Below are 44525 nucleotides of genomic sequence, written 5' to 3' on the forward strand. Positions count from 1 at the left end.
TAAAGAATCAGCAACAGTAAATGGAATAATAGTTTCTTTAAAAGTAGCCGTAGTATTAGTTTTTATAGCTTTGGGATGGCAATATATCCGCCCCGAAAACTATCATCCATACATTCCGGCTAACACAGGAGTATTTGGAGAATTTGGCTTTAGCGGTATTATTCGTGCCGCGGCAATAGTATTTTTTGCTTACATAGGTTTTGATGCTGTTTCAACTGCTGCTCAAGAAGCAAAAAACCCTAAAAGAGATATGCCGATTGGAATTCTATTATCTTTAGGAATTTGTACTGTTTTGTATATTTTATTTGCCCATGTAATGACAGGGGTGGTAAACTATACCGCTTTTGCGGGAGCTGATGGTATAGCTCCAGTAGCAATTGCAATTGATAATATGGGAGTGGCAGATGCCTCTGGTATGATTACGCCAGCATTCCCTTGGTTAAATAAATTAATTATACTTGCAATTTTAGGCGGTTATGCCTCAGTAATATTAGTAATGTTAATGGGACAAAGTCGAGTATTTTTCTCTATGAGTAAAGATGGATTAATGCCTAAAGTATTTTCAGAAGTTCATCCTAAATTTAGAACTCCTGCTAAGAATAATTTACTTTTTATGTTAATAGTAAGCTTATTTGCTGCTTTTATTCCAGCAAGAGTTGTGGGAGAAATGACCAGTATTGGTACTTTATTTGCATTTATTTTAGTATGTTTAGGAGTTTGGATTATGCGAGTTAAAATGCCAGAAGTTCAAAGGGCTTTCAAAACCCCTTTTGTTCCTTTAGTACCAATTTTAGGAATTCTAGTCTGCTTATTCATGATGGTTTTCTTGCCGTTAGACACTTGGATACGTTTAATAGTTTGGATGATGATAGGCTTTGACCTTTACCTTTTTTACGGAATGAAAAATAGCGTTTTAAACCAAGGGATTTTTAGTGTTAAAAACTATAAATCAGTTGCTTTGATTGGTTTTGTAATGATAATTGCCTTGATTGTTATAGCTTTCGTTCATCATTCAGATCCTAAAGCCGATGATATTTATTTATATTATTTTTCTATAGCATTCGCTTTTATCCATTCTATAGTATATGGTATAAGTTATTTTAAAAAAAGGAATTAACTTTTTTTAATCAAAAAGAAAAAGGCACTAAAGAAATATTCTTTAGTGCCTTTTTCTTTTTGATAAATATTTCGCAATAAATACTGCTTAAAATTAAATTTTTACGATATTTGTTATATGAAAACAATTTGGTCTGGTTTATTAGATTATCTTCAATTTCTCATCAAGAGAAACCCAGAATGATTTTATATCTTTTGATTAAATAAAAAAGTGAAGTTTTACATAACTTTAATCCTTAAATTTTAAACAAATAAAGATGCCAATATATCACAAACTTGGAGAATTTCCCCAAAAACGTCATACTCAGTTTGAAAAACCCAGCGGAGGTTTTTATTACGAACAACTATTCGGAACAGAAGGATTTCATGGGCATTCGTCCCTATCTTATCACATTCACAGACCAACACAGGTTAAAGAAATTCTAAAATCATATTCGGTTGAACCAAAAATTGCCATTGGCAAAAACATAAAATCATTACTTTTAAAAGGATTTGATTTGCACCCGGAAGACGATTTTTTGGACAGTCGAAAACCAATGCTTGTCAACAAAGATTGTATCATTGGATTGGCAGCACCCAAAAAATCATTGCGCAGCTATTTCTATAAAAACGCCGATGCCGATGAATTAATTTTCATCCACAAAGGAAAGGGAAAATTGCGCACGATGTTAGGAAATATTCCTTTTGAATATGGCAATTATCTCATTATTCCACGCGGAATTATCTATCAAATAGATTTTGAAACTTCAGAAAACAGATTGTTTTATGTCGAATCATTCGCGCCTTTTTATACGCCTAAGCGATACAAAAACGAATCGGGTCAGCATTTAGAACATTCCCCTTTTTGCGAACGCGATTTTATTTTGCCAAACGAACTCGAAACTTTTGACGAAAAAGGCGATTTCCTAATCAAAGTCAAAAAAGAAGGAATGATTCACGAAATGGTTTATGCAACTCATCCCTTTGATGTCGTGGGTTGGGACGGATATAATTTCCCTTACGGTTTCAGCATTCACAATTTTGAACCCATTACCGGACGTGTTCATCAGCCACCACCTGTACATCAAACCTTTGAAACTGCGACTTTTGTAGTGTGTTCTTTCGTGCCAAGATTGTATGATTATCACCCAAAATCAATACCAGCACCTTACAATCACAGCAATATTGACAGCGACGAGGTTATATATTATGTAGCTGGCGATTTCATGAGCCGCAACAATATCGAGCAAGGACACATCACTTTGCACCCAAAAGGAATTCCTCACGGCCCCGCACCTGGCGCAATGGAACGAAGTATTGGACAAACCGTAACCGAAGAATTGGCAGTAATGGTGGACACCTTTCGCCCATTAATGGTCACAGAAGCCGCTATGGGAATCGACGATGGTCAGTATTATAAATCGTGGGTAGATTAATTAGGAGCTATTTCCTGCTATTCGTTGCAATCCACGAAATTGCTCGTGCCTCGCAATAATGTAGGATTTCCACTGCTATCAGGGCTAGAGGTTTTAGTAAACAACAAAATTTAAACATAAAATAGTGCTTTCAGAATTCACAACAACAAATAGTGAACATCAAGCTAAAAAATAGAAAAATGTCTAAGAAAGAAGTACAATCAGTAGAATACGGTTTAGAAAAAATATTTGAAGGAGCGCAAGATTTCCTGCCATTGTTAGGAACCGACTATGTAGAATTCTATGTAGGAAACGCAAAGCAATCGGCACATTATTATAAAACAGCTTTCGGATACCAATCATTGGCGTATGCTGGATTGGAAACTGGCGTTCGTGACAGAACGTCTTATGTGTTGAAACAAGACAAAATCAGATTGGTATTAACCACGCCATTAAACGAAAATTCACTGATAAACGATCACCTAAGAAAACACGGCGACGGCGTAAAAGTAGTTGCGCTTTGGGTTGAAGACGCTACAAGTGCCTACGAAGAAACAATGAAAAGAGGCGGTCGTTCTTTTATGGAACCAACTGTCGAAAAAGATGAATTTGGCGAAGTGGTTCGTTCAGGAATTTATACTTATGGTGAAACCGTTCACATATTTGTAGAACGAAAAAAATACTTTGGAATTTTCTTACCCGGTTACAAAGAATGGAAATCAGATTACAATCCAGAACCTGTTGGGTTGAAATATATCGATCACATGGTAGGAAATGTGGGATGGAATGAAATGAATACGTGGGTAAAATTCTATGAAGACGTAATGGGATTTGTAAATTTCTTGTCTTTTGACGATAAACAAATTCACACTGAATATTCTGCTTTAATGAGTAAAGTAATGTCAAATGGTAACGGACGAATTAAATTTCCAATTAACGAACCCGCCGAAGGAAAAAAACGTTCCCAAATAGAGGAATATTTAGATTTCTATGGAGGTCCTGGAATACAACACATTGCAATTGCAACCGATGATATTATTGCAACAGTAACACAATTAAAAGCACGTGGAATTGAATTTTTATCCGCGCCACCGCATGCTTATTACCAGGCCATTCCTGAAAGATTGGGCGTTCACATGGATATGATGAAAGAGGATTTGAATGCTATCGAAAAATTAGCCATTATGGTTGATGCCGATGAAGATGGCTATTTATTACAAATTTTTACGAAACCTGTTCAAGATCGACCAACATTGTTTTTCGAAATTATTCAAAGAATGGGAGCAAAAGGATTTGGGGCAGGAAACTTCAAAGCGCTTTTCGAATCTATTGAAAGAGAACAATCTTTGAGAGGAACATTGTAAATTAGCTCCAAATCATAAATATTTCATAATAAAAATCGCTAAAAATGAGTTATCTTTGCAAAATAAATGTTAAAGTTCATTTTTTGTTAATTATTATTCAAAAAATTAAATATCTTTGTACTCAGAATGAAGGAGTGGTTTCCTGATTTTTGTATAAGTTTTCATAATTTATAGTTTTTTGGTTGGTTAATAGCATAAAAACTCAGTCATTATTTGATTGGGTTTTTTTGTTTTAATACATTTGGAACGAAAATTGTATTTGGTCTTTAAATGAATTCATAAAGCTATGAAAAAAGGAATTATTTTCTTATTACTTATTCTTCTTGCAAGTTTTGACACTCAAAAAGAAGATGCGTTTGATACTGGTGAGTGGTTTAAATTCAGAGTTCATTATGGTTTAATAAATGCCGGATACGCTACTTTAGAAGTTCAAGAAGCCATTCGAAATAATAAAAAAGTGTTTCATGTAATTGGAAAAGGATATACTACAGGAATGTCCAGATTCTTTTTCAAAGTAGATGATTTATATGAAAGCTATTTTGATAAAACCACCGGAAATCCACATCAATTTGTCAGAAAAATAGATGAAGGCGGATATACCAAAAATCAAGAAGGTTTTTTTAATCAAGATACAAATCATATTTTATTGAAGGATTATGAAAATAAAACAGAAAAAATACTTGCCATTCCAAACAATACACAAGATATAGTTTCTACGTTTTATTATTTAAGAAATCATCCAAATGTTGATAAATTAAAGGTTGGAGAATCCATTGCAATTGACATGTTTTTTGATGGGGAAACCACCAAATTTAAGTTAAAATTCATTGGTAGGGAAGATATTGACACTAAATTTGGAAAAATTCCTACAATGGTGTTTCGCCCTTTAGTTCAATCGGGGCGAATTTTTAAAGAACAGGAAAGCCTAACAGTTTGGATTTCAGATGACAGCAACAAATTACCAATAAGAATAAAAGCAGATCTTGCCATCGGTTCTATAAAAGCAGATCTTGATGGTTTTAAAGGATTGAAAAATTCCTTCACAATTAAAGTAAATTAAACATGACAAACCCCAACATATCGGAAGAGATTCTTCAAAAATTAGATGAAAAATTCCAAGAAATAAACCAGAAAACTGAAACTCATTTGGAAGGCTTGCTTTGGTCAAAACCAATTACCTATTGGGATTATATCCAAACAGATGCCCTTTTGAATCTTCAAACGCAAAGAACAACTTTACCTGATGAAATGGTTTTTATCATGTACCACCAAGTCAATGAATTACTGTTTAAAATGATTTTATGGGAAATAGAACAAATCTCACATAATGACAAATTAGAAACTGCCTTTTTCACAGAAAGAATTATGAGAGTTAGCCGCTATTTTGATATGCTAACAACTTCTTTTGATATTATGGGAGACGGAATGGAAGTAGAACAATACATGAAATTTCGAAATACTTTGACGCCTGCAAGTGGGTTTCAAAGTGCGCAATACCGCTTGATAGAATTCGCTTCTACAGATTTAATAAATTTAATTGATTATCGTTTCAGAGCTTCAATTGACAGAAAAACACCTTACGAAAATGCATTGGAACATTTGTATTGGCAAGCGGGTGGAAAAGACCATGCCACGGGTGAAAAATCCTATTTAATTTTAGAATTCGAACGCAAATACAAATCCTCATTTTTGCGTCACATGGAGGAATACAACACTATAAATCTTTGGCAAAAATTCAAACAATTGCCTGAAAATGACCAAAAAAATCCTGAATTAATTAAGGCAATGCGCCATTATGATCACACCGTAAATATTACTTGGGTGATGGGACATTTAAATGCTGCGAGAAAATATATAGATGGAAATGGTAAAAGTGATGGAGAGGCTACCGGCGGAAGCGATTGGAAAAAATATATGCATCCAAAATACCAAAGAAGAATATTTTTTCCTGAATTATGGAGCGAAGAAGAATTGAAAAATTGGGGCGACGAGAAATAGTTTAAACAAATAAATAACAGTTTGAAAAGAATTTCAATTATAATAATCCTCATTCTATCACTCGTTTCCTGCAATAAATCTGACAAAGAAAAGCCAGTAAAAAAAGTGCCGATTGTAGTTGCATTTGGATTTACACTTAATAATTTTGATGTAATTCAAGATACCATTCAAGACGGCGATACCTTTGGAAGTATTCTTGAAAAGCAAAATATTGGCGACAAAAAAGTATTTGATATTGTTGAAAAAGTCAAAGATACTTTTGATGTTCGAATGATGCGAATTGACAAACCATATACGATACTTAGGTCGAAAGGAAAATCAAAGAAAATGCGCGCGTTCATTTATCAGCCCGATCGATTGAGTTATTATGTAATTGACTTGAAAGATTCTATTACGGTTTACAAACACATCAAGCCCGTAACTATCCGACGGCGAACTATTGCCGGAGCATTAGACGGGTCTTTATCGGAAACTTTAGAAAAAAAGGGGGTTGAAGGAGCGTTGGCAACATCAATTTCTAAAATATATGCGTGGTCGATTGACTTTTTCAAATTACAAAAAGGAGATAAATTTGCGGTGACTTTCACAGAACGCTACATAAATGATTCTATATATGATGGCGTTGACAGTCTAAAATGCGCCTTTTTTGAGTACAAAGGAAAAATAATTTATGCTTTTCCATTTGCACAAAATGAAAACTCTCAAAAATTAGATTTTTACGATGAGGAAGGAAAAGCACTTAAAAATTTGTTTTTAAAAGCCCCTTTAAAATTTGTAAATATAACTTCTCGTTTTGCTAAAAACAGGTTTCATCCGGTGCAACAAATCTGGAAAGCACACAAAGGAACCGATTATGCCGCACCACAAGGAACGCCAATTATGACAACGGCTTCGGGAGTTGTGGAGCAAACAGGTTTTACGGCTGGAAACGGAAATTTCGTGAAAGTGAAACACAATGGTACGTATTCTACTCAATATTTACACATGTCGAAAATTATTGCACGACGCGGTCAGCATGTAAATCAAGGAGATATTATAGGAAAAGTGGGAAGTACTGGACTTGCTACGGGGCCTCATGTATGTTATAGATTTTGGAAAAATGGAGTTCAAGTGGACGCTTTGGGATTGAAATTACCCAATTCAGAACCTATGAATAAAAAGAATTTACCTCGTTTTTTAGCACTTATGAATCCTCTGAAAAAAGAATTGGATCGTGTTGCTAATTTGCAATTCAAAAAATAGAAGACGGTTTTTCGGATAAAAACCCTAAATATATCTTAATAATTACTTTACAAACATTATTCGTAAATTTGCAATTAATATAATTCGAAACACACAGAATCTTCACAATAATGGCTTTACAAAACACAAATCCAACTTCAACAATTGCTTGGAACGAACTTCAAAATCATTTTGAAACAATGAAAAATGTTTCTATGAAAAAAATGTTCCAAGAAGATGCTGCAAGAGCATCAAAGTTTCATATAAAATGGAATGACTTTTTGATTGATTATTCTAAAAACAGAATCAATCAGGAAACAATGGATTTGTTATTGAAATTAGCCAACGAAGTACATTTAAAAGAGGCGATTTCAGGTTATTTTGATGGCGAAATCATTAACAAAACAGAAAACAGAGCGGTTCTTCATACTGCTTTGCGTGCGCCAGAAAACGCAGTTGTAACCGTTGATGGGCAAAATATTATCCCAGAAATTTATGAGGTAAAAAGCAAAATTAAAGCGTTTACCGATGAAATAGTGAATGGCGTTAAAAAAGGTTTTACGGATAAGGCTTTCACCGATGTTGTGAATATTGGAATTGGCGGTTCAGATTTAGGCCCAGCAATGGTTGTAGAAGGATTGCAATTTTATAAAAATCATCTTAATGTTCATTTTGTTTCCAATGTTGATGGCGATCATGTGAATGAAATCATCAAAAAATTGAATCCTGAAACGACCTTATTTGTTATTGTTTCTAAAACATTTACAACTCAAGAAACACTTACAAATTCGGAAACCATTCGGACTTGGTTTTTGAAATCAGCAAAGCAAGAAGACGTGGCAAAACACTTTGTTGCCGTTTCTACAAATATAAAAAATGTAACTGCATTTGGAATTGATGCCAATAGTGTTTTCCCAATGTGGGATTGGGTTGGCGGAAGATTTTCATTATGGAGCGCAGTTGGATTATCAATAAGTTTAGCTGTTGGTTTTGATAATTTCGATAAAGTTTTGAAAGGTGCTAACGAAATGGATGAACATTTCAAAACGGCAACTTTCGATAAAAATATTCCCGTGGTTTTGGCATTATTAAGCATTTGGTACAACAATTTCTTTGGTGCCGAAAGTGAAGCTTTAATTCCATATACTCAATATTTACAAAAATTGGCTCCATACCTGCAACAGGGAATTATGGAAAGCAACGGAAAAAGTATTGGTCGTGATGGAAAACCTGTGAATTATCAAACGGGAACTATTATTTGGGGAGAACCTGGCACGAATTCGCAACACGCATTCTTTCAATTGATTCACCAAGGGACAAAATTAATTCCTACCGATTTCATTGGATTTGTAAATTCTTTATATGGAAATAAAGACCATCACGATAAATTGATGTCTAATTTCTTTGCACAAACAGAAGCATTATTGAACGGAAAAACAGAAGAACAAGTCAGAAATGAATTTGAAAAGCAGGGATTATCCTCTGAAAAGGCAGATTACTTGGCACCATTTAAGGTTTTTGAGGGCAATAAACCAACGAATACCATATTAATAAATAGTCTTACTCCTGAAACTTTAGGCTCGTTGGTTGGGATGTATGAGCACAAAATTTTTGTTCAAGGTATAATTTGGAATATTTTCAGTTATGACCAATGGGGAGTTGAATTAGGAAAGCAATTGGCGAACTCTATTTTAGAGGAAATTAACTCGAAAATAATTAATAAACACGATAGTTCAACCGCATTTTTATTGCGTCATTATTTGATAAATAAATAAATTAAGGAAGACTACAATAACCCAATTAAAAGAATGCAATACTATTTTTAACTAAACAATTATTAAAATTTATTTGTCTTTAAAATAACATTTTCGCCCATGTTTTAACATATTATTATCATTTAACATTTTATTAACGTACAGAACAAATTTAATACTGAAATTTGCAAAAATTTAAACAAAACAACAAATGAAAAATTTTAAAATTAATTTATTTTTTGGACTGTTTTTCGCAGCAACTGCTTCGTTCGCACAAGCTGTTAAGAAAGACACTGTTAAGTCAAATCAACTAGAAGAAGTAGTTGTAAGAGGCAGCATTATTGACGTTGCTAAAGAAAGAAAAACACCGGTGGCTGTTTCTACTATCAAAGCGGCTGAAATACAAGCTAAAGCAGGAAATCAAGAATTTCCTGACTTATTGAAAAACATGCCTTCTGTTTATGCTTCAAAAGCTGGTGGAGGTTACGGAGACTCTAGAATTAACATTAGAGGATTCTCACAAGAAAACATTGCGGTTATGATTAATGGTATGCCAGTAAACGATATGGAAAACGGTGCTGTTTATTGGAGTAACTGGAGTGGTTTGTCTGATGTGGCGTCTTCTATTCAAGTTCAAAGAGGTTTAGGAGCTTCTAAATTAGCAATTGCTTCTGTTGGAGGAACTATTAACGTAATAACTAGATCTTCAGACATGAAAGAAGGTGGACTTGTTTCTTCTTCAGTAGGAAACAACAATTTCCTAAAAACTTCTGTTTCATATTCTACAGGAGTAATGAAAAACGGTTTGTCGGCTTCTATTTTATTAAGCAAAACAAGAGGAGACGGTTATGTTGATGGAACAAATTTTGAAGGAACCAACTATTTTATTGGTCTTGGATACAAATTAAGCGACAAACACCAATTTGAATTTACTTTCACTGGAGCGGCGCAATGGCACCACCAAAGAAGTACTGCAATTACTTTAGCTCAATATTTAACTGTAGGTGGAGGTGATCCAGCGATTAAATACAATAGAGATTGGGGTTATTTACAAGGAAATCAGTACAGTATGAATCAAAACTTTTATAACAAACCAATTGCTTCTATCAACTGGGATTATAAAATTAATGAAACTACAAAATTATCAACTATCGTTTACGGTTCTTGGGGTCGTGGTGGTGGAGCAGGTGCTTGGGGTAAAGCAGCTGGTTTAAATTTCAATGACGACAGATGGAGAACTGGAGCAAATGGTGTTGGGTCTGTTGATTTTGACAAATTATATGCTTTTAACTCAGGGCAAACGGTACAATTACCTACAACAGGAGCATTTACAGCTTATGCAGCTACTACAAGGGCTTTAGTAGGAGGTCAATATGTTAATACAGCTGGATCAGAAGCTACTAATGGAGTTTCTAAAATTGCGGGTATTAACTCACATGACTGGTACGGAAGTATTATCAATTTAGATAAAAAATTAAATAATATATCTCTTGACTTCGGTTTGGATTTAAGAACATACAAGGGAATTCACGTTAGGTATTTAAATGATTTATTAGGAGGAAGTACTTTTAAAGATGTTGCTGATTTAAATAATCCAATAATTTATACAAGTGAAACTTCTTCACCAAAACCCTCTTTAAATCCATTTTTTCAAGCAATTCAAGGGACACCAATTTTAAGAAATTTTACAAGTCAAGTAAACTGGTTGGGAGCATTTAGTCAAGCTGAATATTCTAAAGACAACTTAACGGCTTTCGTTCAAGCAGCAGTTTCTCAACAAAGCTTCCAAAGACAAGATTTATTCAATTATTTAAATAGCAATCCATTACAAAACTCTGAAAAAAAGAGCTTGATGGGTGGTGACTTTAAAGTTGGAGCAAATTATAACTTTAATGACAATCACAATGTGTTTTTCAATGCAGGGTATTATTCTAAGCAACCATTTTTAACCGCAGTATTTTCAAATAATAACGTTTTAAATACCAATTTAACCAATGAAAAAATCACTGGTTTTGAAGCGGGTTATGGTTTTAGAAATGCTAAATTTAATGCAAATGTAAACGTTTACAGTACAGAATGGAAAGACAGGTACCAAAGAAATTTTGATATTGATCCTTTAAACATAGGAGGATTTTATGATTTCCAAGGCATAACTGAAGTTCACCAAGGGTTAGAGTTAGAATTAAAATATAAATTGTTTTCTCACTTTAAATTAAACGGAATGGTTTCTTACGGAAACTGGTTTTACAAAGGAAATAGCATTAGTAATCGTTATAATCAAAATGGAGATCCATTTGCTGGAGGTTCAGTTACAACATTGTACCTAGACAATGTAAAAGTTGGGAACACTGCTCAGGTAACTGCTGCTTTAGGAGGTGTAATTGAGGCGTCTAAAAACATGTCTTTCGATGCTAATTATTTTTTCAATGATAAATTATATGCTGCTATTTCTCCAAATTCATTAAGTAGCGCTACTAATAAAGGAACTTTACAATTACCAAGTTACGATTTAATTGATGCTGGAGCTTCTTACAAATGGAATTTAGCTAACACAAAAGAATCGGTTAAATTCAGATTCAATGTGAACAATTTATTAGATACTAAATACATCGCAGAATCTAGCAAAAATATATTTGCTGATGATATTAAAACTCCTGCAGTTGGAACAACCCCAGCAGTAACTTATGCACAAGCCGGAGCGTTATACAATGGAGTTGCCACTGCAAATACTGTTTACTTTGGTTTCGGTAGAACTTGGAACTTCTCATTAAGCTACAATTTCTAATCAGAAAGAAGTAATTTAACATAATGATAAAACGGCATTCTTTTCAGAATGCCGTTTTTTTATGCTTTTTTCTTTATATTTGTTATTCTAAAAAAATTAAATACATAATGGATTTATATACCTTCTTACAAAAATTTCACTCAGGCTGGGCCTATTTAGCCTTATTATTACTAGTAGTAGCCGTTGTTAATGCAATTACTGGGTTCACATCTAAAAAAGAATTTACACCCAAAGACCGAAAAATAGCTTTGTTCGGATTAATAGGGTCACACGTACAATTATTAGTAGGATTAATCCTTTATTTCGTTTCTCCGCTAGGTTTGGCTGCATTCAACATGAAAGACGCAGAAGCAAGGTTAACTTCGCTAGAACACCCTTTCATTAACGTTATTGCCTTGGTTTTAATTACAATTGGTTGGTCCAAACACAAAAAGGCCGCAACAAGCGAATTAAAATTCAAATCTTTTGCTGTTTTTTATACATTAGGGCTACTTTTAATTTTAGCCAGAATTCCTTGGCATTTATGGTTTTAACAATTTTGACTTTCGTCTAATTATAATTAACCATTTCTTTCAAACACCCATTTATGTTGCAACAAAAAAAAATAGTATTCATCGCAATTTTGTGTCTATTTACAATAGTATTTGGAGGAAAAATCCAAGCTCAAAAAAGCATTAAAAAGCCTTCGCAAAAAGTGGTAATTGATACGGTTAAAAATAAAACCGTTGCACTTGACACAATAAAACCCCAATTAAAAGTGAAAGCTTTTAAGACCAAAGCACACGCGTCCTACTATGCCAATAAATTCAACGGAAAAAGAACCTCTAGTGGTGTCCGTTTCAGCAATGATAAATACACTGCGGCTCATAGAAAATTGCCTTTTGGAACCAAACTAAAAGTCACCAATGAAGAAAATGGAAAATGGGTAATTGTTGAGGTAATTGACCGCGGACCGTTTTCTAGAGGCCGTGAAATTGATCTTTCAAGACGCGCTTTTATGGAAATCGCTTCCAATAAAAATAGCGGTTCTACCATTGTAAAATTGGAAATCATAGAAAACTAATTACCAATTTTTAAACGGATTTTTACTCAAATAGGAGTTGTAATATTTTTCGTTATTGGTAACTTCGTCACCCAACCAATTTGGTTTTTCAAAGGCTTCTTCTTCCGATTGCAATTCGATTTCAGCAATAATCAGTCCCTCGTTTTCGCCAAAAAATTCATCGACTTCATAAACATGATTTCCGAATTTTACTTCGTACCGGGTTTTACTAATTATTCCGCTTTCGCAAAGTTTTAGTAGCATTCTAGCCTCGGTAACTACGATTTCTTTTTCCCACTCAAAACGACTCAAACCCGTTTCATTGCCTTTTCCTTTAATGGTCAAATAACCCTGATTTCCTTTAATTCGAACCCGAACAGCTCGCTCAGGATTTGAATTTAAATAGCCCTGAGCAATCTCATTTTTAGCAAATGAATTCTTTTTAAACTCCTGCGATTTTACTAAAAATTTGCGTTCAATTTCTATCATCTTAAAAAAACCAAGTGGCTACTAATATTGCAGTAATCACACATATTAAATCAACCAGAAGCATCGTTCCTAAAGCGTAACGCGTGTTTTTGATATTTACAGAACCAAAGTAAACGGCAATTACATAAAACGTACTTTCGGCGCTACATTGAAAAATGCTGCTCAATCTTCCTGTCAAGGAATCCGCTCCAAAAGTATTCATAGAATCAATTAAAAATCCTCGAGATCCTGCAGAACTAAATGGCCTAAGCAATGCTACTGGCAATGCATCTGTGATTTCTTTGCTAACACCCAGATTTGAAAAAGCAAAGGCAATCCACTCGCTAATAATTTCAAACAATCCACTGTTTCTAAATAACGAAATAGCCACTAACATTCCCAACACATAAGGGAAAATAGTAACCCCAGTTTTCACCCCATTGTTCGCTCCTGTTACAAAAGCTTCAAAAACAGTAGTATGCGCTTCAGCAAATTTCTTCTCTTTAAAAAATGAAAAAATCAAAGTGAAAGCGATAATTCCAACCAATATCATCGCGGAAAGATTAGAGGTAAAGTAATTTTTTCCAATGATATCCAAATGGTTTACATACATCAATAATCCTATAATAGAAGCAATTAATGTTATCAACGCCACTACCAAAGAAGCACTTTTGAAATTGATTTTTTGCTTAATTCCAACAATTAAAAAGGCAGCAAATGTTCCGATAAAAGAAGTGATAATACATGGCAACATTACATCGGCGGGGTTGGTCGCATTGGCAGCCGCACGATAACCAATTATTGAAGTTGCAATTAAAGTAAGCCCCGAAGCATGCAGACACATAAACATAATTTGTGCGTCACTTGCCTTGGCTTTATCGGGATTTATTTCTTGTAAGCTTTCCATTGCTTTCAACCCAAATGGCGTGGCTGCGGAATCCAATCCTAAAAAATTAGCAGCAAAATTCAAGGTCATATAAGAAATAGACGGGTGATTTTTGGGAACACTTGGAAACACTTTTACAAATACTGGACTCAGCAATTTCGCTAGTTTTTCTGATGCTCCAGAAATGATTAATAGCTCCATCAAGCCACAGAAAAAAGCCAAATACGCAAGAAGTGGCAAAATTAAATCAAGCAATGTGTTTTTACATGTTGGCAATAACCCATCGGATTTTTGCACACCGCTGAAGATTTTTACAGTTTTCGCCGAATAAACGTAAGTCGTATCAGGATTTGAAGTTATTTTATCAATAACTATGGTTTTGTCGGGAGCATTTTCAATACTGTCTTTTATGAAAACAGGAACTTGGTTCAGGTATTTCTCAGAGATAATAATTGGGTCGCCTTTTTTACCATTTATCATAAAATCCAGCGTGTAACTGTTTCCAGAGAACAAGCTAATTAATACAAAAGCAATAGAAGAAATAAATATAACCAACCAAAATCTACTTAAAACCATAATTTATTTTTTTGTAAAAGTAAAAAAGTTAAACACAGATTTCACAAATTTCACAAATTAATCTGTTTGAATCTGTTAAATCTGTGTTCCTTATATTTAAACGTGAATGATTTCCTCGTCAATTAGCAAATCTTCTCGACGCAAACGAAGGAATATTTGTGCAACGGCAATCGTGTCTTTTTCGCAATAGGTTACAATTCTATCGATGTCTTTTTCTACATAAAAAACGTATCCCACTTGACTTCCGTCGATATCGCCTTTTGGAGATGGGATTCCGAGAATTTTTGTTAGTAATTTTAAAGAAGTAAAATGTTTGTAATCCCCAAATTTCCATAATTCTAACGTATCCAAATGCGGAATTTCCCATGGTTTTTTACCAAATAAATTCAGCTTGTTTGGAATGGCAATTTGGTTGATAATCATCCTTCTTGCAATAAATGGGATATCAAATTCCTTTGCATTATGGCCACACAAAACGTGTTGTGGCTTGTTGAAATGATTGTTCAAGAGATTGATAAAGTCGTGAAGGATTTTCTTTTCATCGCCAAAAAACGAAGTCACTCTAAAGTGTCGAATGTCTCCTTTAATGGTAAAATAACCAACAGAAATACAGACAATTTTTCCAAATTCGGCCCAAATTCCAGCACGGTCATAAAAATCTTCTGGAGTAAATTCTTCTTTTCTTTGGTATTGTGTTTTGTGTTCCCAAAGGTCTTTCATTTCTGAATCCAATTCGTTGTAATCGGAAGCTTCTGGAACGGTTTCAATATCTAAAAAAAGAATGTTTTCAAGGTTTATTTTTTCTATCATTGGGCTAGCATTTTGTAAGTTTCATCGATATATACAAAAAAGTCATCGCTGTGTGGTGAAGTTTTTGATTGTTTTTTCATTTGATTTCCTAATCGAACAATGATTAGCTCGTCTTCAGGAATTACAATTACATATTGCCCCAAATGACCGCGCATATAAAATATATTCTTGCCTTTATAATCGCTCAACCACCAGCCATATCCGTATTCAGGAGAAGCTTTAAATCTTGGCGTAATCGATTTTGCAATGAACGTGCTGTCTAAAAGTTGTTTGCCATTCCATTTTCCGCATTGTTTGTATAGTTTTCCAAAACGAGCAAAATCTCTGGCATCACTAGCGATGCAGCAAAACGCTTTTACAATTCCATCTTTTTTATCGGTTTGCCAAAGGGCATCGTTTTCGGCTCCCATTGGTTTCCAAAAGTTCTTCGAAACATAATTTGATAACCTTTCACCAGTGGCTTTTTCAATTACCATGGCTAATAATTGAGTATTCCCACTTAGGTATTTGTATTTTTGCCCTGGTTCATCAACCCCTTTTAAACCAAGGATTACTTTACTTAAATCATCAGTAAAATAAGCTCGTGTGGTTATTGAAAAAGGACTGTAATAGGCTTCGTCCCAATTCAGTCCAGATGCCATAGAAGACAAATCGCCAACCGTCATTTTTGCCGACTTTCCTTCTTTAAATTCTGGGAAAAAGTCAGAAACCAATTGGTCTAAACTTTTGATTTTTCCTTCCATGATGGCTTTTCCTAGCGAAGCCGAAACGATGCTTTTTGCCATGGAAAAGGAATTGGATTTGGAGTTTTTATCGAAACCATCATAATAACTTTCGTGCCAAATACTATCGTTTTTTATGATTAAAAAAGCAACAGTTCCTATTTGTTTATGAAGTTGTTCTAAAGCTGGAGTTGCTTTAATTGTGTTGTAATTTTTATGAATTGCCCAAGGTTGAGCAACATCACTTTTGGTTATTACATCATTATCAAATTCTTTGTAATCTTGTAAAAAGGCAGTTTGATGTCCTTTTGAATAAATCGTTCGAATCGCTTTTAGTAAATAATCGACATTAAAAGCATAGGCTAATACAATTATTGTGATTAGAAATACGGCAATACCAAGAAATAGTTTTTTTAATAATTTCATTAGAAGTGGTTTTTAATTGGTTGAAATAAAAAATACTTTATTTACGAATTTACGTAATTTCTTTGAAACTAAATTCATTCTATTGACTATTTATAAATCACACTTTAAAGATTACTTCTGCTAGTGTGTAAAATGGTTCTGATTTTGAGCCCCGACCTGCCTGCCGGAGGGCAGGTAACTTCAAAAACTATTTAATAGTACTATACATATAGGCTTCCAGACCTTTTAATTCTTGCTCGGACATGGCTTTTGTGAGTGTAAAATTGGTTTTCATCACTTCATATTGCGTTGGATCGACCAATGGTTTTGCTTCGTCTTTTAGGAACGAAACGATGTCTCCGTTTTGTGCTTTATAGATTTTAGCAATATCTTGAACGCTCGGTCCCACAAGCTTTTCATCGATTCTGTGACATGCTACACAATTGCCTTTTCCTTCAAAAATAGTCTTTCCAAGTTGTTCAGGTGTTTGATTAAGTTCGGTTGGATTGGGTTGCCCAAAAGCTTCTTGGCGTTCTTTTTTACAAGAAATAACTAAAATAAGGCACACTAATAAGACTACTTTTTTCATTGTTATTTATTTAAAATTATGGCTGCTTCCTTAGCAAAATAGGTCGAAATTAAACTTGCCCCAGCTCTTTTGATGCACATTAATTGTTCCATCATAATTTTGTCGTGATCGAGCCAACCTCTTTCGGAAGCGGCTTTTATCATAGCATATTCACCCGAAACGTGAAAAACAGTTACGGGAACATTCACCGCATTTTTGACTTCGCGAACAATGTCTAAGTAGGCAATTCCGGGTTTTACCATCACCATATCGGCTCCTTCTTCTACATCCATGAGGGCTTCTTTTATGGCTTCGATGCGATTGGCATAATCCATTTGGTAGGTTTTTTTGTCTTTTGGAATATCCGCATTATCGACAGGTGCACTGTCTAAAGCATCACGAAAAGGGCCATAAAATGCCGAAGCATATTTAGCCGAATAACTCATAATGCCCACATTTTGAAATCCTGCAGCATCTAATCCTTGGCGAAGGCGCAAAACACGACCGTCCATCATGTCGCTTGGCGCCACAAAATCGGCACCCGCTTGGGCATGAGAAACTGCCATTTTAACTAGGGCTTCATTGGTTGCATCGTTTTCTATATCGCCATTAGCAATAATTCCGTCGTGACCATAAATAGAATAGGGATCCAATGCCACATCAGGCATAACAATCATTTCAGGACAAGCCGCTTTGATAGATTTGATGGCGCGTTGCATCAATCCATCAGGATTCCAAGCTTCTTTTCCAGTGTTGTCTTTTAGGGATTCATCTACTTTTACGTAAATGTTTACGGCACGAATTCCTAAAGCAAACAATTCTTTGACTTCTTCGACTGTTAAATCTATCGAACGACGAAAAATTCCTGGCATTGATGCAATTTCTACTTTATAGTTTTCGCCTTCTGCGATGAACATTGGAAACATAAAATCGGATGGACTTAATGTTGTTTCACGAACTAAACTTCTAATAGATTCGTTTACTCTTAATCTTCGGCCTCTTTGTAATGGGAACATATATTAGCCCCCTATCCCCCAAAGGGGGAATTCCTATCAGGGGTCAATAGGTTTTTAGTTAATACATTAATTTTTATTGTTTTTAGACTCCTATTTCTTCTTGCGAAGTTCCCCCTTCGGGGGTTAGGGGGCTAGCCATTCTCTTGGTTTTTCTAATACTTCAATTAATTTTTCTTCTTCACTTCCTTTTTCCGGATGATGGTCATAAACCCACTGAACGTGTGGCGGCAAACTCATCAGAATACTTTCAATTCTGCCATTAGTTTTTAAGCCAAAAAGTGTGCCTTTGTCGTGCACCAAATTGAATTCAACATATCTTCCACGACGTATTTCTTGCCACGTACGTTGTGCGGCTGTGTAATCTAAATTTTTTCTTTTTTCGACAATTGGAACATACGCTTCGAGAAAACTATTACCGACTTCAGATACAAAACTGAACCAATTTTCTATTGACATATTTTCATTTGCTTTGCAATAATCAAAAAACAATCCGCCAATTCCTCGTGCCTCGTTGCGATGCTCATTCCAAAAATAATCGTCACATTGTTTTTTATATTTTGGATAAAAATCTTGATTATGTTTGTCGCAAGCGGTTTTACACGTTTGATGAAAATGTTTTGCATCTTCTTCAAACAAATAATAAGGCGTTAAATCTTGACCTCCACCAAACCACTGCTGAAACACATTTCCATTATCATCATACATTTCAAAATACCTCCAATTGGCGTGAACAGTAGGAACCATTGGGTTTCTTGGATGCAAAACCAAACTCAATCCGCAAGCAAAAAAATCAGCTTCTCCAACCCCAAACATTTTCTGCATAGCTTCAGGTAATTTTCCGTGCACCGCCGAAATATTGACACCGCCTTTTTCGAAAACTACTCCGTTTTCTATTACGCGTGTTCTTCCGCCTCCACCTTCTGGTCGTTCCCAAATGTCCTCACGGAATTTAGTTGCGCCGTCAGCAACTTCCAATCCTGCACAGATTTGGTCTTGAAGTGTTTGTATGTATTGATAGAATTTATTTTTCATCTGTAAAATAATGCAATAGCAAGCGTTATTATAAATGGAATAATAATTAATTCTATTCGATAATAAAATTTACTTTTCTGTTTTATATTGGTAACTATTTGAATTATCAAAAATGTTAATGATATAACAAAATTAAAAAACAATAATCCGATTCTAAATATTCCTGCTCTACAAGGTGGTATCATATCCATAATAGGAATTCTAATAAAATAATTATAAAGCAGAAGTAATATCCAAGAATAATAAACTCCGTAGAAAACTAAATCTGTTGATTTTTTATTTGAATTCATTTTGATGATATTTATTTTTTATACTCCTTCACCGCATCGATAAATGCCTTCGCATGATCTACAGGGATATTTGGTAAAATTCCGTGACCTAAATTGGCAATATATTTGTCTTTTCCGAATTCGTCAATCATTTCGTGAACCATTTTCTTGATAACAGGAATTGGCGAAAGCAATCTTGACGGATCGAAATTTCCTTGTAAAGTAATTTTTCCACCTGACAAATAACGTGCATTTCTGGGCGTACAAGTCCAATCTACTCCCAATGCCGAAGCCCTACTTTTTCCCATTTCTCCCAAGGCAAACCAACATCCTTTTCCGAAAACTATAACGTGGGTTTCATCTGCCAAAGCTTCTACAATTTGGTTGATGTATTTCCAAGAGAATTCTTGATAATCTACTGGCGAAAGCATTCCACCCCAAGAGTCAAAAATCTGAACGGCGTCAACACCTGCTTTAACTTTTTCTTTCAAATATAAAATAGTGGTATCGGTAATTTTTTGTAATAATACGTGTGCTGCAACTGGATTTGAAAAACAAAATCCTTTGGCGGTATCAAAACTTTTTGATCCTTTTCCTTCCACAGCATAACAGAAAATTGTCCAAGGCGAACCTGCGAAACCAATTAACGGTACCTCATCGTTCAACATTTCTTTGGTCAATTTTATAGCATCCATTACATAACCCAAAGTTTCTTGGATATTAGGAACAATTACTTTTTCGACATCCTGAATGGTACGAATTGGATTGGGTAAAAACGGACCAAAATTCTCTTTCATCAAAACTTCAATTCCCATTGCTTGAGGAACAACCAGAATATCCGAGAATAAAATCGCCACATCGGGACCAATTCTACGAATTGGTTGAACCGTAATTTCAGCAGCTAATTCTGGAGTTTGACAACGCGTAAAAAAATCATATTTATCACGCAAAGCGATGAATTCTGGCAAATATCTTCCGGCTTGACGCATCATCCAAACCGGTGGGCGTTCCACTGTTTCTCCTCTTAATGCTTTTAAAAATAGGTCGTTCTTAAGCCCCCTAACCCCCGAAGGGGAAATTTGAATATCTATATTGTTCATTATATTAATTTATTAAAACTTTTAAACTTTCTAAATTTTAGTATTCTTTTTAAATTTATAAACTTCCCGAATTCCCCCTTTGGGGTTAGGGGGCCTATTTATACTCTTCGATACATTCTTCAATCACGTCTTCAATTGACGGTTGGGCTGCAATAATTATATTTTTAACTGTTTTTGGTAATGCATCCGCAGTAGTTTCACCGATGCAAAAGCAAAGTTCTTTTTTTATAATATTTTCTTTCAAATAACTTTCAACTCCCGACGGACTAAAAAACAGAATCCCATCGAAATTCTTCTCCCCTCCTTTGGAGGGGTTGGGGGAGGATATTTTTTGTGGTGTCAATGAAGTTTCGTAAACCTGAATCTCATTGAACTTAATTTTTGCTTCTTTTAGTGCTTTTGGCAAAGTTTCTTTTCGCAAATTTCCGGTAAAAAAAGTGTAGCTTTCATTGGCATAAATCAAAGTGATGATTTCCGCTAAATCTGATGCATAACCCGTATAAGCAATTACATTAAAACCGCTTTCAGACAATAAAATCTTGGTTTTTAATCCAACGCAAAATACATTTTTAGTTTTTAACGCATCACAATCAGGTTGAAGTAATAAACTTTGTGCTGCATTTTGACTCGTAATAATCAAATTATCATTGATTTCTTTAAGTTCAAATTTTTGATTTTTGATTTGAATAAAATCGTATTCAATAACATTAAAATTAGCTGATTCTAATGCCTGTTTCTGATTATCAGAAAGTATTTTTGTTGATAAAATTTGGATTGCACTCATTATTTTTTCAATGCTTCTTTAATATTTTTCATTAGTTCTGCTCCGCCATTGTTCAAAATTTCCTTGGCTAATTCAAAACCTAATTTTTTCCATTGTTCAATTGGCACCACTTTTTCGACTTCAAATTTTTGTTTTCCGTCTAATGAAAAAAGGGCACCTTTAAATTCGATGGTGTCTTCGGTGAATTTTGCAATTGCTCCAATTGGCGCTGTACATCCGCCTTCCAAAGTTTTTAAAAATTGTCTTTCTATATAGGTGCAAATATCGGTTTCAAGATCATTGAGTTCTGAAACTGCCTCTTTGCAAAACTCGTCATTTGCCATCGCCACAATTACCATTGCACCTTGTGCTGGCGCGGGAATCATCCAATCTAAATTGATAAAATCAGTTGGTGTTAAGTTGATGCGTTCCAGTCCAGCTGCTGCAAATACGGCTCCGTTCCAATCACTTTCATTTAATTTTTGCATTCTCAAATTCACATTTCCACGCAAATCAACTACATTATGAGTCGGATATTTATGCAGCCATTGCGCTTGACGACGCAAACTTCCTGTTGCAATAATTCCATTACCAGTTAAAAAATCCAGATTATTTTTATAAACTAAAATGTCTTTTTCGTTGGCACGCTCTAAAACGGCAACTTGAACAATTCCAATTGGCAAAGCTGTTGGCACGTCTTTCATAGAATGTACCGCAATATCCACATGGCCATTAATCATAGCGGCATCAAGGGTTTTTGTGAAAATTCCCGTGATTCCTAATTCATATAATGGTTTGTTGAGTATAATATCGCCTGTGGATTTTACGGCAATAATTTCGGTTTTATATCCTAAATCGTTTAATTTTTTTTCTACTGTGTGCGCTTGCCAAAGTGCTAATTCACTGTCACGAGTTCCAATACGTATCACTTTTTGAGCCATTTTTAAGTAGTTTTGAAATATATACTTTAAGGTTTTATGATAATGTAATTTTGTATTTTTCTTCAATTATTGAAATTGTTTTCACTGGTAATTGTTGTCCAATTTGAAAAACTTTTTCAATGAAATCAATACTTTCATCTACCGATGTGTTTTCATCTTTCAAGTGGCTTGCAAAATGATTGGTAATTTTTTGAATAATTCTGCTGCTAATTAATTCTGCTTGTTCTTCATCAAAATTAGATAGTTTTTTTCGTTGAAAATTCAATTCATTAGCAGCAATATCATTCAATTTTGCTTTCAATGCGTGGATTGTTGGTGCGTGTTTACGGCCATTCATCCAAATATTAAATTCCATTTTGATGTCTTCAATAATTGCTTCGGCAGCTGGAATATGTTGTTTTCTTCGTTCCAAAGTATCATCGGTCATTTGTGATAAATGATCCATGTGAATTAAAGTTACGCCTTCCAAATCCCTTACATTTTCGTGTACATTTTTTGGAATCGATAAATCCAGAATTAGAATTGGTTTTTTCAAATTCAAAATTGCTTTGTCAATTGTAGGATTTTGAGCGCCAGTCGCCACTACAACAACATCGGCTTTTTGAAGTTCAAGATGTAATTCTGCATAATCTTTGACTATCAAATTTAGTTTTCCTGCTAATTTTTCGGCCTTGTCTTTGGTACGATTAATTAAGGTAATTTGCTCGTTTTTAGTATGTTTTACTAAATTTTCGCAGGTGTTTCTTCCGATTTTTCCAGTTCCAAAAAGCAGAATATTTTTGTTTCCAATATTCTCAACATTTTTAATAATATATTGAACAGATGCAAAAGAAACTGATGTTGCACCAGAACTGATTTCGGTATCGGTCTTAATTTTTTTACTGGCTTGAATCACTGCATTTATTAATCGGTCTAAATAGGTATTTATTAATCCAAACGCTCTTGATTCTGCAAAGCTTACTTTTATTTGGCTTATAATTTCAAAATCTCCAAGAATTTGACTGTCTAATCCTGTTCCTACTTGAAAAATATGATTTATTGCTTCTTGACCTTTAAACACAAAACCAACTTCTTGAAAGGCTTCAACGGTTCCGTTACTGTTTTCGCAAATTAATTTTATCAATTGAAATGGGTGTTCCGCAAATCCGTAAATCTCAGTTCTATTGCAAGTTGATGTCACTATTAAACTTTCAATTCCTTCTAATTTTGCTTGTTCAAGCAAACGAGTTTTGGCAGCGGCATCTAAACTGAATTTCCCTCTAATTTCGGCATCCGCTTTTTTATAGCTTAATCCTACAGAATAAAAATAGAGCTGTTTCGATTGATTATTTTTCATATATTCACTTTATAAAAAGTTTGACAAAATTATAATTATAGTTTTTATAAAAACAACGCTTAAAGGACTAATTGTGTCGCTATGAGAATTTTTGTTTCTAAATCGTTACTTTTGCATAAAAACAGCTATTTTTGTAATGAAATTAGGTTGTTTGGAGTTCTTAATTTAGAGTCATTCTAAATAAAACGATTTATTAATTATTTCTTTTTTAATTAAAAAATACCGCTATGGGTTCTCAAGAAATTATAAAAATTGAAGATGATTTTATTCTAATTCGTTTTCAAAATGATGAAAATGAAGTGTTTCAAGTGGAAAAACAAATAAGTCAAGGACTTATTCAATTTCATTTTGGAATCAAAGGGAAAGCAAAATTTATTTTTAATCAAGGTAATTATACCTTGGATTTGAAAGAAGAAAAATCGTTATTGCTTTATAATCCGCAGAAAGAATTGCCATTAAATTTAATATTAGAACCTCAAACTTGGGTAATTTCTGTAATAATTTCTATCAAAAAATTTCACGCTTTATTTTCTACAGAAGCCAGTTATATTCCTTTTTTAAGTGGTGAAAATCAAGATAAAAAATATTATAACGAAAGTGATATTAGTCCTTCAATGGCAATTGTATTGAGCCAATTGTTTCATTATAATTTACATCCAAATATTAAAAACCTATATTATAAAGGAAAAGGATACGAATTATTGAGTTTGTATTTCAATCGTTCCGAAGATCCTGATGCCGAGCAATGTCCGTTTTTGATTGACGAAGAAAATGTAATGAAAATTAAAAAAGCTAAGGAAATTGTAATTGCAAATATGGTAGAACCGCCGGGTTTACAAGAATTAGCCGACCAAGTAGGATTGAATTTAAAGAAATTGAAAATGGGTTTCAAACAAATTTATGGCGATACTGTTTACGGGTTTTTGTTTGATTACAAAATGGATTGCGCCCGAAAATTATTAGACAGCGGTTCCTATAATGTAAACGAAGTAGGTTTAAAAATTGGCTACAGCACGGGAAGTCATTTTATTGCTGCTTTCAAAAAGAAATTTGCAACGACACCAAAAAAATATCTGATGGCAATTAATCCAAACACATAATCACATCGAATTGATTGTGAACAAGCATTAAAAAATAGTTAATCGCAAATAATAAAAAGTAAGTTTGAATTACTTTTATGCAAAAAATAAATAAAATGAAAGGTGTATTATTAGTCAATTTAGGTTCTCCAGAAAGTCCAACTGCAAAAGATGTTAAGCCATATTTGGATGAGTTTTTAATGGATAAATACGTAATTGACGTTCCGTTTTTGTTGCGAGCTTTATTGGTTCGCGGAATTATTTTACAAACAAGACCAAAAAAATCAGCTGCCGCTTACGCCAAAATTTGGTGGGAAGAAGGTTCGCCATTAGTAGTGATTTCGCAAAGAATGCAGAAGAAAGTTCAGGCACAAACTACAACTCCTATTGCATTGGCGATGCGTTACGGGAAAATGTCAATCCTGAAAGGACTTCAAGAATTGAAAGACAAAGGCGTTGATGAAGTTTTGTTATTTCCTTTATATCCGCAACACGCGATGGCTTCCACAACTACCATTTTAGAATTGGCAGAAGAGCATAGAAAAAAGTATTTTCCTGAGATGAAATTCACAATTGTTCCTGCGTTTTATAACAAACCGGATTACATTACAAGTTTGGGAAATTCTATCAAAAAGCATTTGGAAAACTACGATTATGATCATTTATTGTTCTCGTATCATGGGATTCCGGAGCGCCATATTCGTAAAACCGACATTACAAAATCACATTGCAAAATTGATGGTTCTTGCTGCAACACGCCTTCGCCAGCGCACGAATTTTGTTATCGCCACCAATGTTATGAAACTACAAAACAGGTTGTGAAATATTTAGGGATTCCAGAAGGAAAATACAGTCAAACGTTTCAATCGAGATTGGCTGGAGACAAATGGTTGACACCATATACCGATGTGGAAGTGAACAAAATGCCCGAAAAAGGAATTAAGAAATTAGCGGTTGTAACACCTGCATTTGTCTCGGATTGTTTGGAAACATTGGAAGAAATTGCGATGGAAGCTAGTCACGAATTTAAAGTGCATGGAGGCGAAAATTTTATGGCAATTCCTTGTATGAACGATGGCGATGAATGGTGTCAAACCGTTGGAAATTGGATTAAAAATTGGGCAAAATAAGAATGTTTAAAGTCTAAGGTTTAAAATTGTATAACATGCTAAAACCTTAAACTCTAAACTTTAAACAAAAAATAAATGGACTACTACAACTGCCTAAAATCGCTTCATCTTATCTTTGTAATCACTTGGTTTGCAGGACTTTTTTATATTGTGCGCCTTTTTGTTTACCAAATTGAAGCCAACGACAAACCATCTCCTGAAAAGGAAATATTGCAAAATCAATATAAGATAATGACGTATCGATTGTGGTACATTATCACTTGGCCAAGTGCCATTTTAGCAAGTATTTTTGCTTATTGGATGCTGTTTTTTACAGATATTGGAAAGGCGTGGTTGCTAATGCCTTGGATGCACATGAAATTAGGATTTGTGTTTTTATTGTATTTGTACCATATTAAGTGCCACCAAATGTATTTGCAATTGCAAAAAGGGGAAGTAAAACACAGTTCCAATTTTATGCGTTTGTGGAATGAAGGGGCAACCATAATTTTGTTTGCGGTAGTGTTTTTGGTCATTCTAAAAAATGCAGTCAATTGGATTTATGGTGTACTCGGGATTTTTATATTTGCAATTACAATTATGTTAGGATTCAAAATGTACAAACGAATTCGAGAAAAAAATAGTGAGTAGTAATCGGATTTCAGAGTTCAGTTATTAACCCTGAACGAAATACTGAATCTGCTACTGAACACGGATTACTAATTACTGAACACTTTCTACATGAGCTTTAAAATGTCAATGCTTTCACTTCGAACAAGGATTTTCCTGTCGATGATTGTATTGGTTTTGATTGCTTCGATTTTAATGGCTTCCATTTCAATAATTCAGTTTAAAAATGAATCCAAAGAATACCACCAAGAACGATTAGAACGTAAAGAAATGGCAATAAATGAACATATAAATTATGTTCTTTCCAATACAACTTATCCACTTTCAACCAATAATTTAGACTTGATTTTTAAAGATAAAATCCACGAATTATCTCAAATTCACGGATTAGAAATCAATATTTTTGGTTTGGATGGGAAGTTATTAAAATCATCAAAAGCCTCTTTTTCTGTTGACACTATTGCACCCCCAATTCCAAAATACATATTAAAATTGGTGCAATCTTCTATCGAAAAAAGATATGTTGACATCAAAAATATTGACGGCGTAAAAAACCGCTCTTCTTATAGTATTATTAAAGACGAAAAATTCAAACCGCTTGGAATTTTGAATATTCCGTATGTGGAAGATGATAGTTTTTATGAAACCGAACTTCAAAATTTCTTAATCAAATTGGGGCAGGTTTATGCATTTATGCTGATAATTGCATTTGGATTGGCTTATTTTCTTTCCACTTATATTACAAAATCATTAAAAACAATTTCCGATAAATTAAACGAAACAAGTTTGGTTCAAAAAAACGAGAAAATTGTTTTGGAGGCCAACAGCAAAGAAATCAATTTATTGATAAAAGCCTATAATGGAATGGTTGATGAACTGGAAGAAAGTGCCATAAAATTAGCACAAAGCGAGCGGGAAGAAGCGTGGCGAGAAATGGCAAAACAGGTTGCGCACGAAATTAAAAATCCGCTTACGCCAATGCGATTAACGGTGCAAAGTTTCCAACGAAAATTTGATGCAAATGACCCAGATTTAAAACAAAAATTGAACGATTATTCCAAAACATTAATTCAGCAAATTGACACGATGAGTTCGGTAGCATCCGCATTTTCAAATTTTGCATCGATGCCGGCGCAACAAAATGAAACGCTAAATGTGGTAAATGTTGTCGAGTTGACGCTTGATATTTTCAACGAAGAATATATTGTTTTTGAAAGTGAAGAAGAAGGCATAATTTCAAAAATGGATCGTGCACAATTGATTCGTGTGATTACCAATTTAGTGAAAAATGCCATTCAATCTATTCCTGAAAATCAAAATGAAAAATCAATATTGGTTTCGGTTAGAAAAGAAGAAAATAATGTTTTAATACTTGTAAAAGACAATGGAATTGGTATTGAACCTGAAAATATTGACAGAATATTTGAACCTAAATTCACAACAAAAAATAGCGGAATGGGATTAGGATTGGGAATTATTAAAAACATAATTGAAAATTACAAAGGAACAATTACCTTTGAAACAGAATTTGGAAAAGGCGCAACATTTACCGTTTCGCTTCCAATAATTAACTCATAAATTCGCAAAAATGAACTACGAAAATATTTTAGTTACTACAGAAATAAACAGCGCAACGGTTACCATTAACCGACCAACAAAATTGAATGCGTTGAATAAAACTACTATTTTAGAATTGCATGAAGCCTTAAGAAAATTAGAAATCAACAAAGAAATTCGAGTTATCATTCTAACAGGAAGTGGCGATAAAGCGTTTGTTGCGGGTGCAGATATTTCTGAATTTGCAAATTTTTCCGTGACTGAAGGCGCTGAATTAGCAGAGCAAGGACAAGCACTTTTATTTGATTTTATCGAAAATTTAGGAACGCCAGTAATTGCCGCAGTCAATGGATTTGCACTTGGTGGAGGATTAGAATTGGCAATGTCTTGTCATTTTAGAGTTGCTTCTGAAAACGCAAAAATGGGATTGCCAGAAGTTTCACTTGGTGTAATTCCAGGTTACGGAGGCACACAAAGATTGCCGCAATTAGTTGGAAAAGGAAAGGCAATGGAAATGATTATGTCTGCGGGAATGTTAACTGCGGATGAAGCAAAAGCCTATGGTTTAGTGAATTATGTTGTGCCACAAGCAGAACTTTTAGAATTCTGTAATAGCATCGGACAAAAAATCGCAAGAAATTCGCCGGTAGCAATCAGCCAAGCGATAAAAGCAATTAATGCCAATTTTAAAGACGGCATGAATGGGTATAAAACAGAAATTGAGGCATTTGGTAAATGCTTTGGAACAGCAGATTTCAAGGAAGGAACAACCGCATTTTTAGAAAAGAGAAAGCCAAATTTTAAAGGATTATAGGAAGAAAAAATTATTTTTCTCCATCCCATTCAGCATAAAATTGTGATAAAAAAGATTCCATAAAATGATGTCTTTGCGTTGCAATTTCTTTTCCAGTTTTGGTATTCATTTTATCTTTCAAAAGCAACAATTTTTCATAGAAATGATTGATTGTTGGTGCCTCTGAATTTTTATATTGCTCTTTGCTCATGTGTAGATTTGGAGCAATATTTGGATTGAATAAGATTCTATTTTTGAAACCCCCATAATTGAAAGTTCGTGCAATTCCGATGGCGCCAATAGCGTCTAAACGATCGGCATCTTGAACAATATCAAGTTCTAATGAGTGAAAATTTTTGATACCATTTCCGCCTTTAAAGGAAATATTTTCTATGATATTGATAACGTGTACAATTGTATTTTCAGAGACATTTTCACTTTCTAAAAACAATCTTGCTTTTTTTGGACCCACAGTTTCATCGCCATTATGAAATTTGCTGTCGGCAATATCGTGAAGTAATGCACCTAATTTCACCACTAAAATATCACAATCTTCCCCATTTGCAATCAACAATGAATTATTATAAACTCTTTGGATATGAAACCAATCATGCCCGCCTTCAGCATTTTCAAGTTCTTGTTTTACAAATTTAATTGTTGCATTTATTAAATCTGGGTTTGTCATAATGGGATTGTTTAATTAAAAAATGTTGAATTTCAAAAGCATACTTCAAAACTCAACATTTAAAAATTATATATAATAAAACATTAAATTCTCGCTGGTTCTACCCATTTGAAAATTTGAGATTCTTGTGGAATGATTAATCTTTCCGAAATTTTCATCATTCTACCAGGTAATTTCATCAAATAATCACGCGCTTTTTCGGCTTCATCTGTTAAACTTGAAATTTTATCAATTTCCCATTTATCAATTAATTTTTGCATAATATCTACATAATCACTTGCTGTATAAACACCAATTCTTTGTGCAGAATCTGAAAAATGTTCAAATGCAGAACTCATTTTTTCGCCAGATTCTCTCAAAAATTGTGCTGGCATAACGATTTTTTGTTTCATCATATATTGAAAAGCCAACATCATTTCACTTGGATCTACTTGGAAAATACGGTTCACAAATTCGCTATAAGCGTGGTGGTGACGCATTTCATCACCCGCAATCATTTTGCAAATCTTAGACAATTTATTATCGCCATACGTTTTTGCCAATTGTGCCACACGATTGTGAGAAACATAAGTCGCTAATTCTTGAAAACTGGTGTAAACAAAATTCTTGTAGGGGTCTCTTCCTGTTCCAATATCGAAACCATCATTTATCAAATGTTGCGTGGTCATTTCAACTTCACGCATGTTCACGCGACCCGATAAATAAAGGTATTTACTCAACAAATCTCCATGGCGATTTTCTTCACCAGTCCATTGACGAATCCATTTTGACCAGCCGTTAGCTTCCACTTGATCAATTCCTTCCACGTCCATTAACCAAGATTCATACGTTGGCAAAGCTTCTTCGGTTATGGTATCGCCCACTAAAGTTACCCAGAAATCGTAAGGTAAATCTTTTGCAATTTCACGTAATTCTTTAACTTCTTCATAGAAATTTTCCGATTGAGAATTAGGTAAAAAATCGGTAGGTTGCCAAATTTTTTCAACAGGGATTAAATATTGATCGACAAAAGTATCGACATTTTTTTCAAGAAATTGCATCACTTCAAGACGCATGTTTTTTATTGACATAATTAATTAAGGGTTTGGATTTTATAGTTTTAATACCTCAAGACTATAAAATCAATTTATTTATGTTTTTATATTTGTAATTATTATTTCTTCCACTTTATTTGTTAAATCCTCAATATCAGAATTCTTAACAGGAATTGCATTGTGAACTACAAAGGTAATTCGATTTCCAAGACCATAAGGCAAAAAGCCAAATTTAACAAATTTCCAAGAATTGTTAATCGTAATTGGAACAACAAATGCAGAAGGGGAATATTTACATAAAATTTTTAAGCCGCTTTTCGCAAATTCTTTCGGTTTTCCAGTTTTAGTTCGCGTTCCCTCAGGGAAAATTACCGCAGAACGATTTGTTTTTTCAATATATTGAGATAATTCTTTGATAATAGAAATGGCTTGTTTTGGATCATTTCTATCAATTAACACGGAACCTCCGTGATTTAAATTATAGGAAATACTTGGAATCCCTTTGCCCAATTCTTTCTTACTTACAAATTTAGGGTGGAATTTTCTCAAAAACCATATTATTCCGATGATATCGTATAAACTCTGATGATTGGAGACAAAAATAATTGGAACTCCTTCGGGAATGGATTCTCTATTTTCAATTTTATAGCGAGTTCCTAACAGATGTCCGATTCGCAAAAGAATAAAATTGAGATAATCGACACTTTTTTTATGAGCTTGGTATCCAAATAAATTGAAGCAAATCCACTGAATTGGATGAAAAATAACTATGGTTAGCAAAAACAAGAGTAAGCTAATTATAGATATTGGATACGATATTATTTTTTCCATTGCTGTAAAATTGCGGTCAAAAGTACGAAATATTTATTTTGTAGTGGTTTTTTTACACAAAGACAAAATTCTTTATTAAAACACTTCTTATAACTTCGGAAAAAAGAACTATTTTTACTAAAAATAAGTGTAACTAAATGAAAGCAAAGATGAGTTCGGAAAAAGAAAAAGCAAATCCAGAAAAAGAAGCCAAGCTAAAAGCCCTTCAACTTACATTAGATAAATTAGATAAAACCTACGGAAAGGGAACCGTAATGAAAATGGGCGATAAGGCCGTTGAAGAAGTGGAAACCATCTCTTCAGGTTCATTAGGACTCGATTTAGCATTAGGCGTAAACGGTTATCCAAGAGGAAGAGTTATTGAAATATATGGCCCAGAATCTTCAGGAAAAACAACCTTAACCTTGCACGCAATTGCAGAAGCTCAAAAGGCTGGTGGAATTGCAGCTTTTATTGATGCGGAACACGCTTTCGATAGAACGTATGCAGAAAAATTAGGCGTTGATATTGAAAATTTAATCATTTCGCAACCTGATAATGGGGAACAAGCACTTGAAATTGCTGAGAATTTAATTCGTTCGGGCGCAATTGATATTGTAGTAATTGACTCTGTTGCCGCATTGACACCAAAAAGTGAAATTGAAGGCGAAATGGGTGATTCAAAAATGGGATTACACGCCCGTTTGATGTCGCAAGCCTTGAGAAAATTAACTGGAACTATCAGTAAAACAAATTGTACCGTATTCTTTATCAATCAGTTGAGGGAGAAAATCGGAGTTATGTTTGGTAATCCAGAAACAACAACTGGAGGAAATGCCTTGAAATTTTATGCTTCTGTTCGTTTGGATATTCGTCGATCAACTCAAATAAAAGATGGCGATAATGTTATTGGAAACAGAACAAAAGTGAAAGTCGTTAAAAATAAAGTGGCGCCACCTTTCAAAGTAGCAGAATTTGATATTATGTACGGTGAAGGAATTTCTAAAACTGGCGAAATATTAGATTTGGCAGTTGAATTTGAAATTATCAAAAAAGCAGGTTCTTGGTTCAGTTATGGCGAAACCAAATTAGGACAAGGTCGCGATGCAGTGAAATCGTTAATCAAAGACAATCCAGAAATGGCAGACGAATTAGAACAAAAAATTAAAGATAGAATTAAAGAAAATAACGCTTAAATTCAGAAACTGCTCAAGAAATTGGGCGGTTTTTTTATTTATTAAGGTCTAAAAGTTGCTTGTGAATTATCGACCAAGCGTGTTCTTTAACTTCTCGGATATCTTTTTTGTTTTCAATAGTTTTTCCATTTGTATAAATAAAAGGATGCACTTTTGCTCTCATAATTCCGAGACTTCCACTGAAAAAAGTATAGGACATTCGTTTTTTATTATCGGCAAAAGTAATTGGCACAATTGGAATTTGATGTTCAATTGCCAATCTAAAAGCACCATCTTTAAAATCGTCCAAAACAATAGATTCATCTAAGGGAACGCCGCCTTCAGGGAAAATACAAATACTTAAGCCTTGATTTAATCTTTTTTGAGCACGGTTAAAAACTTCCATTCGGCTTCTCGTACTACTTCTATCTACTAAAATACACGTACGTTTGTAGAAAAATCCGAACAATGGAATCTTCGATAATTCTTTTTTACCAACAAATACAAACGGATGTTTTGAAACTACAAGCATCAACATAATATCCGTCATCGAAGTGTGATTGGCAACCAACATATAGCTTTTATTGGGTTCCATTTCCTGCTCTCGTTCAATTTTATAATAAAATCCAGTTCCAATAAGAATTACTTTTGCCCAAATTCGAGCCATTATAAAAAAGTAGGGATACCATTTTTCTTTAAGTATAGAAATCAATAAAAACGGAAACATTATAATGATAGGAATTCCCAACATGATGTAAAACCAAATTCGCCAAAGAAGCCAAAAAATGTTTTTTATTAATTTCATATTGTCAAAAATACACAATTAGCTGTTATTTTTAATACAAAGGTTTAACTTTGCGATAAATAAAAAACAATGTCAAAGATTTTAACAGGCATACAAAGCACAGGAACTCCTCATTTAGGAAATTTATTAGGCGCAATAATCCCAGCGATTGAATTGTCAAATAAACCCGAAAACGAATCGTTTCTTTTCATTGCCGATTTACATTCTATCACTCAAATAAAAGACGGTGCTACTTTAAGAGCGAACACTTATAGTACCGCCGCTGCTTGGTTGGCGTGTGGATTAAACGTTAAAAAAGTGATTTTTTATCGCCAATCCGATGTACCACAAACGGCAGAATTATCTTGGTATTTGAGTTGCTTTTTTCCTTTTCAAAGGTTGACATTGGCACATTCATTCAAAGACAAATCCGACCGTTTAGAAGATGTAAATGCAGGATTATTTTCTTATCCAATACTTATGGCAGCTGATATTTTGTTGTATGATGCCGAATTTGTTCCTGTTGGAAAAGACCAATTGCAACACATTGAAATTACTCGTGATGTTGCGGCTCGTTTCAATCATCAAATGGGGGAAACTTTCGTTTTGCCAGAATCGTATATTCAAGAAGACACCAAATATGTTCCAGGAACGAATGGTGGAAAAATGAGTAAATCTGCGAATAATATCATCAATATTTTTTTAGATGATAAGGCTTTACGCAAGCAAATTATGGGAATTGAAAGTGATAGCACGCCTTTAGAAGCACCTAAAAATACAGAAACGTGTAACATTTTTGCAATTTATAAATTATTAGCTGACGAAAATCAAATTCAAAAAATGGTTTCTAATTATGCTAATGCAAATGCCAATTATGGATATGGTCACGCCAAACAAGACCTGTTTGAATTGATTACAGAGAAATTCAAAACCGAACGGGAAAAATACAATTACTATATGAGTAATTTACCAGAAATTGAATACGAATTGTTTCAAGGTGCCGAAAAAGCAAAGGCTGTTGCCAATGGCGTTTTGCGAAGAGTTAGAGAAAAATTAGGTTTTAGTTTCTAAATTGCCTCAAATAATTTCCCCGGCAAAGGTCGAATTACGCCTTTTAATTCCATATTTAATAACATTCCCGAGATTTTATAAATCGGAAAATCACATTCTAATGCAATAATATCAAGGATTTCTTTTCCTGATTTTAGTAGGTAATCGTATATTTTTTGTTCGTCATTTTCTAAAGTTACAAATAATTGTTTTTGAACTGGTTTTTTGTCATTGCGAGAATTCGAGGCAATCCCTTCTAAATCCCAATTCAAAATATATACAATATCTGCAGCACTTGTCAGCAAATTAGCCCTTTGAGTTTTGATTAAATTATTACACCCTTGGCTGAATTTATCTGATGTTCTTCCAGGAACTGCAAAAACATCCCGGTTGTAGTCATTGGCTAAATTCGCGGTGATTAACGACCCCCCTTTTTCGGCAGATTCAATTACAATTGTGGCTTCCGACATTCCTGCAACGATTCGATTTCGTTTTACAAAATTTTCTTTTTCGGGATTGGTTCCGCTCCAAAATTCAGTCATAAAACCACCATTTTTTTCCATTTTTGAAACGTATTTTTTATGTACACTGGGATAAATTTGGTCTAAACCGTGAGCAACTACGCCAATAGTTTGCAAATCGTGTTCCATTGCAGCTTGATGTGCCACAATGTCAACTCCATACGCAAAACCACTTATGATTATTGGATTCAAAGGTGCTAAATCGGAAATTAATTTTTTGCAGAATTCGGTTCCTTGTGAAGTAATTTGTCGCGTTCCAACAATACTAATTATTTTTCTGGTTTTGAAATCAATATTTCCCGAAGTGAATAATAAAAGTGGGCCGTCAATACAATGTTTTAAACGTTCTGGATAATTATCATCTTGAAAAAAAGCAACATTGATTTCATTGTTTTTTATGAATTTTAATTCAGCTTCTGCTTTCTCAAAAATGGATTTATTTTTTAATTTTGAAAGTAAAACAGTACCAATTCCGTCAATAGAAGACAATTGTGACGACTTGGTTTTGAAAATAGTTTCGGCATTTCCACAGTGGGAAATTAGTTTTTTAGCAACAATATCGCCAACTCCTTCTACTTTTTGTAAGGCTAATAAATAAAATAATTCGGTTTCGTTCATGGCAAATATTTCAATCTGAAATATATGCATTTTTTTGCAAATTGTTAATAAAAAATGTGAATAAAATTTTGATACCTCTTTTGATTGTATAACTTTGTTATTATGAATTTAGAACTTTACATTTCACAGCTTTTATATCGGTATCAATGTGTTACGATTCCAGGTTTTGGTGCTTTTTTGACCGAAATTCAATCGGCGCAATGGCACGAAAAAACCAATGGATTTTATCCGCCCAAGAAATTGATTTCGTTTAATTCCTTTTTGAAAAATAACGACGGGTTATTAGCAAATCATATTGCTAAGAACGAAAAAAGTAACTATGAAACTGCCGTTGGTTCCATCGAAATTGAAGTTACAAAGTGGAAAAATGCTTTGCAATTTCAAAATACAATTGCGTTAAAAAATATTGGTGAACTTTCGTTAAATTCAGAAAAAAAAATAGTTTTCTCTCCTTATGACCAACCGAATTATTTGTCAAATTCTTTCGGTTTGAGTGCAATAATTGCTCCTTCAATTAAAAGAGAAGTACTTCAACACGTTTTTGAAACCATTGAAGAAAGTGAAGTAATTCAATTGATTGCTGAGAAAAATTCAGGACGCACCTATTTAAAATATGCAGCGATTATCGTTTTATCGCTATCGTTTACTGGAATAATGGGTATTAAATTATACCAAGACAAAGTTGCCGCAGATACTTTAATTGTTGAAAAAGCGGTGCAAGAACAAGTACAAAATAAAATTCAAGAAGCTACATTTTTTATTGAAAGTCCATTGCCAGCAGTAACTTTAACGGTTAAGGAAGAAAAAATGCCGTATCACGTTGTTGCGGGGTCATTCAGACTTGAAGAAAATGCAGAAAGAATATATCAAAAATTAAGTAAAGAAGGTTTCAAAGCGAGAAGATTAGCTCCAAATAATCACGGTTTATTTCCTGTCCTTTATGGAAGTTATCCAACATTTGAAGAAGCACAAAAGGCAAGAGTTGAAATTCAAAAAAATCAAAATCCCGATGCTTGGGTGCTAATTGAAGAAATATAAATAAAAAAATCCCGATACTATCGGGATTTTTTATAAAATGAAAGTAGTAAGTATAATTAAGAGTCGTATTTTAAAATAGGGGATTTATTGTAATAGACTGATCGTATCTAGTTTTTACTATTTTGAGACTTTTGACTTTACAACATTAAAACTCTCAACTTACTTAAGTACCTTTGTAAAAAAAAATCATGCATCCAAAACATCCTTCAGAATCCTTGACCATTTTAACCGATTTGGTATTACCGAGCGAGACTAACCCGTTAAACAACCTTTTTGGGGGAGAATTATTAGCAAGAATGGACCGAGCTGCAAGTATTTCGGCACGGAGACATTCCCGAAGAATAGCAGTTACAGCCTCTGTAAATCACGTAGCTTTCAATCGCGCAATTCCTTTGGGAAGCGTAGTTACGGTTGAAGCAAAAGTTTCCAGAAGTTTTAAAAGTTCCATGGAAATTTATATTGATGTTTGGGTTGAAGACCGGGAAACCGGAAGTAGAAGCAAAGCCAATGAAGCCATTTATACCTTTGTAGCTGTAGATGATTCTGGACGACCTGTTGAAGTACCACAAATTATTCCTGAAACTGAATTAGAAAAAGAACGTTTTGATGCTGCCTTAAGAAGAAAACAATTGAGCTTGGTTTTGGCTGGAAAAATGAAACCTAGTGATGCCACCGAATTAAAAGCATTGTTTGTGTAAATAAATATGCTTCAAGGGACTCCATTTTTTTACATATTAAATAACCAACCACTTGGATTAGAATAAGTTGTATTTTGAGAAATGGTAAATTTTATAATTGTTTTACCAGTATCGCCGTTGGTTCTAACTCTTCCGATGGTTTGTTTTATAGAAACTTTATCTCCTTTGCTCACAGAAACGGAACTTAAATTTTGATACACCGTGAAAAAATCTCCATGCTGAATCATAACCGCAGTATTTACAGGGGAAAAAACCATTACGCTGGTCACAATTCCTCCAAAAACCGCTCTTGCATTTGCACCTTTCTCGGTTTCAATATCTACACCGCTATTTTTTATTGTTAAGGTTTTGAATTCTGGATGCGGATGTTCGCCATAAGCAGAATAAACACTCCCTTTTTCAACGGGCCACGGTAACCTTCCTTTATTCGCTTTAAAATTATCGGCAATGATTTTTCCTTCGGCAGTTAAAACAATTTTTGATGATGATTCTATCGCTTTTGTTTCGGCGACAACAGCCTCTTTAGTTGGAATTTTAGTGCTGCTTGGCGATGCTTTTCTATTTGCATCTGCCGCTTTTCTATTGGCTTCAGCTGCTTTTCTGTTGGCTTCCGCAATTGCTTCCCGAATTAAACGGTCAATTTTTTGATCGATTGCTCTTGTTTCTTGTTGCTTTTTCTTTATTTCAGCACTATATTTCTTCTTGTCTTTTTTAATTGAATTTACTAAAATTTCTTGCTCTTGTTTCTCTTTTTGAAGCGCCAAACGTTCTTTTTCGTTTTCTTCAATCAATTTTTGTTTGGCTGTTTTTTGAACAACTAATTTTCCATTATAAACCGTAAGTTCCTCCGATTTGTCTTTTATTTCAACTCCTTGCGTTTTTCTGTAGCTTGCATATTGCTTCATATATTGCGCTCTTTTATAGGCTTGCAAGAAATTTTCTGACGACAATAAAAACATTGCCCGACTTTGCTCCGATCGACTTTTATAGGATTTCACAATCATTGCAGCATAATCTTCTTTAAGAATTTCTAATTCTCTATTGAGTTTGTTTATTTGCAACTGATTAATATACATGTCATTACTAAGTAATTTAGTTTGCTTTTCAGTAGTATTAATTAATTTCTCTTTAAGTTTTATCTTATTTCCCTGAATTATAATTATATTGGTAACTGATTTTTCTTTTTTCTTGGTTTCTTGTAATAATTCTTCGTTTTCACGAATTTCTCTTTGGATTTGAGCCTTACGTTCTTCCAATTTTTGCTGCTGATCTTCCTGACCCCAAATGGAAGAAGTCATACAGATAATTAATAAACTAAAAATAAATTTTGACATATTGGAGCTATATTTATGCAAATCTAATTAATAAAAACTCTTTCGTACGATTCTGGAACAGAATATGGAAAAGAAAGGTCTTCATTAAAAGAAACAGAATTATAATTGATATTAATATTTGTTTTTCCTGATTTTTGAATGGCTTCAATAGCGATTCGCAATGGCAAGAATGCTTCCGAAGCTTCTTTGCGTTCGGGATAACTAACTTGCAACATACGACCTTGTGCTGATTGCGAAATTTCCTGTTTTTTAACCAAAAAAGTATCACTTCCCAAGTAGAATGTCTTTTTAATTCCCGCGTTTGAACTGATTGATAATTTATATAATTTATCTTCTAATATTGTATCGTATTCTCCAATTTTCAAATCATCAAATGGCTCTCCAATTAACATATTTTGAACTTTCTGAAAATCTAAATCAGTGCCTAACCATTGGCTTAAAGCGGCATAATTTCCTTCGAAATAACTGCCATTTATTTTTTCATAATACTGAACTTTGTCAGGCGTGATTAACACTTTTGCCATTGTAAACCCAAGGAAACGAATGCTAATTAATATTTTTTCGTCTTTCTTAACTTTAATTTCTGCCGTTACATTTTGAGATTGTTTATCGTCTTTATAACTCGCACTCGATTTGATATATAAAGTAGAAAAACTCATTTTATCATTGTAATGCTTTTCTATAATTTTTTCTGATGTTAGCTCCTTATTTGAATTCTTTTCAACAAACAAAACCTTTTTGGCTGTGCAAGAAAACAGAACAAAAATTGAGGCTAAGCCAATGTATTTTTTCATTATTTTTTTTGTTTTAAAGCATTTTCAGCTTTAGAGAAATAAAATTCTTTCTTCTTCAAATCGCCTAATCCACTGTAGGAATCCCCTAATTGTATGTCGAAATTTATTTCCAATTCTGTATTTTCAATTATAAAATCCAATCCTGTTTCAAGTATTTCTTTTGCTTTTTTAAATGCTCCTCTTTGATTTAATGCCAATCCTGAGTAATAATAAAATTGCGGTTGTGTTGGATATATTTGCAACAAGGCATCCGTTTTCTTTTCTATAACGTCAAATTGCCCTTTTTCAGTATAACATTCTAACAAAAGTAATGCCGTTTCTATATCATCAGGGTTTTTATTGGTTTGTATTTCATAGAATCGTATGGCTTTGTCCCAGTTTTTTTTATTGTGATAGAATTTTCCTAATTCTTTTGCAACTTGAACATCTTTATCGTTATCAAAGTAAGAAACTGCTTTTTCCAAATCTCCATCAAATTGCGGTTTGTCACTTATAAATAAGATGAATTCATTCAACATTCTATGTTTGATTTTGCTGTCAATCTTTGGACTTGCCAAAACAAAATTCATAGCTTTAACTACATTTTCTCCTTCATTATTATTTAAATATAATTTAAACAAACTCACTTGTGCCCAATCAGAATTTGGAATTGCAATTTCTAATTTCTTAGCAATTTCATGCGCTTTTTCTTCTTGGTTGTTTTCATTGTATAAAAAAATCAAGGAAACATAATTCGATTCTTCCTTGGGATTTTTCTTTATTTGTTCCATTAAATTATTGCGTTCCGAACTCTGGTATTTTGAATCTTGAAGGATTTGAGCTTTATAATTTTCGCGTAATTCCAATTTTCCAACGGCATCGTTCAACTCATTTATCAAATCCAATGCTTTGTCAAATTGTTGCGTATTCATATATAATGACACCAATTCTTCTTTGTATTCTTTTTTGAATTCTACCAATTTTATAACAATTGGAATTGCCTTTTCAAAATCTTTGGTTTCATAACAAACATCGTACATTCCAACCCAAAACCATCTGTTTTTAGCGTCAATTTTTGTAGCGCTTTCAAAAGAATCGTAAGCCTTTTTATATTCTTTTTGTGCTAAATAATTTTTTCCTATTTCAAAATAAATAGTGGCATTTTCAGGTTGAATTTTCAGACATTTTTCTAATTCAATAATGGCTTTATCATAATTTTCTATTCCTTTTTGTTTTAAGGATTCAAAGAAAGAATCTTGAAAATCGTCTTTTGCCAATGCAACATCTTCTGGCTCAGTTTGTGCCAAAAGAGAAGTTGGATTGCAAAGCAAAAGCGAAAAAAGGACTAAAAAAACTGACTTTTTCATCATTATATTTATTCTAAAACAGAGTAATCTCCAATACTAATGCTTGTGAAATTTCCGTCAAAACTAGCGTGACTTCCTATCATTGCGTTGTCTAAATTAGCATTTTTTATTGTAGAATGGTTCTGTACCAAACTATTTTTTAACGTTGCGTTTTCCACCAAACAGCCGTTTCCTAAAGAAACATTTGGACCAACCGTTGCGTTTTTCAAGGTTACGTTTTCACCTATATAACAAGGCGGAATGATTGTTGAATTTTCTAATTTTACACCGAAATCAACCAAATGTTCTCCATCGTTATGCAAAAAACCTAACATTCTTGAATTCGTTTCAACAGTTACATTTTTGTTGCCACAATCCATCCATTCATCAACTTTTCCAGGCACAAATTTCATGCCTTTTGCCATCATTTGTTTAATTCCATCGTTAATTTGATATTCGCCACCATGAATAATATTGTTGTCTAAAACGGCTTGAAGTTCTGTTTTTAAAACGGCAACATCCTTGAAATAGTATATTCCAATTACCGCTAAATCAGAAACAAATTCTTTTGGTTTTTCTACTAATTCAATTATTTCGTTGGCTTTGTTAAGACTAATTACCCCAAATTCTTGGGGTTGATCTACTTGTTTTACCCAAATTACACTATCGGCAGTTGCGTCTAATTCAAAGTCGGCACGAATTAAAGTATCCGCATAAGCAATAACGGCAGGACCACTCAAAGAATCTTTGGCGCACATTATTGCGTGACCCGTTCCTAAAGCTTCATTTTGATAATATATAGTACCTTTTGCTCCGAGTTTTTGGGCAATTGCAATTAATTCTTCTTCAACTTTTTTTCCAAAACTTTCGTGAATGATAAAAGCAACTTCTTCAATTTTTTGATTTAAAACGCCTGCAATATCTTCAACCAAACGATGTACGATTGGTTTTCCTGCTATTGGAATTAGTGGTTTTGGAACCGTAAATGTGTGTGGACGAAGACGTGAACCACGACCTGCCATTGGTACTATTATTTTCATTTTGTTGTCATTGCGAGGAATGAATTAATCTCATCCTCTTGTTAATTTATTTTTTATTCAACCGCAAAGTTCACAGAGTTTTACGCAAAGTTCACGAAGGTTATATTATTAATTTTTAGACACAGATTATACGGATTAAACTGATTTTTACGGATTTTTATTTGATACTTTTTACGAATTCCATTCCAAGCCCCCCTTTGGCAACACATAATTCCACATTTTTTCCAACTCTCAATTCATTCCATATGATTTCATTTGTTGTTAATCTTTCATATGTTTTATTTATTTCTACATATAAAAAATATTGATGGGTTTTATATGTTGACTCAGCTAATTCTAAAACTTTAAAATTACCACAGTTAATTTCTCCAACATTTACTGTTCTATTATACAAATTAGCCGAAGCAGGAAACCCAAAAATAAATAACCCGAATATTATTCCGTTGACAAAATTATTTGTGTTCTTATTAATTGAAATTATCGGTATTTTTTTATTTAAATATAATGAAAATATAATTGCTAATATTAAGCCAACTATTGAGAAAGTAATAAATAAAATTGTACCATGAAAATTATTATCCATTTCGTTAATTTCCATAGAAGAAATAAGAGCAATAATCATAAAAAAATAACAAAGAATATTTATTCTTCTTATTTTCTTTTTTTCAATTTCAGTTAAACTTTTTGGATGTTTTTTATTATAACTTATCATTATCGTTTCTTACTTATCGCTTATTAGATTTTACTTAACTCCCGTACTTCCAAAACCGCCTTCTCCTCTTGATGTTTCCGACAATTCTTGGACTTCAATCCATTCTGCACGTTTGTGTTTTGCGATGATGAGCTGTGCAATTCTTTCTCCATTTTCGATAATGAAAACTTCGTTGGATAAATTTACTAAAATTACTCCAATTTCTCCTCGATAATCGGCGTCAACAGTTCCTGGTGAATTGAGAACGGTGATTCCTTTTTTGGCTGCTAATCCGCTTCTTGGTCTAACTTGCGCTTCAAAACCGATTGGTAATTCTATGAAAAGCCCTGTTTTTACGATGGTTCTTTCCAATGGATTTAAGGTTATGGATTCGGATAAATTGGCACGCAAATCCATTCCTGCCGAGGCAATGGTTTCGTAATTTGGCAAATCGTGTTGTGATTTGTTGATGATGTTTATTTTCATTTTTTTCATTTTTGGTAGGGACAGCTCGCGAGCTGTCCGTACATGTGTTCATCCGTGCACATTTTCAGTAATTATTTTCGTTTTAAAATTTTGTTCAATGTTTCTTTTTCGTTATAGTATATAAAATACAAAAATGTTAGCAATAACGAGATTCCGACGAAGTAATTTTCACGGAAATAATAGAATGAAATAATAGAAAACAGGATAGATAATCCTAAATAACCACTGATTTTTTTCATGTCGTAGGGAATTGGATAGTATTTATTTCCGAGAAAATAGGAAATTCCCATCATAGTTCCGTAGGCAGCAATTGTGGCGATAGCAGAGCCGAAATAGCTCATCGTTGGGATTAATAAAAAGTTCAAAACCAGCGTTACGATTGCTCCGACGATGGAAATATAGGCACCGATATAGGTTTTATCGATCAGTTTGTACCAGACGGATAAATTGGTATAAATCCCGAGGAAAAAGTTCGCCAAAATGATTAGCGGAACGACTTTCATAGCTTCCCAATAGGAAGAATCACGTATCATAAAATATTTGAAAATATCGGCAAAAACGATTACGGACAACAAAATAAATGATCCAAAAATGACGAAATATTTAGTTATTGTGGCATACGTTTGCGGCGCATTTTCGTTCTTGGCGTGACTGAAAAAGAAAGGTTCGATTCCTAAAGTATAAGCGGTTCGGTATAAAACCATAAACAATCCGAGCTTGTAACAGGCGGAATAAACGCCAACTTCGGCATCTGCGATATTGGCGGGAAGAAATTTTCCCAATAAAATTTTGTCGGATTGTTCGTTGATGGCAAAGGCGATTCCGGCTATCATTATTGGCAATCCGTAGCGCATCATTCGTTTCCAAAGATTGAAATCGAAATTCCAATTTACGTGAAAATAATTCGGCGAAAGTGCTATAAATGTTAGTAAACTTGCAATGATATTTGAAACAAAAATATAGCCAACTTCAAAATTTTCGGTGTATAACGACCCCAGAAAACTATCAGGATTTGCTTGAGCGATTTTGGGTAAATAAATTAAAAAGAAAACGTTTAAAGTAAGGTTAACCACTACATTTCCAATTTTTATTATAGCATAAACCATTGGTTTTTGATAGGCTCGAAGTTTAGAAAAAGGCACGATTACTAAGGCATCTAAGACTAAAATCCAGATGGTATAAATGATGTATTGCACATCGATTCCTGATAATTCGGCGAGGTAATTTTTTAGTAATAAAGCAGGAAAAAGAAAGAGTAGCGTTGACCAAAATATGGAAACTGTGGTCGTTTCGATTACTGCTTTTTTATCGGTTTCATTGTTGTAAAACCTGAAAAAAGTGGTTTCCATTCCGTACGCCAAAATCACGTTGAAAAAAATCATCCAAGCAAAAATAATGGTGACTTTTCCGTAGGCTGCTTTTGGAAGCAAATCGGTGTAAAGTGGCACTAACAAAAAGCTGAACATTCGCGGCAATACCGTTGCAAGTCCATAAATGGCTGTTTGTTTGAAAAGATTTTTATATAAACTCAAAATTGCTTTTTATGATTTGAAAGTAACAAAAATAAGTATTTTTTGGTGGTTTTTGTCTATTCATACTTAATCATTGGAATTTCTTTGATATTGCTACATCTATAAAAATAGGTTTTGTTGTTATTTTTAAATGTATATCCGTTTTTAATCATACTCCTGTAATACTTGCTATCACT

At 33.7% G+C, this 44525-nt stretch carries 42 protein-coding genes (1 of these 42 only partly in view); 19 read left to right on the top strand and 23 right to left on the bottom strand.

The features are described 5' to 3' along the window. The 10 genes from AC9UEH_RS03855 to AC9UEH_RS03900 all read left to right on the top strand — a co-directional run. On the top strand, positions 1-1117 hold the 3' portion of the coding sequence (locus AC9UEH_RS03855) for an amino acid permease (protein ID WP_509528587.1). It extends 524 nt beyond the left edge of the window; the window shows 1117 of its 1641 coding nt (coding positions 525-1641); its start codon lies beyond the left edge, outside the window; it ends in the stop codon at positions 1115-1117. Positions 1118-1373: 256 nt separating this feature from the next. After that, positions 1374-2531 carry a homogentisate 1,2-dioxygenase gene (locus AC9UEH_RS03860; protein ID WP_509528589.1) on the top strand — a complete coding sequence of 386 codons (1158 nt, stop codon included), beginning with the start codon at positions 1374-1376 and terminating at the stop codon, positions 2529-2531. A 179-nt stretch (positions 2532-2710) separates the two neighbouring features. Beyond that, positions 2711-3874 carry a 4-hydroxyphenylpyruvate dioxygenase gene (hppD, locus tag AC9UEH_RS03865; RefSeq protein WP_509528591.1) on the top strand — a complete coding sequence of 388 codons (1164 nt, stop codon included), beginning with the start codon at positions 2711-2713 and terminating at the stop codon, positions 3872-3874. A gap of 286 nt (positions 3875-4160) precedes the next feature. Further along, positions 4161-4934, top strand: a complete 774-nt coding sequence (locus AC9UEH_RS03870; RefSeq protein WP_509528593.1) for a DUF3108 domain-containing protein — start codon at positions 4161-4163, stop codon at positions 4932-4934. A gap of 2 nt (positions 4935-4936) precedes the next feature. Then, a complete protein-coding gene (locus tag AC9UEH_RS03875; RefSeq protein ID WP_509528596.1) occupies positions 4937-5872 on the top strand; it encodes a tryptophan 2,3-dioxygenase family protein in 936 nt (311 codons plus the stop codon). A 21-nt stretch (positions 5873-5893) separates the two neighbouring features. After that, positions 5894-7114 (top strand): peptidoglycan DD-metalloendopeptidase family protein, encoded by a 1221-nt coding sequence (locus tag AC9UEH_RS03880; RefSeq protein ID WP_509528598.1) that lies wholly within the window; start codon positions 5894-5896, stop codon positions 7112-7114. Between the two features lie 110 nt (positions 7115-7224). After that, positions 7225-8868, top strand: a complete 1644-nt coding sequence (gene pgi / locus AC9UEH_RS03885; RefSeq protein ID WP_509528600.1) for a glucose-6-phosphate isomerase — start codon at positions 7225-7227, stop codon at positions 8866-8868. A 190-nt stretch (positions 8869-9058) separates the two neighbouring features. Then, complete coding sequence (locus AC9UEH_RS03890; RefSeq protein ID WP_509528602.1) at positions 9059-11632, top strand: TonB-dependent receptor; 2574 nt, start codon at positions 9059-9061, stop codon at positions 11630-11632. A gap of 107 nt (positions 11633-11739) precedes the next feature. Further along, complete coding sequence (locus tag AC9UEH_RS03895) at positions 11740-12165, top strand: hypothetical protein (protein ID WP_509528604.1); 426 nt, start codon at positions 11740-11742, stop codon at positions 12163-12165. A gap of 53 nt (positions 12166-12218) precedes the next feature. Beyond that, on the top strand, positions 12219-12695 hold the full coding sequence (locus AC9UEH_RS03900) for a septal ring lytic transglycosylase RlpA family protein (protein ID WP_509528607.1): 477 nt from the start codon (positions 12219-12221) through the stop codon (positions 12693-12695). Here the strand turns inward: AC9UEH_RS03900 and AC9UEH_RS03905 are convergent, their stop codons facing one another. The 11 genes from AC9UEH_RS03905 to hemA form a co-directional block, all read right to left on the bottom strand. Further along, positions 12696-13163, bottom strand: coding sequence for a CYTH domain-containing protein (locus AC9UEH_RS03905; RefSeq protein WP_509528610.1), 468 nt, complete (start codon positions 13161-13163; stop codon positions 12696-12698). A gap of 1 nt (position 13164) precedes the next feature. Further along, positions 13165-14604: a spore maturation protein gene (locus tag AC9UEH_RS03910; protein WP_509528613.1), complete on the bottom strand. Its 1440-nt coding sequence runs from the start codon at positions 14602-14604 to the stop codon at positions 13165-13167. 96 nt (positions 14605-14700) lie between these two features. Then, entirely contained in the window at positions 14701-15414 is a 714-nt protein-coding gene (locus AC9UEH_RS03915; RefSeq protein ID WP_509528615.1) for a 3'-5' exonuclease, read from the bottom strand. Then, positions 15411-16562 carry a serine hydrolase domain-containing protein gene (locus AC9UEH_RS03920; RefSeq protein WP_509528617.1) on the bottom strand — a complete coding sequence of 384 codons (1152 nt, stop codon included), beginning with the start codon at positions 16560-16562 and terminating at the stop codon, positions 15411-15413. Before AC9UEH_RS03920 ends, AC9UEH_RS03915 begins: the two co-directional genes overlap by 4 nt. Positions 16563-16749: 187 nt before the next feature. Beyond that, entirely contained in the window at positions 16750-17130 is a 381-nt protein-coding gene (locus AC9UEH_RS03925) for a c-type cytochrome (protein WP_509528619.1), read from the bottom strand. A gap of 2 nt (positions 17131-17132) precedes the next feature. Beyond that, positions 17133-18125 (bottom strand): porphobilinogen synthase, encoded by a 993-nt coding sequence (gene hemB, locus AC9UEH_RS03930; RefSeq protein ID WP_509528622.1) that lies wholly within the window; start codon positions 18123-18125, stop codon positions 17133-17135. Positions 18126-18248: 123 nt separating this feature from the next. Further along, positions 18249-19157 (bottom strand): oxygen-dependent coproporphyrinogen oxidase, encoded by a 909-nt coding sequence (gene hemF, locus AC9UEH_RS03935; protein WP_509528625.1) that lies wholly within the window; start codon positions 19155-19157, stop codon positions 18249-18251. A gap of 301 nt (positions 19158-19458) precedes the next feature. Beyond that, positions 19459-20526, bottom strand: a complete 1068-nt coding sequence (gene hemE / locus AC9UEH_RS03940; RefSeq protein WP_509528627.1) for a uroporphyrinogen decarboxylase — start codon at positions 20524-20526, stop codon at positions 19459-19461. A 94-nt stretch (positions 20527-20620) separates the two neighbouring features. Beyond that, positions 20621-21310 (bottom strand): uroporphyrinogen-III synthase, encoded by a 690-nt coding sequence (locus AC9UEH_RS03945; RefSeq protein WP_509528630.1) that lies wholly within the window; start codon positions 21308-21310, stop codon positions 20621-20623. Next, positions 21310-22230 (bottom strand): hydroxymethylbilane synthase, encoded by a 921-nt coding sequence (hemC, locus tag AC9UEH_RS03950; protein ID WP_509528632.1) that lies wholly within the window; start codon positions 22228-22230, stop codon positions 21310-21312. The genes AC9UEH_RS03945 and hemC overlap by 1 nt, the downstream gene beginning before the upstream one ends. Before the next feature lie 34 nt (positions 22231-22264). Further along, positions 22265-23566 carry a glutamyl-tRNA reductase gene (gene hemA, locus AC9UEH_RS03955; RefSeq protein WP_509528634.1) on the bottom strand — a complete coding sequence of 434 codons (1302 nt, stop codon included), beginning with the start codon at positions 23564-23566 and terminating at the stop codon, positions 22265-22267. Positions 23567-23793: 227 nt separating this feature from the next. Here hemA and AC9UEH_RS03960 point away from each other — a divergent pair, with 227 nt between their 5' ends. The 5 genes from AC9UEH_RS03960 (at position 23794) to AC9UEH_RS03980 (ending at position 28755) form a co-directional block, all read left to right on the top strand. Continuing rightward, positions 23794-24666: an AraC family transcriptional regulator gene (locus tag AC9UEH_RS03960; RefSeq protein ID WP_509528636.1), complete on the top strand. Its 873-nt coding sequence runs from the start codon at positions 23794-23796 to the stop codon at positions 24664-24666. Between the two features lie 95 nt (positions 24667-24761). Next, positions 24762-25775 carry a ferrochelatase gene (gene hemH / locus AC9UEH_RS03965; RefSeq protein WP_509528675.1) on the top strand — a complete coding sequence of 338 codons (1014 nt, stop codon included), beginning with the start codon at positions 24762-24764 and terminating at the stop codon, positions 25773-25775. Between the two features lie 75 nt (positions 25776-25850). Further along, complete coding sequence (locus AC9UEH_RS03970; RefSeq protein ID WP_509528638.1) at positions 25851-26405, top strand: CopD family protein; 555 nt, start codon at positions 25851-25853, stop codon at positions 26403-26405. A gap of 141 nt (positions 26406-26546) precedes the next feature. Continuing rightward, a complete protein-coding gene (locus AC9UEH_RS03975) occupies positions 26547-27962 on the top strand; it encodes an ATP-binding protein (RefSeq protein WP_509528677.1) in 1416 nt (471 codons plus the stop codon). A 10-nt stretch (positions 27963-27972) separates the two neighbouring features. Next, positions 27973-28755 carry an enoyl-CoA hydratase/isomerase family protein gene (locus AC9UEH_RS03980; RefSeq protein ID WP_509528640.1) on the top strand — a complete coding sequence of 261 codons (783 nt, stop codon included), beginning with the start codon at positions 27973-27975 and terminating at the stop codon, positions 28753-28755. Between the two features lie 10 nt (positions 28756-28765). Here AC9UEH_RS03980 and AC9UEH_RS03985 read toward each other — a convergent pair whose 3' ends face one another. From AC9UEH_RS03985 to AC9UEH_RS03995, 3 genes are all read right to left on the bottom strand, one after another. Then, positions 28766-29419 (bottom strand): HD domain-containing protein, encoded by a 654-nt coding sequence (locus tag AC9UEH_RS03985; RefSeq protein ID WP_509528642.1) that lies wholly within the window; start codon positions 29417-29419, stop codon positions 28766-28768. Positions 29420-29502: 83 nt separating this feature from the next. Continuing rightward, complete coding sequence (locus AC9UEH_RS03990; protein ID WP_509528644.1) at positions 29503-30489, bottom strand: acyl-ACP desaturase; 987 nt, start codon at positions 30487-30489, stop codon at positions 29503-29505. A 60-nt stretch (positions 30490-30549) separates the two neighbouring features. After that, a complete protein-coding gene (locus AC9UEH_RS03995) occupies positions 30550-31284 on the bottom strand; it encodes a lysophospholipid acyltransferase family protein (RefSeq protein ID WP_509528646.1) in 735 nt (244 codons plus the stop codon). Positions 31285-31421: 137 nt separating this feature from the next. Here AC9UEH_RS03995 and recA point away from each other — a divergent pair, with 137 nt between their 5' ends. After that, a complete protein-coding gene (gene recA / locus AC9UEH_RS04000; protein WP_509528648.1) occupies positions 31422-32459 on the top strand; it encodes a recombinase RecA in 1038 nt (345 codons plus the stop codon). 34 nt (positions 32460-32493) lie between these two features. Here recA and AC9UEH_RS04005 read toward each other — a convergent pair whose 3' ends face one another. Next, a complete protein-coding gene (locus tag AC9UEH_RS04005) occupies positions 32494-33243 on the bottom strand; it encodes a lysophospholipid acyltransferase family protein (protein WP_509528650.1) in 750 nt (249 codons plus the stop codon). Positions 33244-33312: 69 nt separating this feature from the next. On the opposite strand from AC9UEH_RS04005, the gene trpS reads away from it, so the two are divergent. After that, positions 33313-34293: a tryptophan--tRNA ligase gene (trpS, locus tag AC9UEH_RS04010; protein WP_509528652.1), complete on the top strand. Its 981-nt coding sequence runs from the start codon at positions 33313-33315 to the stop codon at positions 34291-34293. On the opposite strand, the gene dprA is transcribed toward trpS, so the two are convergent. Continuing rightward, the gene (gene dprA / locus AC9UEH_RS04015; protein WP_509528654.1) at positions 34290-35411 is read right to left on the bottom strand and encodes a DNA-processing protein DprA; all 1122 of its coding nucleotides are present in this window, start codon (positions 35409-35411) and stop codon (positions 34290-34292) included. The two genes, trpS and dprA, sit on opposite strands and share 4 nt — an antisense overlap. Before the next feature lie 102 nt (positions 35412-35513). Between dprA and AC9UEH_RS04020 the strand changes: the two genes are divergently transcribed. Then, positions 35514-36449: an HU domain-containing protein gene (locus tag AC9UEH_RS04020; RefSeq protein WP_509528656.1), complete on the top strand. Its 936-nt coding sequence runs from the start codon at positions 35514-35516 to the stop codon at positions 36447-36449. 188 nt (positions 36450-36637) lie between these two features. Then, positions 36638-37147, top strand: a complete 510-nt coding sequence (locus tag AC9UEH_RS04025; protein WP_509528658.1) for an acyl-CoA thioesterase — start codon at positions 36638-36640, stop codon at positions 37145-37147. Positions 37148-37176: 29 nt separating this feature from the next. Here AC9UEH_RS04025 and AC9UEH_RS04030 read toward each other — a convergent pair whose 3' ends face one another. From AC9UEH_RS04030 to AC9UEH_RS04060, 7 genes are all read right to left on the bottom strand, one after another. Next, entirely contained in the window at positions 37177-38481 is a 1305-nt protein-coding gene (locus tag AC9UEH_RS04030) for a murein hydrolase activator EnvC family protein (protein WP_509528660.1), read from the bottom strand. 23 nt (positions 38482-38504) lie between these two features. Then, on the bottom strand, positions 38505-39275 hold the full coding sequence (gene lolB1 / locus AC9UEH_RS04035) for a lipoprotein insertase outer membrane protein LolB1 (protein ID WP_509528662.1): 771 nt from the start codon (positions 39273-39275) through the stop codon (positions 38505-38507). Then, complete coding sequence (locus AC9UEH_RS04040) at positions 39275-40624, bottom strand: tetratricopeptide repeat protein (protein WP_509528664.1); 1350 nt, start codon at positions 40622-40624, stop codon at positions 39275-39277. The genes lolB1 and AC9UEH_RS04040 overlap by 1 nt, the downstream gene beginning before the upstream one ends. A 5-nt stretch (positions 40625-40629) precedes the next feature. Then, complete coding sequence (locus AC9UEH_RS04045) at positions 40630-41640, bottom strand: sugar phosphate nucleotidyltransferase (RefSeq protein WP_509528667.1); 1011 nt, start codon at positions 41638-41640, stop codon at positions 40630-40632. Between the two features lie 157 nt (positions 41641-41797). Further along, the gene (locus AC9UEH_RS04050) at positions 41798-42352 is read right to left on the bottom strand and encodes a hypothetical protein (RefSeq protein WP_509528669.1); all 555 of its coding nucleotides are present in this window, start codon (positions 42350-42352) and stop codon (positions 41798-41800) included. 30 nt (positions 42353-42382) lie between these two features. Then, on the bottom strand, positions 42383-42817 hold the full coding sequence (gene dut / locus AC9UEH_RS04055) for a dUTP diphosphatase (RefSeq protein WP_509528671.1): 435 nt from the start codon (positions 42815-42817) through the stop codon (positions 42383-42385). 71 nt (positions 42818-42888) lie between these two features. Continuing rightward, positions 42889-44349, bottom strand: a complete 1461-nt coding sequence (locus AC9UEH_RS04060; protein WP_509528673.1) for a lipopolysaccharide biosynthesis protein — start codon at positions 44347-44349, stop codon at positions 42889-42891. Between the last annotated feature and the right edge of the window lie 176 nt (positions 44350-44525).

Origin of the sequence: Flavobacterium sp., from assembly GCF_040402835.1 — a bacterium.
In the GTDB taxonomy this organism is placed as follows: domain Bacteria; phylum Bacteroidota; class Bacteroidia; order Flavobacteriales; family Flavobacteriaceae; genus Flavobacterium.

Bases quoted from the DNA above. Each gene is read 5' to 3' on its own strand.
- AC9UEH_RS03860 (WP_509528589.1), top strand. From the start codon at position 1,374: ATGCCAATATATCACAAACTTGGAGAATTTCCCCAAAAACGTCATACT.
- hppD (WP_509528591.1), top strand. From the start codon at position 2,711: ATGTCTAAGAAAGAAGTACAATCAGTAGAATACGGTTTAGAAAAAATA.
- AC9UEH_RS03870 (WP_509528593.1), top strand. From the start codon at position 4,161: ATGAAAAAAGGAATTATTTTCTTATTACTTATTCTTCTTGCAAGTTTT.
- AC9UEH_RS03875 (WP_509528596.1), top strand. From the start codon at position 4,937: ATGACAAACCCCAACATATCGGAAGAGATTCTTCAAAAATTAGATGAA.
- pgi (WP_509528600.1), top strand. From the start codon at position 7,225: ATGGCTTTACAAAACACAAATCCAACTTCAACAATTGCTTGGAACGAA.
- AC9UEH_RS03890 (WP_509528602.1), top strand. From the start codon at position 9,059: ATGAAAAATTTTAAAATTAATTTATTTTTTGGACTGTTTTTCGCAGCA.
- AC9UEH_RS03895 (WP_509528604.1), top strand. From the start codon at position 11,740: ATGGATTTATATACCTTCTTACAAAAATTTCACTCAGGCTGGGCCTAT.
- AC9UEH_RS03900 (WP_509528607.1), top strand. From the start codon at position 12,219: ATGTTGCAACAAAAAAAAATAGTATTCATCGCAATTTTGTGTCTATTT.
- AC9UEH_RS03905 (WP_509528610.1), bottom strand. From the start codon at position 13,163: ATGATAGAAATTGAACGCAAATTTTTAGTAAAATCGCAGGAGTTTAAA.
- AC9UEH_RS03910 (WP_509528613.1), bottom strand. From the start codon at position 14,604: ATGGTTTTAAGTAGATTTTGGTTGGTTATATTTATTTCTTCTATTGCT.
- AC9UEH_RS03915 (WP_509528615.1), bottom strand. From the start codon at position 15,414: ATGATAGAAAAAATAAACCTTGAAAACATTCTTTTTTTAGATATTGAA.
- AC9UEH_RS03920 (WP_509528617.1), bottom strand. From the start codon at position 16,562: ATGAAATTATTAAAAAAACTATTTCTTGGTATTGCCGTATTTCTAATC.
- AC9UEH_RS03925 (WP_509528619.1), bottom strand. From the start codon at position 17,130: ATGAAAAAAGTAGTCTTATTAGTGTGCCTTATTTTAGTTATTTCTTGT.
- hemB (WP_509528622.1), bottom strand. From the start codon at position 18,125: ATGTTCCCATTACAAAGAGGCCGAAGATTAAGAGTAAACGAATCTATT.
- hemF (WP_509528625.1), bottom strand. From the start codon at position 19,157: ATGAAAAATAAATTCTATCAATACATACAAACACTTCAAGACCAAATC.
- hemE (WP_509528627.1), bottom strand. From the start codon at position 20,526: ATGAACAATATAGATATTCAAATTTCCCCTTCGGGGGTTAGGGGGCTT.
- AC9UEH_RS03945 (WP_509528630.1), bottom strand. From the start codon at position 21,310: ATGAGTGCAATCCAAATTTTATCAACAAAAATACTTTCTGATAATCAG.
- hemC (WP_509528632.1), bottom strand. From the start codon at position 22,230: ATGGCTCAAAAAGTGATACGTATTGGAACTCGTGACAGTGAATTAGCA.
- hemA (WP_509528634.1), bottom strand. From the start codon at position 23,566: ATGAAAAATAATCAATCGAAACAGCTCTATTTTTATTCTGTAGGATTA.
- AC9UEH_RS03960 (WP_509528636.1), top strand. From the start codon at position 23,794: ATGGGTTCTCAAGAAATTATAAAAATTGAAGATGATTTTATTCTAATT.
- hemH (WP_509528675.1), top strand. From the start codon at position 24,762: ATGAAAGGTGTATTATTAGTCAATTTAGGTTCTCCAGAAAGTCCAACT.
- AC9UEH_RS03970 (WP_509528638.1), top strand. From the start codon at position 25,851: ATGGACTACTACAACTGCCTAAAATCGCTTCATCTTATCTTTGTAATC.
- AC9UEH_RS03975 (WP_509528677.1), top strand. From the start codon at position 26,547: ATGATTGTATTGGTTTTGATTGCTTCGATTTTAATGGCTTCCATTTCA.
- AC9UEH_RS03980 (WP_509528640.1), top strand. From the start codon at position 27,973: ATGAACTACGAAAATATTTTAGTTACTACAGAAATAAACAGCGCAACG.
- AC9UEH_RS03985 (WP_509528642.1), bottom strand. From the start codon at position 29,419: ATGACAAACCCAGATTTAATAAATGCAACAATTAAATTTGTAAAACAA.
- AC9UEH_RS03990 (WP_509528644.1), bottom strand. From the start codon at position 30,489: ATGTCAATAAAAAACATGCGTCTTGAAGTGATGCAATTTCTTGAAAAA.
- AC9UEH_RS03995 (WP_509528646.1), bottom strand. From the start codon at position 31,284: ATGGAAAAAATAATATCGTATCCAATATCTATAATTAGCTTACTCTTG.
- recA (WP_509528648.1), top strand. From the start codon at position 31,422: ATGAAAGCAAAGATGAGTTCGGAAAAAGAAAAAGCAAATCCAGAAAAA.
- AC9UEH_RS04005 (WP_509528650.1), bottom strand. From the start codon at position 33,243: ATGAAATTAATAAAAAACATTTTTTGGCTTCTTTGGCGAATTTGGTTT.
- trpS (WP_509528652.1), top strand. From the start codon at position 33,313: ATGTCAAAGATTTTAACAGGCATACAAAGCACAGGAACTCCTCATTTA.
- dprA (WP_509528654.1), bottom strand. From the start codon at position 35,411: ATGAACGAAACCGAATTATTTTATTTATTAGCCTTACAAAAAGTAGAA.
- AC9UEH_RS04020 (WP_509528656.1), top strand. From the start codon at position 35,514: ATGAATTTAGAACTTTACATTTCACAGCTTTTATATCGGTATCAATGT.
- AC9UEH_RS04025 (WP_509528658.1), top strand. From the start codon at position 36,638: ATGCATCCAAAACATCCTTCAGAATCCTTGACCATTTTAACCGATTTG.
- AC9UEH_RS04030 (WP_509528660.1), bottom strand. From the start codon at position 38,481: ATGTCAAAATTTATTTTTAGTTTATTAATTATCTGTATGACTTCTTCC.
- lolB1 (WP_509528662.1), bottom strand. From the start codon at position 39,275: ATGAAAAAATACATTGGCTTAGCCTCAATTTTTGTTCTGTTTTCTTGC.
- AC9UEH_RS04040 (WP_509528664.1), bottom strand. From the start codon at position 40,624: ATGATGAAAAAGTCAGTTTTTTTAGTCCTTTTTTCGCTTTTGCTTTGC.
- AC9UEH_RS04045 (WP_509528667.1), bottom strand. From the start codon at position 41,640: ATGAAAATAATAGTACCAATGGCAGGTCGTGGTTCACGTCTTCGTCCA.
- AC9UEH_RS04050 (WP_509528669.1), bottom strand. From the start codon at position 42,352: ATGATAAGTTATAATAAAAAACATCCAAAAAGTTTAACTGAAATTGAA.
- dut (WP_509528671.1), bottom strand. From the start codon at position 42,817: ATGAAAATAAACATCATCAACAAATCACAACACGATTTGCCAAATTAC.